The following is a 57,671-nucleotide window of genomic DNA, read 5'->3' as shown; positions in this document are numbered from 1 at the left end:
GTACATTGTAGCTAAGTACACTAACGAGAATATTCTCAAGCCGGAGCAAGGATTAATTAGTGAGAATGAAGTGTTTGTTGCGTGGTATGCAAAAGTGTTACAGAACCACAAAGCTTTGTTAGCTACTTTGATCGAAGGAGATCAGCATTATTACGAAGTAACCTACAACGGTGATAAAAAGCAGCTTTACTTAGATGTTTACAACAAACAAGAAAATAAAAGCTTTGAGGTGGAAAACTAATGAGCAAGCAACGAAAAAAACACTCAACAGTTGTATTGAGAGAACAACAGTATCGGCATTACCGTCGTAAAGCAATGACAACCCGTTTACATCACCGTCCACGTGTGAGAGCTTTACAAAAGGTTAAAGGTCTTAATGGTAAGAAATGTAGATTATTTTATAGAATGTATGTTCAGAAAATGGGGATGAAGTAAATGACGGAACTATTAATTATCGGCGCCGTTTTGATTTTTACTGTTGGCTTTATCTTAGGAACTATCCTATCGATAAAACAAGCAAACTTTGAGGAACGGCGAACTAATCAGGTGAGAAAATACAATGACAAGTAAACGGAAAGTACTTCAGCAATTGTCAAAAGAGCGAAAGGATCTGTTAGGCAAGATAGACCGGCTAGCTCAATTTATTGTTAAAGAGGGACCAAAGCTTTCATCACCATTAGAATTAACATTGCTAAATGCACAGCTAAGGTCAATGCAAGCTTATTTGGAAAGCCTAGATGCAAGAATTATCTATCTGAGGGATGAACAATAATGAATCTTCAATCTTTTGCATTAATCTTTTCGGTAGTTTCATTGATTGTTGTTCTAATATTAGCTAGATACTAAATAAAAAAGCGCACCACAGTAATGGCACGCTCCTTCAAATTATCAAACATAAATATTATATCAAAACGGGGAGAGTGCTAAAAGTGGGGCTTTTGAAAGAATTAGATGTTGACGGAACTACTGATAATGTTCGCTATTTCTTTAAGGACGAATATACACGCTTATGTCGCTTAGCAGGTGGAGGAATCAAGCTAACATCCCCACAAATTGACGGAATGCCAAAAGCAACTGCTGCTGGTAATTCAATGGAGAATCAAATGGTTAAAGTTGCTAATTACCATCTCTTGATTGAGACAATCGCTCAAGCACTCAACGCATGTAGTCTTAGAAGTAGGCGAATATTAATTGCTAAGTTTATTCAGAATAAAAAAGATTGGGAAGTAGCTAATCAAATTGGTTATGAAAAAACGCGCTACTATCATTACTTAAAAATTGCTTGTAGTGAGTTTGCGGATACACTGGAGAGATATACTAGTTTGCTCGGGGATGCTGACTTACTAGAAGATCTTCATGCATATAAGGACGAAAAAAGTGAACAACGAGTGAACAAACAGTGAACTATTAGTGAACTTCAAGCCCGTTTTTAAGTGCGAAAATGATATTGTCGGAAGGTTAGCGATGTAGCCTTGTGACCCCCAATTGTGCCTGAGCAAGCCTTTAACTACTCAAATTTAGGATTCTGGCTTTAAGGAAAGAGATTTCTATGCTTAATACCACACGGGATCTCTTGTTAAGCTTGAGTGTGGATCAGATGTTTGACTGACTGATGGGTCTGAGCCCCATAATCCACGTTGAGACTATCATTAACTAACTTCAAAATAAATTTACGGTAACGATTAAATTTGATTTGTGCGTTTTGGAAGATCTCCTTTAGATCATTAAATTTACATGCTACTTTGATAGTCTCGTAGCAACCGTGCTGTAATCAGCAGAAGAGTACGTAATCTAACTCAGCGGCTAAAGGATTACCGTATGAATGGACAACAATATCGTTACAGGAGTAGGCGGAAAACTACGACCGGGTGCGGTGATTGTATGGTCCTGATTATACTTAGGCTTCAAGGCTGTATGGGTGCAAAGCCCTACTAAGTTTTTATATCATGATTATCAGAAGAAAGGAGGTTATTCGGCAGCCTCCTTCTTCACCCGTACATTGATAATTATGGTATATAGCAATGCTAACGAGTCGCATTGCTAGCTAAGATCCACGGTGGGCACACATTACTCAGTCTTGTGTGGCAAAAGTACAGTTCGAATCTGTCTCTTAGCTATTGTCCGAAATGACATTAAACTACGATCATTTTACTTTTTGCCTTTACCTCAGGCTAGTCTTTGTGGCTAGCCTTTTGTATTATTGTTATTGAGGTGAAAATAAATGAGTATTGCACTATTAATTGGCAGCAACTTTAATAAAAAAATGATAGGTACCTACATTGAAAAATTCTTTTTTACTGATAAAGGATATTTTAATTGGATAGCTATAACTAGCATAATAGCTATCGGTACTTTTATATGGACAATTTGGTTTAACAATAAAAAGTATAAAGCTGATTTGGTGTCAAAAGGTAGGATAGATTGGATGAATCAAGTTAGACCATTGTATGCTCAATATCTGGCAGCAGTTCCCAAGTATATGTATCTTTACAACAAGGCTATGGTAGATGGAGATAAGCTTGCTAAAGAGTCATTGGATGACAAAATGGATGAGATAAAAAGATTATATTATGAATTAAATTTATATATCCCAAATAATGATTCCAATAAAAGCATACTGGTCGATATAAAGTTGCTATGGGGCGAACTTAGCTATATTGGTGATTACTATGATTATGGTATTAGAAGAAATTACTTTGCCACCAAAATTAACAGATATAATGGTACGAGTTATGATACAGAAGTAGATAAATATATTTCCAAGTTAATCAATAAGGCTTCGATGGACGGCAACGAATATTTTAAGAATGAATGGGAGAAAATAAAAAAAGGGCAATGAAAAATTAATAATTCATTGTCTTTTATATGTTAATAAGGTATAATATAAATGTAGTCAGGAAAGGAATTAGCTACTCCTGAAGTGACTACAGCGATCCGGCGACAGCCTTTCTATCCGGATGGAGGCGAGTTCAATGGATGAAAGAGTTTATCTGGAAACATGAGGATGCAGTTATCGTTAATGCTCTCGTAGCAATATCAGTTGCAAGTATCAACTTTGCAATTGCATATGCGATAATAAAAAAAGCTAATCGCAAATAGCGGTTAGCCAGCAAACTCGTTTTTCCGGATCGCAAAGGGACGAGAGGTAGCAGCTCTTGTCCTTTTGCATATACAGTATACCATATTAATGTTAGAAGGTCGATATTATGGTTAGTGAAGCACAGCAAAGAGCCAAGAAAAAATGGGACGATAAGAATAAGGATAAGAACCGGATATATCGTTATCGTTCATATGCTCGTAAGTTTATCCGTGATTTAGCTACTGATGACGACTTGAAAGAACTAGAAGAATTAATACATAAAAGATTAAATGATTAAGGCGATAGCAAATGGCTACCGTCTTTTATTTTGCCTTCATATATATTAGAAAGGGGATGAGTATATTGAAACCAACCAAGCTAGCCTTTATCAATGGGAAGCCAACACTAGTATCCTATGACGAGGTAGTTCGTAAGGATAACGACAAAGCATATAACTTCCATCGCAATGTCGAGGAAAATGATTACGTTAGATTCTATCACTCAACGGAATGGAAGCATAAGCGACAAGAGATACTCGAACGTGATTATGGATTGTGTCAGCGTTGTGGAATGGATGCAGAACTGGTTGACCATATCATCCCCAGCAAGGACGATTGGAGTGATCGACTTAATAATGACAATCTACAATCACTCTGTCGGGGATGTCATAAGCTTAAAACGAAACGTGAATGGATGAAACATCATAAAGGATTGGAACGTTATATGAATATCAATATTATTTGTGGTTTACCTGCAAGTGGTAAGACAACATATGTAAAGCGACACATGACTGAGCATGATCTTATTTATGATTATGATGAGTTAATGCATGCATTATCTGGTTTACCAATGCAACAAAGCAATCACGATATCCACGATTACATTACACTATTCTTTGATCAGATGTTGCGAAAGCTAAAGGCAGAACAAACATTCAATAACGTTTGGATCATCAAGACATTACCAGACAAGCGGATTGATACATTGCTTAGTAACTATCATCGAATCAATCACATAGTTATCATGACTGATCCAAACGTCTGTGAGGAACGATTATGTGAACGGAAAGAACAAATTTCATTTCAGAAGATTTTGAACGGCTTCAAAACGGCTGATTTTACCGGCTACCGGGTCGTCAAGAATGGATAAGTCCCCCTTCATTTTGAACGGGGGTTAGATTTTTCAAAACGCTGGAACGCACATCGACTTTTTTGCACGATAAATTCCAACAATTTTTCATTTTTAGGCCCGATACTAAAAAATCCCCAAGCTGTTAAAAGCTTGAGGATATGCGTTTTTTTGATGCTTTTATCATAGCACGGAGGTGAGCTTTTTGGCAAGAAAGCAAAAATTATTATCGCAGTCAACAGGCCACCTTAGAGTGGTTGAACAAGAAGCAAAATATAAGGCAGAATTTATGGCTGCCGATGGTTTACCTGAGTTGCAAAAGACTCCGCCGGCACATTTAGATAAAGTGGCCAAAGCAGAATACCGGCGAATTATTAGTTCTATCGGAAAGCTGCCATTGCGTAACTTGGACCGGAGCGAACTGGAATTGTATTGTACCTGGTACAGCATTTATAAAGATGCTTCCGTTCAATTAAATAAGGAACAGTCCAAGAAAAGAAAGAACATTGCTAAAATCAATAACGCAATTAAGACAATTGATAAAGCAACCAGGGCGATAAAGGGTCTTGCATCTGATCTTGGGCTTAATGTTAATTCGCGGCTGCAGATGAATATGCCACAAACCAACAAGGAAGAACATCAATCCTTGCGTGATAAGTTTAGGATTTCATGATGAATTACGCTAAAGATTATGCTGAAAAGGTCGTTGCTGGCAAAATAATTGCTGGTAAAAAAGTGATTTTAGCTGCAGAAAGGTACTTAACTGATCTTAAAAAGGCGGATAATGATGACTTTGAATATTTTTATGATAATGAACGTGCCAATAAGGTTATTCAATTCATGGAAATACTTCCGGATCCAAAAACGATGCGGGCGTATCCTTTAGCAGATTTTCAACGGTTCATCATTGCAAATATGTATGGCTGGTGGAAGAAGGCTAAACCATCTGAACGGCGCTTCCGGAAAGGGATGCTATCAATGGCCAGAAAAAATGGTAAGTCGATCCTTATTTCTGGAATTGCATTGTATGAGTTCTTGATGGGTAACTCACCCGAATTCTCCCGGCAAATATTTTGTACTGCTAACGACAAAAAGCAAGCGAATATCGTTTTTAATATGATTAAGAAACGCTTGAATGCTCTACGTTCTAGTGATGGTGATACAAAACGTGGAACAAAGGTTAACCGTGACCTTATTAGTAACTTAGATGATTATTCTTATGTTCGTTCTCTTTCTAAGGAAACTGGAACGGTTGATGGTTTTGAACCTCATGTTGGAATCCTGGACGAGTATGCTGCAAGTAAGACCACTGAAATGATGGAATTACTAGAATCCGGTCAGGCTTTACTTCATAACTCACTTATTATGATTATTTCAACAGCCGGCTTTGACTTGAATGTTCCAATGCATACAATTGAATATCCCTATGCGACGAAGGTTTTGAAAGGTGAAATTACTGATGATACTTATTTTGCCTACATTGCTGAACAAGATAATGTATCAGAAGTTGATGATAAAAGTACCTGGATTAAATCTAATCCAATACTGAGTGTCCCAGCTTTACAAGACCAAGTGTATGGATATTTAGCCAAGCGGTGGAAAGAAGCTAAACAGAAAGGAACAAAGAATTCTGTTCTAGTTAAGAATTTTAATATGTGGCGACAAGCCGAAGAGGATAGTTATATGGATATTGATACTTGGAATGCAGCGCAAATTGATCCAATTGACATTGATGGTCAACGGGTTTGGTTTGGAATTGACGTTGGTAAATCATCTGACCTTTATGCGATTAGTTGGCTAATTCCTCAAGAGGGATATTGGTATGCTGATTCTTATGCGTTTGTCGGTACTAAATATGGATTGGAAGCAAAGATTAAAGCAGATCGGTTAGATTATGTCCGGTTACAAGGGATGGGCCAGTGTGAAATTACAAAACTTGAATCTGGAGTTATTGACGTTGAACGGGTGTATGAATGGTTAGATAGTTTTGTCCGGGAACACAATCTTAATGTCCAAGCAATTTGTTATGACCCGGCGCAATATGGAACCTTGTTAACCCAGATTGAAAAAGGTCATCCGGAATGGCAACAAATATCTGTTCGCCAAGGGACATTAACTCTTTCAATGCCAACTAAGCAATTTAGGGATGATATTTTAGATAAGCGAGTTCGACATTCTGAAAATGAGATTTTAACCGGTGCAATGGCTAACGCGATCCTTAAATCAGATAACAATGGTGTCCGGATTGATAAGAACCGTTATTCAAATAAGATTGATGCTGCTGATGCATTGTTAGACGCTTATGCAATTTGTTTTCGTGAAAATATTGATGATTATTTAACAGATGAGGATGTGTTTAATGATGACTTTGGTTTCTGAAAAAGATGAATTTTACCATGATATTAAGCAACTAGACGAATATGGTAATGATAGCAACTGGACCACATTTATTACTAAAAATAATGTTAAACACCTATTAAAAGGCAAGATCATCAATGACTGTTCAGATGGAGAATATTTCCATCCATTGGCCTTAACTAAGGAAGCAATTGACTTTATCAAAGGAATCGAGGAGGAATAGACATGGCTAAGTATCTATACGACGGTGAAGAAGGAATGAAGATTGATGTAACTCCCGCACTTAATGAAATCAAGGGACGATTGGAACGACTGAGAAAGCTTGCCCCGTATATTGAGAAATTTGAGATTACGGATGAAGACTTGAAATTTCTTCTCCAGGTGATGCCATGAAATTCTGGAAATTAAATGAACCAATTCTTTTATTTTTATTAGCTTGTATCTGTTTAGCAGTTACAGGCTTTTTATTTTCCGCGAAGATTGGCTTACTAATTATCTCGATTGAATTATTCGTAATTGCTTTTATCTCTTATGAAAGGGGGTGAAGCTGAGTGTTATTCCATACCGAGAAACGCGACTGGGCACAAGATTATATCGATCAGGGAATTCTTCCGGGGTTTAGCAATATGCCATCTTATAGTGGAATTGGTGCTCTTAGAAACTCTGATGTGCTAACTGCAGTCTCTCATGTTGCTAGTAATGTGGCTCGATTTCCGATTGTCATTTTGGACGATGATAAAAATGCGGTAAAGAATATCAAAAGTGTTGATTATTTGCTGAACAAGCACCCAAACGATATGTTATCTGCTTATCATTGGCGTTTCCTAATGACAGTTAACGCAATTTTAACTGGGGATGGTTTTTCAAGAATAATTCGTGATCCTCATACAAAAGCACCGTTAGAAATACAATATTTTCCACCATCGCAAACCTATATTGATGATTCTGATGTAACGAATATTAAATACGAATTTACACCCATCAATCAAAAAGGTGGTGGTCAAACAATCGTCGTGCCGGCTGAAGATGTAATTCATTTTATGTTCTTTACCTACGATGGTATTCATGGCCGGTCGCCATTGTTGTCTTTGGCTGATGAGATTGGGTTACAGGATGATGGAATTAAAACATTACGGCGGTTCTTTAAATCAGGTCTTAAAGGTGGATTGCTAAAAGCTAAGGGTAAGTTAAGTCCGGAAGCGCGTCTTAAAACTAGACAGGCGTTTGAATATGCGCAAGCTAATAGCAATGCTGGTAGTCCAATTGTTACGGATGATACGTTTGATTATTCACCAATTGAGATTGATACCAATGTTTTGCAACTAATTAACAGCAACAACTATTCAACTGCTCAAATTGCCAAAGCGTTGCATATTCCAGCATATAAATTAGCAGTTAATAGTCCTAACCAATCGATTAAACAGTTAAATGAAGACTTCATTACTTCTGATTTACCTTATTACTTCAAGCCGATTGCAAGTAACCTGGAAATGACAATGCTGACTAATCGGCAACGTCATAACTGCCACATCGAATTTGATACACGCAAAGAAACAGGGATGTCAATGGACGATGTACAAAAGGGAGTTACAAATAACGTCATTACTCCTAATGAAGGACGAGTTCGGATGGGGTTAGTTAAATCTGATAATCCAGACTTAGATCGCTTCCAATCAACCTTGAATACTGTCTTCCTTGATAAAAAAGAAGAGTATCAGAAACAATCAACAGCGAAGGGAGGTGGAATCGATGACAAGCGACTTGGAAACTCGACAGTTAATGATGCCAATTCAGATGAGAACGGCAACTGATGAAGATGATGAACCAGTAATTGAAGGTTATGCAGCCAAATACAATAAGCCATCCGAAGTTTTGGGTGGCTTTACTCGTTTTATTGAACAAATTGCTCCAGGAGCGTTCGATGACGCTGATATGTCAAATGTAGTAGCGACGATCAATCATGATCCTAACCAGGTACTGGGACGATCAGGGGTGAACATGACTTTATCTTCTGATGCAATTGGTTTGAAATTTACTGTTAAGCCAACTGATACATCATTTGCGCGTGATTTGATCGCCAATATCAAGGCAGGCGTCATTAATCAATGTAGCTTTGCATTTACGGTGGCCAACACAGATGAGGCCCAAGACTGGGAAGAATCTAATCAGGATGGAGTTGATTATGAACGAACCATTCGACAAATTGATCGTTTGTTCGATGTGTCAGTAGTTACGACACCTGCTTATCCGGATACAGAAGTTCAGGTTGGTCAGCGTTCAATCAATATGGTTAAGCAAATGCAAAACCAAGAGAATAGGGATGCTACTGATCAGAAACGTAAAAAGATGTTACGTGAATTAGAACGACAAGAATTATTGAAGACACTCGAAGGAGGAAATTAAATGTTTCGCGAAAAAATTAAAGAATTGCTTGCTCAAAAAGAAGGTAAGCGAGCATTAATTAACGAAAAAACTAATGAAATGCGCCAACTACTCTCAAATGAAGACGCAACTGATGAAGACTTAACACGAGCTAAGTCATTACGTTCTGAAATTGAAGCTGCTGAAAAGGAAGTTCGGAGTATTGAAGATGACCTTAAGCTTTACCGTAAAGCAGCTAAGGGTAATCCAGCTCCAGATCCTCATAAGCGTTCCCAAAATAACGAGGACGAAAATGAAGAAAAACGTAATTTCAACGCATATCTTCACCAAGAACATCGTGATGGTACTACTGGAATTACTTCTTCAGACGCAAGTGTTACTATTCCTGAATCAATCATTTACAATCCCGAAAATGAAATTAAAACAGTAACTGATCTTAGCCAATTTGTTCAAGTTTTTAACGCGACAACTGCTTCCGGTAGTTATCCAATCCTTAAAAAGGCAACTACTCAAATGCATACTGTTGAAGAACTTGCAAAGAATCCTGATCTTCAAAAACCTGAATTTCTTGAGGTGGCTTGGAAAATTTCGACTTATCGTGGAGCAATTCCTATTTCACAAGAATCAATTGATGATTCAGCAATTGATTTAACCGGATTAGTTGCCCGAAACGCAAAAGAACAATCCTTAAATACAAAGAATGCGGCTATTTCTGCGATTTTAAAGGGATTTACTGCTAAGAATATTGATGGTTCTAATGCAATTGATGACCTAAAGAAAATTTGGAATGTTAATTTGGACGTTGCTTACAATAAGATGATTATTGCCAGCCAGAGTTTCTATAACTGGCTTGATACTTTGAAAGACAAAAATGGACGTTATTTGCTCCAAGATAGTATTTCTAGTCCATCTGGTAAGGCAGTCTCTGGAATTAACGTTGCTGTAGTTGAAGATGATTTGTTTGGTGAAAAAGGTGAAGCTCATGCTTTCGTTGGTGATCCATACCGTGCGGTTATCTTAGCTAATCGAAAAGATCTTCAAGTACGATGGGTTGACAATGATATTTATGGTCAATACCTCCAAGCAGTTCTTCGTTTAGATGTAAAGAAGGCCGATGAAAATGCTGGTTACTTCGTTACTGTTCCATCATCAGTGTCAAAATAACACCGTCCGACAATAACGGAGCGGACGTAAAACCAACCAATGCTAATACAGTAGATGAGATTAAAAAGTACTTAGATGATCATGGAATTGCCTATACTTCAACCGATACTAAGGATCAACTGTTAACAAAGCTAGGTGAGTAGGATGGAAACAGACCACACTTTCTCGAGTAATGAACAGTTCTTTGATAATTTGAAAAACTACTGCAAAATTGACCAGGACTTTGATGATGAAATTCTTAAAATAATTGTTGATGCCGCCGCACTGATGATTGCAAGGGCAATTAAATGGGAGAGTAAGCCTGCTGACTACTCTGACGAACCGCGATTCAAAATCGCTCTCATGAAGCAGGTGAAAGAAGACTTCTATGAACGAGGAATTACTGCAGATAGTTACCGACCAGTTCTTTCATCAGGAATTGATGGCCTTATTAATCAAATAAGTAGTGAGGTGAATACCGATGAAACTACGGAACATGACGGAACGGATAACATTTTACTCAATCCAAATGGGGATCAATCCGGAAACTCATCGACCGATCAAGGATCAGAAAGTTAAGGAATTTACCGTGTGGGCAGAAGTTCCTAAAATGTCGGTCCGTGAATTTGTCCAAAACAGTTCAAACGTGGGGTTCAGAAAAGAATCACCCACGTTTTTAATTGCTTTCAAAACTCGTAAGGAAATTCAATCGAATTGGTTAATTAACTGGCGAGGAAAATGGTATGAAATCACGGGAATGGATCCTGATTATGCAAAGCGAGATCTAACAAAAATTACCGCCCAGGAGGTTGTCCAAAATGGCAGTGACCGGTGAAGCAGAGTTAATTGCTAACTTAAATAAACTTGAAAAGACGGAAGAAAAGAAGGCACGAAAAGCAACCCGTGATGGTGCTAAAGTCTTTCAAGAGAAATTAAAAGAAGTTACTCCAGTTGCAAAGAGCGGTGATCACTCTAATATGACCCCCTTAGCTGAACATACCAAACACGGTAATTTGAAAACTAGCGATGGTGATTATTCAATGGATGTTGGTTATGACAAAGAAAAAGGTTGGATTGCTCACTTTCCTAATGCAGGAACTTCTAAACAACATCCACAGCACTTTATTGAAAAAGCACGGGCACAATCTAAAAAAGAGATACTTGCTAAATATATTGAGGACTTGAAAGTATGAAAACTCCAGAGATGCAAGTAGCTGATTATCTGACGAATGATGAGCGCTTAGTCGCAATGATGGATGAGTTGCGACAAGATAAATTATCATATGTTCCAATTTTTACTAGTACGCCTGATGATCCATTTATTAAAGCGAGTTCAGCACCGTGGATTCGGATCACCCCTATACCTGGGGATGATGCGATCTATAGTGACGATGCTCGCTTTTTTGAATACCCACGTGTACAAGTTGATTTTTGGATTCGTGAAGAGAATAATAACCGGCTAATGAATATTCAAGAACGAATATATGAAACCCTCCATAGTCATGGTTTTGAACGTTACTACAAGAATTCTTATCCGGATCCGGACTTGGATAATTGCATAATGGTCACAGCTAACTTTGAAGGGTTTGAAGAAAGGAATGATATTTAATGGGAACACCAAATGCAAAAGTTGCTAAGTTTGGGGCCTCTAATTTTGAATATGGGGTACTAGACGAGAACGAAAAGATTAAAGATACCCGAAAGATGAGCGGGTTAAGTGAAGTTAAGTTGGAGCTGACTAACGAATTAAAGACGTTAGCAGCCGATGACGGTCCTTACTTGGTTCTTTCTGGTGGAATTACCGAAGCTAAGGAAACCATCAACCTTTATGATATTGATTCCATCATGAAGAAAGATTTATATGGAATTGATATTCAAAATGGTACAGAAGTTTACACTAAGAACCTTATGCCAAATTATGTAGCTACTATGTTCCGGACAAAACTTTCAAATGGAAAGCATTGTTGGGTTGGTTTAACCAAGGGGATGTTCTCCTTACCAGGTATTTCAATCAAGACCCAGGACGGTGCTCCAGATCCAGAAGCAGATGAAATCGAAGGTAATTTTGTTCCGCGTGGGGATGCGGATACTGGAACCATTCTTTTAATCGGTCGGGAAGATAATGAAGGATTTGATTTTGCTAAGTTCCATGCAATGGTCTTTGGTGAAGAAGCCCCAGTAACTGATCCAACCAATACAAAAGATACTAAACCAGGAACTGTTGTTGATAACGGATAACTAATTAATCAGACAGAGACGAGTTAAGTGAGACGATGAGGAGGAGATAGAAATGCCATATAAATTAAAAGTAAAAACAGATGGCAAAGAAACAATCTATGAGCGAAAAGAAGCTCCAATGCTTGAAAATCTATTAGATGCATTAAAGGTTCAACGTCAAGAAATCGTGATGTACTCCGATCCAAAAAAATTGCCAACAGATAAAGATAATGAACGATTATTAAGTTTACGGGCTGAGTTTGCTGCCAATTTTTGGAAGAATGGTTTAACTAAAAAGGATGTTCTTTCAGGAGTTACGGCTATAGAAGGGCTAATTAGCATTGTTAATGCAATTAATGAAACTCTTGGTTCTCCTCTAAGTGAAGACGACTTAGAAGATAAAAAGGATAACGAAAAGCCAAAAAAATAACTGTTGAGATGATTGATGATTCAATCAAGAGTCTCACAGATTTTATTAAAAATAAAATGCGTGATGGATATAAATGGAATGAGGTCAGTAAGCTAACACTTTCAGATTTGAAATTAATGAATTATGTCTTTGAAGAAAAACAGACAACTATTGATAAAGCATTCCCATTCTTATTCTAGGAAAGGAGGTTAAACAATGACCCAATCATTAGGACATTTGGCAGCGACTGTTAGTTTGGATATTAATCCATTTAAAGCGGCTAATGGTGTTTTAAAAGCGCAAATTAAATCCACTGCTAATGCTTTACGTGCGCAAGAAGCGGCACTGAAAGCATCCGGTGGAAGTATTAATAATATGCGTGCTGCTTATGCGACTATGAGTCAACAAATGCGCAATTATAATGCACAACTCCAGAATGCTAAAAAAGCAATGGATGATACTACCAGGAGCGAGCAGTCACGAGCTAAGGCAGCAACTCAATATAATAAAACGTCTGCGCAAATCGAACAATTACGTGGGCGAATGCAAGCTCTCAATCGTGATATTGAATTACAGTCGAACAAGTGGACACAACTTGCTAATCGAACCCAACATTTTGGGAACGTGGCCACCAGTGTTGGTTCTAAAGTATCAGGACTTGGCCGAGGAATGTCAGAATATCTAACATTACCTATTGCTGCTGGGTTAACTTATTCTGCAAAAAAGCTAGTTGATTTCCAAGATCAGATGCTTAAGACTAAAAATGTTATCCGGACCTCTGGAGAATCTGCCGCTGAAACTAACTATGCCTACAAGAAGATGACCGCGGATGCACGGAAGTATTCTGACGAGTATGGTGTTAGTCAGCAAAAGATTGCTGCCGGGTATCAAGATCTAGTAAAGCGTGGTTACACATCTAAAGCAGCAATCGGAGTAATGCGGAACGAACTTAAAGCATCTGTGGCCACCGGGGATGATTTCAATGATGTAATCAATGTTGCCTCTCAAACGATGGAATCATTCGGCTTGGCAACCGACAAGGCCGGCCGACCGATCAAGAACGCTGCAGTCATGCAACGACGATCTACTAAGACATTAAATGAATTAGCCTATGCTGCCGATGCCACATCAACCGATTTTCAATCACTTGGTGTGGGGATGTCATATGTTGGCTCAACTGCTCATCAAGCAGGTTTTAGTCTCTCGGAAACTGCTAGTGCGATGGGTATTCTTTCTAATAATGGTCTGGAAGCGGACAAGGCCGGTACTGGATTACGGAAAGTAATTAATTCTTTAGTTACTCCTACTGCAAATGGTCAAAAGGCATTGGCAAGTATTAATTTAAGTACTAAGGACTTCTTAGATAAAAATGGTAAATTGAAGTCAATGTCATCCATCTTCAAGACATTAGGCGATCATATGAAAGGAATGACTGGTAAGCAAAAGAACGACATCTTCCATGCGTTATTCGGGACTACGGGTCAACAAGCCGGTGCTATCTTAACTGAAAACGCCAACCGTTTACGGGAATTAAATAAAGAAGTTCAGAATTCTACTAAGCGTGATTATATTGGTGACCTTGCACAAAAGAACCTTAAGTCTCCTAAAGTACAGCTAGCAATTTTCAAGGAATCACTAACGAATGCTGGAATGGATATGGCTAAGTATGTTCTGCCAGCAGTGATTCCGTTAGTACAAGATATTTCCAAGCTTGCTCATGGCTTCGGAGATTTATCACCAGCTGTTCAGAAGGCAATTGTAGCAACTACCTTATTCACAGCGGGAGCTGGCCCATTGTTCTTAATTCTCGGTAAGTTGACGAGCGGTGCTGGTAAAACTGTCCTCGCTTTTGGTAAGCTTACCGCTGGCTTAGGCCGAGCACAGACTGCGATGAAGTTAGGAGCCAGTGGCTTAGACGTTATTGGCTCAGCATTTTCAAAATCAACGTTTCAAGCTGCAAAGTTTGGAACAACCATGACTGGTGCAGGTGGTCGAGCGGTTCAAGCTGCTAATGGTGTTGGTGCTGCGACTGTCGCTTTACAAGGTACCGGTGTGGCTGCAGGTGAAGCCGGTGCCGCTACTGCCGCGGCTGGAGTATCTTTAGGAACAATTGCAGCCGTTGCTGGAGTTGCTACTTTGGCCATTGCCGGTGGAATTACTGTTTGGGAGCTTTGGGGTAAGAAAGCTGTTGAATCGTCACAACGAACAGATCGTTGGGGATCTGACGTTGGTGCAGCTGCTGATAAAGCTCTTGGGAAATTTAAGAATACTTCAACTGGTATTCAAGCGGCTTTAACCGATATGGATACTGCAACAAAAACTTCTACTAAAAGTATGGCGGATTCATTTGATCGTGAATTTAGTCAAATGGAATCAGATGCCCGGAAACATTTAGAAGGTGTTAAAAAGGCTGAGAAAGATATGTCTCCGGAAGTTGCTGCAGCAGTTGATCGGGAAGCACAGCATGAAAAAGATACGATGAATAAGATCCTTAGTAATGCTGATCAAGCCAGGACAAGAGCAAATACAATCCTACAGACTTCTAATAAGAATATTGCTAGTTTGAGCGATACCCAACGAGTAATGTTGCAAAATAATCAGCAACAGATTATTGATGATGAACTCAAAATGTGGAGCTTAACTGGTAATCAGCGTAAAAAAGCAATGGCGGCATTAAATAACGATGTTGCTAATATGTCTCATCGCCAACGTAATACAGCATTGGCCGATTTGCGTACTCAATCTGATAATATGCGTAATGAATATGCAAAACAGGAAAATAGTCTTAAGCGTCAATTAAAAGCTGGAACTATTAATCAAAATGAGTATGCTGCTGGTATGCGAGCTAATAAGAAAACTCTTCAAGACTATGTTGATAAGGCTTCTGCTGAATACATTCGGTTAGCACGTGCCAACGGGCAATCTACAAGTCGCATTAAAGAAGATATGCAAGCAGAAGGATTAAGTTATTCGGCCGGAATGAAACAACTGGATAAGCTGGCCAAAAATGCTGAAAAGAATTCTAAGAGTATTGCTGTTTCTCTTGATGGCCTCAAAGGCAAAACTAAGGATGCCGCTAAAATGTGGAATGACTTAGTTTTCGATCCCAAAACTGGTAAGGTTCGGACTAATGCCCAGGAGGAAGTTAACAAGGCTGTTAATTCCAAAGATCAATGGAACCAAATTAAACTTCTGAAAAAGGAAGGTAAGTTGAGTACCAATGCTCAACAAATGGTGGCAGCTGCATTAATCGAAAATGGTAAATGGGATAGCATGAGTTGGAAAGAGCAGAAAGCCTGGTTGAAAGACGGGTTCAGTGAAACGATTGTCCAAGCTTTAGAGAAGTCAGGTGAATGGAATAATCTTGACCTTAAGACCAAAGAGGCAATTGTTAAAGCTAAAGGCAAGCAAGAAATGGCCGATATTCTGCTTGAATCTGGTGCGTGGAATTCCTTGTCGTTGAAACAGCAGGAAGCGGTAATTACTAATAAGGCAACTAAGCCGATTTATGAAGCTTTGCGAAGTTCCGGACAGTGGAATAATTTAACCTTAAAACAACAGGAAGCGATTATTGACGCTAAAGGAACTTCACAATTAGTTGATGCGTTAGTGCAGGCTAATCAATGGAATAATCTTACATTTAAGCAACAGCAAGCATTAGTAACAACTAAAGGGACTACTGATGTAATGGATGCTTTGAATAAAATCGGACGATGGAATCAATTATCGCCTAAACAACAAGAAGCTATTGTTAATGCCAAAGGTTCCGGCCAATTAGGGGAATTAATTTCAAAGTACAATCTTTGGAAAGGGATGCCAGCAAGTACAGTTAAGCAAATTGTTGCAGAAGATAGAGCCAGTGGAAACTTAAAGGCTGCTAATGATGCAATTCTTGCTTGGCAACGTGCTAACCCTGGCGCTCCTAAAAATGCTTTAGCCGTTGATAATGCTAGTGGACCATTCCAGAATGCTACTGGAAGTGTATTTAACTGGAACGGAACTGGTGCAAACTCAAAGTCAGCCAACGGATTTGATAATGCTTCTGGTCCGTTTGGTTCTGCTACCGGTTCAGTCGGAAATTGGAATGGGACTGGCGCAAGCACTAAAACAGCTAAGGCTAATGACCAAGCTAGTAGTGTTATTAAAGGAGCTATTGACTGGATTAACAAATGGAATAGTACAAGCCCGATTGTACAGACTATAAAGACTGTTCATGAGTTTGTTACTAAGCATCATGCTAAAGGTACCAACTATCACCCGGGTGGGCCAATGGTTGTTAATGATCAACCAGGACCGGTCTTTCGGGAAGCCGTTCAATTCCCAGGGGCAGAACCATTTATTCCGTTTGGTAGAAATGTTCTTTTAGATGCACCTCGTGGAACAAAAGTTGTTAAAGCTAGCGATACTGCTAAGATGTTTAAGCACTTGCCACAATATGCTAATGGTACTGATGATGCTGTTTCTGTATTAACTAACTTCAAGCCTAATATGCAAAGCACCCAAGTTGTAAATAATTACAATAACGGTGGCCAAAGTAATAATGGAATGCAAAAAGAGATGTTAGACCGAATGGACCAGATGCTCAACCGCTTTGGGACAATGCTGGGCTTAAACGCAGCTCAACTTTCTGCAATTAAAGCCGGTGCCTTTGATAAGAACCAGTTTTATGGGATTGAAGGAACTGATCAAGCATTATTTGATAATCAGCATCTTTAGGAGGTGGTCGTAATCGCTGTAAATATTCTTTACATTAAAATTGATGATCAAAAAGAAGTGGCCAGCACAGATATTACTGACCACTTAACTTTTCTTGGCTTAACTGAATCGCCTAGTATTGTTAATAATTATCGTGATGATTCCCAACAAGATGGTCAAATTTGGAGTTATTCCCGTTATGGCCAAACGACGATCACCGCTAAGTTCTTATTGCAGTTCTTTGATCGAAAAGACTTTAAGATGGCAAAACACGAAATTTATCGTGTCTTTGCACAAAAAGGAATCTTTAGGTTAAGAACAGGAGTTGAACCTGATATTGTCCGTTACTGTCGGGCTAGTTCCTTTGAGATTAAAAGCGAACCAGAAGAAGTTAACTATTGTACGTTTGAAGTGCCTTTTGAAAATCCAAGCGGAATGCGATTTAGTAAATTGCATACGGATGAGATGAAAGATGAGGATTTCTTAGACTTGAATATGAACATGGATGAGGAAACTCCTTCATACCATTTCAAAGGCCAGAATAAATTTTCCCTCCTTAATGATAGTGATATTACAATCGACCCTGTTGAACAGCGTCATGATCTAAAAATTACTATTAAGCATAATGGCGGAAAGTTCACGGTAAAGAATACAACCACTAATACTTCCTGGACGTACAATCAAAATCTATCCGGAAACGATACTCTTTTATTAAAGGGACGTCGGACATTTAAGAATAATAACCCAGACAGTGCCAATACCGATTATGGCTATATTACTTTAGCACCTGGAAAGAATGACTTTGAAGTTACTGGTGCAGATGATTTGGAAATTACATTCAGTTTCCCATTTATGTATCTTGGTTAGGAGGTGAGGACAATTAGTTTAGTATTGATGACACCTCATAAAGAGACAACTAAGGAGCCAATTGGAGACATTATTCTATGGCCGACAATGCAAAGCGAGTGGTCTAAGAACTCAACCTTTCAATTAACCTTTTCAGTATTTGATTACGACTCAGCGTTGTATGATCCGTTAGATGTTGAAAGTTCGATTGTGCTTGAGGGACAGGAATATATTGTAAAAAATTGTGTTGAAAACTTTGACACTAATACGAAAAATATCACTGCCTGGCATGTTTACAATGAGATTAGTCGAATTTATAAACGAAGTGACCTTACCTTAAATAACAATCAGGATAGTAATGCTAGTAAGGATCAGTCTTATGGAGTTGAGGACTTACTAAAGGCGTGGATTGATGGCAATAAGCTAGGCTTTAGCTATGAAGTTCATGGTAATTTTGATAAACAATTAACTTCTAAGTTCGATAGCGGCAGTGGTAAAGAGATGCTTAGTAAGATTACTGAGTTATGGCCAAGTGCAGTTATATATCCGGACAACAAGAAGATACGGGTTTATTCAGAAGATGAGTTCTATAAGGATAACGGTCGAGTGATTGATTTTCCAAGGGATGCAAAGTCAGTTAAAACCACTCGGGACAGTCAATCAATTATTAATATGATTCGTTGTGTGGGTGGTAAACATGAGGTTCAGCACACTGTTTATACTGGAACAGGTGGAACTAATGCTAATGGACCAACTGAGCCAGTCAACGGTGATTGGACACCGGTTATTCAGTATGCTGCTAGCTTTTATGGAATAAAACCGAATGCTCAGCAGCTTAATGTTTTACGGGCACAAATTCGTTTAGAATCGGGTGGAAACGAGACGATTCCGCAACCAGGAACTGATCCAGATGGAGATGGTTCTGGCCCGGCGCTTGGGTTACTTCAATTTAAGCGAGGAACTTTTAATACTTATTGTCGGGAGCCCTATACAAATATCTTAAAGGGTTTTGACCAGTTAATTGCGTTCTTCAATATTCCTAATGCGCTAGGACAAATTAATGGTGTTACTGGTTGGAGTCCTCATGGTGCCCCAATCACGAAAGATAAATTGATCATTTCACCACCTAATCCGTGGGGATGGCCTTTTCCAGATGTTGGAGAAGGTCATTTTTCATTGGGACAAACTTTTGGAACGCACCCTCAAGATGGAGTAGGGCGAACTAATGGTTTTCATGATGGTCTTGATTTTGGTTCTGTCGATCATCCTGGACGTGATGTTCATGCGATTCATGGTGGGAAAGTCCAGGATATTGGATATATTGCTGGACTGGAAAACTATATAACCATTGTGTCGAATGATTATTTAATTTGCTACCAAGAAGCATTTTTGAATCGAGGAGATATTACTGTTCAAGTTGGGCAAGAAGTTAAGACGGGGGATGTTATTGGTCACCGTGATACTAGTCATCTTCATATTGGAATCACTAAGCAAAAGAATTTAATGACTGCATTGAAAAGTGCCTGGTCAAATGATGGAACGTGGCTTGATCCCTTACAAGTTATTCGTGATGGTATCGGTGGTAAAGAAACTAATGATACTGTCGGAAATGATACAACTACAGAATCACAAGAAGAGTATTACTTCCAACCGTTTATGGTAGTTGATCAAAAGTCAATTGACGAATGGGGAGAGCATCCTGGACCTGATCTTGTTGATGAAAGATTTCAAGATGCAGATGCAATGCGTAAATATGCATTAACTACTCTTAAACCCGACCCAGATTTAAATATTGAGGTCACACTCCAGGGAAATTCATTTGTACCTGTTGCTGGTGAAATTCTAAGGGTGCTTGCGCGTGATAAATATTCAGGTAGTTATAAAACTGTTGGCTATACGATTTATCCGGAAGCCAAGGGACAGGATAACCAGATTACGTTAAATAATTCAAAAACGACTATTTTAGATTATCAAAACCAGAAAGCTAAACGTCTGCAAGAAGCTCTTGAAGAACAACGACTCCGGATTAGTGGATTAGCAAATAGCATGGATCAGCAATCCAAGTCATTAACGCAAGTCGTGAATAATAAGAAAGAGACGGATAAGAATATGGAAGTAGTAGACCAGAATATTTACTGGATGCAAAATGGTCAGCATAATTTAGTAACTACGATGACCGGCGGAACTGCTTCCAGCGAAAAATATAATGACAGTCCGGTAATTGAGGTTGAACAAGGCACTCTCAAAAGCAATGAATTTAGCCTCAACGGTGTCTCCTCCATCTCAAGTCGTCTCATGGCTAAGTTAAATACGACCGATAATTCAATTTCCGCCACTACTTATGTTGAATTCTTAAAGAGCGATGGCAGTTCAGCCGGCAAATCGAATGTTGTCTATATCGTCAATAACGGCGCTTGGCAATCCGCCGGCACAGTTAACATTAAAATTCCAGCCGGCACTACTAAAGGAAGATTAGTTTTTGATGTTTCTGGATCTGGTAAAGCATACGTATCACGGGCCCAGGTAAATCTAGGTTATAGAGTGACGGATTGGGGAAGTTTGAAGTGAGGAAGGAGATGGCCATTTGGATTTAGAAACTAATCTAGATTTGCAGAGTGGAAGAAAATTCCGCCAGCAATTAATAAATAATTTAACGATAATTCAAAATGAGGATAACAAAGACGATAATCTCCGTGACAGACAGTATAAAGAATTGATTAGGCTACTTGAGGAGATTAACACTCGTCTCAGCCAACTTGAACAAGAAAAAGCCACGCGAGATGAACTAAAAGATGCTCAAGAAGCGTGGAAAAAGAAAATTGAGCATGTGGCTTTGGGTACCGACTATGAAACGGTCGAACAAGCTGTCATGCAGATTTTGAAAGAGAAAGGAATGATTTAATGTCACAAACATTAACTTATGTGATCGGTCAAGATCGGCGTACGCATGTTGACAATATGCAAGACTTCAAGGTTAACTTTGATGGCAGTAATACTAACTGGGTCCAAGCGCGTCAGTATGAGCGAAGCATGCGCCAAGTCTTTGTCAATATCAAGAACGAAGACGGGACACCCCTAGACTTAACTGGTTGCAACGTCTGGTTTGAAGGTTTGCTGCCTAAGAATTCCGCCGGCGACTTCCGAGTAATTGATGATAAAGGCTACGTTGCCCTTGACCCAACTGCCGGCCGTTTCCGTTTCGACATGCCTGGTCATGCCTTTACAGTCGCCGGTTCTTACCGCCAAGCCTTTTTCCGCATTCTCAAAGACGGTAACTCTATCACTACCTTAGAATTCGACCTCGACGTCCTTGCCGATAAGGTCATTGATGGTTTGGTACCACGAACGTATATTTCACCTGTTGAAGAGTTAATCAATGAAATTGAAGCTAAGTACCAAGACAGTACCGATAAGCTTACTAAGATGACCAGTGACTTTATTGATAAGTTTACCCAATCAATGAATACGTTAAAGGCTTTAGGTGCCACTGTCCAAAATGGTTTGGATGCATTAGAACAAAAGATTAAACAAGATGGTTTGTTTACGCAAGCCGAGGCAGATGCGTTTAAGCAGGAAATTCAAAAAGCACTACAAGATACAATTGATTCAATTAATAAGCGTGGTAATCGTGCCTATGCAACTGTGGCTGATATGCAAAAAGATTCAACGCTTGCAGAAGGAACTACTGTTGAAACTCGTGGTTACTATGCAGAAAACGATGGAGGAGCAACTACTTATAAAGTAACTGCCAATCCAGTTGGCTTTAGTATTCCGCTAGATAATGGATTAAAAGCTGAACAAATTAACTCAACTGGCAATACCTACTATGATGAAATTACTTGGCAACGAACTCGGGATCATGATCATCACACAACTATCTATACGGTAGAAGTACCAAAATTTGATGAACAAGGTAATTTAATTATGCCAAGTTATCATTTTGAAAAAGAAACCTTTTCTCCTAACCAGCATGCTCAAGAAAGTCATTCGACGCTTACAATTAACGGAAGCGCTGGGGTTTATATTGGCGGTACGAAAAATGGTGGTTGGACAGTAGGTAACATTATCAATGATGGCAAAGCAGTAGCTACTTATGATTTTAGTAAACAATTACCGGGTCGAATGCGAGTATTAGCGATTATGAAAGATCGCTCAATCAGAGAGTATCTCGCAAACGGCACAACGACTGACCAAATGATTGCTGACGGAGCACAGGTTGCTTTCCCTGTATATTTCCCATTAGTAAAAGATGGGATTGTAGTTGATATGAGCGGTTTTGACGATAGTGTAGCCGATGAAGAGCTTGCTGGAGGCAAGACGACTACTCATAATCCAGCAATCGGTTTAGGTGAGAAACCGGATGGTAGTTGGCTTTTCATCGGCTGTGATGGCAGAAGGATTGATGAAGATGGTTTAACAGCACAAGAACTTGCTCAGAAGTTTGTTGCTACAGGCTGTATTCGTGCTTGGCGACTTGATGGTGGTGGCTCAACTTCTATTAGCTATTGCGGCTACAAGCTTAATAAAAATCTTGATGACAATGGTTGGAGTGATCGAAAACTACAAGGAACAATTGACTTCATTAAGCCAACTGCTGCAGATAATGCAAACTCTGTAGCGGTTTCTAAAGCAGCTAGTTTTCTTCAAAATTTAAATTCTCAGCTATCTTATCCTCTTAATACCTTTGTTTACTCTAGCTTTGCAGTTCTTGGGAATACTTCTGTGAATAATGAAGATGAATTAAAGGCATTCCTTGACGAAGTTGCTTGGCGGTTAAATGAATCGCAAATGGTTGAAGGCGCTCATTTGACCGGAATTTTAACGGTTCGTTACACTAATTCATCAATTGCACAAGCCCTACATTATCCAAATCTTTTAGGCGACTTTATTTGGGACTACACATGTTCTGCTGGTGCTCATAATTCAGGAATGTTTAAGTTAACATCAGTTAACGATAACCACATGGTGGTTTGGAAACAATTTACTAAACTTCAAGATAAACATTGGTCACAATGGGTTTGCGATAACATCGCCTATAGCCTTACACCTAAAACAAAGAGTGTTGACGTGGTAAGATTTTCCGCATTCCGCTTGAAAGATCATGTTGAGATTAACGCATTAATTAATGTTAATTCCTCAAGTTGGACTACTTTTGTAACGGGACTACCAGTCCCAGCAGAAGGTAATACTACTGATACTAAACTTAGTGTTAATAAAGTTAAGCCAGTTGTAATTTCCATCGATTCAAGTGGTCAATTAATCGCCCGAGCGGATACACCCGATCAAGTAAGTATTCGATTTACTTATACAGCAGCAGGACTTGATATGACAATTCCATACTAAAGAAAAGGAGAAATTATAATGAATACATTTTATGGCTACGATCCAAAAACATTCGATTATACGGGAATGATTTTTTCAGTTAATCAGCCAGCAGATTCGACACCAGTAAAACCAGTAGCGGTATTGAATGGTGTTGAGTATCCGCTAGAAAACGCAACTTTTAATTCAAATACTAATATATGGTCAGGGGATAATCCTAGCTATCAAGTACAGAAGCAAGTTGCACTGTTAACTCAACTGGTTTTAGCACAAGGCCAAAAGATTGATGCTTTAACCAAACAGTTACAAAAATAGGAGGTACTAGAAGATGGATCAATTACAATTAGAACTTGTTAAAGGTATTTTTGAGATGGGTTTCCCGATTGAAAGCTATGTACCCAATACAATTACGGCCGAACAATATAAAATGATTACTGGTAAGGAATACGGCTTAACCAATCAATCAGTCTAACTAAACCATAGTCGCCTCAGAAATACACAATACATAAATAAACCTCACCAATGTGATGGGATTTTTATTATGGGCGGCTTTTAAAGCTAGATATTAAACCGAATTCTCCTGTATAATCATTCTTATTAAGGAATAAGGGGAGATATAGATTGGTCAAATGGCTGAAAGATAATTGGAAAGTAATAGGGCTTATAGTTTTAGGACTTCTTTTACCAATGCCAATTCTTAATTTTGCGATGGACTTTACTCCATTCGACTCATTAAGTAATGCTGATGACTCGGCATGGTTAGGCTTTTGGGGTGGATATCTTGGAGCAGCTCTTTCTATTGGTGGCCTATATTGGCAGACTAATAAGCAGATAAAACTTGAGACAAAGAATAGAAAAGAGGCTATAAGACGACAAGACCAACAAATTCAGAAGCAAGAATCTAATAGGAACGAAGATATTGAACGTCAAAGAGATCAATACTATAATGAGGCTCGCACAATTTTTATGATAAATGAATGCAAAGAACTTGATAGGGACATAAACTCTCATAATTATATGAGTACACAGTGTGATGATGTAAGTCAGGACTTTGGTCATAATTGGCCTTCAAATAATAATGGACTTCCTTTGATAAAAATTGATAATTTCTCAGATAATCCAATGTTAGCAGTCAAAGTGGTGTTTATTAAAAATACTAATACGGTTTCTGATGTTTTTTATATTAACAGAATCGATAAACAAAAAACAGCAACATTAATTTCTACATTTTCGGCAAGTTGGTACAATAAATATGTTGAAAGAAATGGTGAAGACTTTTTGGGCAAATTATCTAAAATTAAGATTTTTTATACTACGAATAAGGGAGAACAAATTGGTAAAGAATTTATTAAATCTAAAGACGGCTTCAAATTAGAAGTAACCTGCAATCAATATCAAACGGATCGAAAGAATACAGATACAATCTACTCAGTTGATAACTTTTTGGAAAGTAGCTTGTATCATGCAGTTGCTATGGGAATACCATTACGTTAGCGTCCTACCCAGGGCGTTTTTTTTATCCTCAAAAGGAGGTGAGGCAATGCATATCTTTACAATTCATTCTTTCCTTAGTCTGAGTTGGGCCGAATGGGGCTCCATTCTAGTAATTGGAACCGCAGTATTTGGTGGGGCACATAAGTTAATTGGCAATTTAATTGATAAAGTCCTTAATCCAATCAATCAGAATCTTCAAAAACTTAATAAGAACATTGAAGACTGGAATGAATGGCACAAACACGCCAATAAAAGATTTGAAAACGGTGATAAGCACTTTATTCGCCACGATGAACAGTTAAGAGATCATGAACGTCGAATTACAAATTTGGAGGAACAAAACAAATGAACGTCATTAACGAAATTCCATCATATCTAATTGCGGTTACCGCTTCGGTAGCCTTTTTTATTGCCTTGAAACTAATGCAAAACTTTATTCATGCTAAAGTCATCCACGCCAAAACAGAAACCTCCCGTGCTGCTTGGTCTTGTGCGGCCCAACTTGCGGATAACGCGGTTGCTTCTTTAGTCGGCAAAGACATAGCTGGTCATGAGAAGTTCCGCCAAGCAACGGATATTGTCCAACAGGCACTTCAAAAGCAAGGCATCAAGAATATCGATCTTAACGCCATCGAGACCCTTGTCCAATCATCTTATGAAAAGTCTGCATTGACACCAACCGTTGATCCGACATCGCAACAAGCACAACCAACTAAAACTGTCACTATTCCAGCCGGTCAAGCATCAGCAATTGATCCAATGAAAGGGGAAAAATAATATGCGTAATCAATTTATTGATGTTTCAAGCTACCAACCAGATACTGTTGCCTTTTTCCAAGCTGCTAAAGCTCAGGGAGCACTAGGGGTCGTTGTTAAGTTAACGGAAGGGTCTGAAGATGGTTCGGCTTATGTTAACCCACGTGCGGCCGCTCAAATTCGTAATGCCTTAGCGGTTGGCTTGCGCGTTTCATGTTACCACTTTGCCCGTTATACATCAGTGGCCGATGCGCAAAATGAAGCGCGGTTCTTCGTTAAGATCGCTAAGCAGTTCGGTATGTATGACGATACTTTGATGATTGATGATGCGGAAGTTCATTCAGCAGCAGATTATCAATCAACTTCATTAGCATTCCTCCAAGAAGTAGAAGCTCTCGGTTACAAGAATACTGGGATTTACTCCATGAAGTCCTTCTTCACTGGTGGCATTCTTAATTCACATGGCTTTGATTCCCGGAAGATTTGGATTGCCGGTTATGGGGTTACTGAACTAGGGATTGATAATGCAAGCGCTTGGCAATATTCTGATCATAGCATCATGGGAATTGATACCAGTTATGACTTTGATGGCGCCTTTACGACCGGTTCAGTATCAGGCAATGTTCCGCAAGTTGTTATTCCAGAACCTAAGCCGGTGCAACACGTCGGCCATCCAGCAAGCGGAACCTACATTGTCCAACCAGGTGATACGTTGAGCGGGATTGCAGAAAAATACGGAACCACTTACCAGAACCTCGCAGCAATCAATGGTATTGGAAATCCAAACATGATCAATGTTGGTCAAGTCCTCAAAGTCACCGGAAAAGCATCAAACGAAAACACTTACTTTGTTCAATCAGGGGATACGTTATCCGGAATCGCCACCAAATTCGGCACAACTGTCTCTGACCTTGTAAGCCGAAATCATATTGCTAACCCGAATGTGATCTACGTTGGTCAAAAACTTTATTTAGCCGGCAACGGTCAATCCAATGCTTACACTGTCCAAGCAGGGGACACATTAAGCGGAATCGCGGCTAAGTTTGGCAAGACCTGGCAAGCATTAGCTCAGAAGAATGGCATCGCAAATCCTAACGTAATTTATGTTGGTCAAACAATTCAGATTTAAAAACTTGGCAACCGTTGCATTTATTGCGATGGTTGCCAAGTTTTATTAGTTTAAAGTGATTTAATCCCATATAATAAAAAAGAGAGTATTTTAGGAGGTTTATATGCTAAATAAAAAATACATAGTAAGTGGCTTAATAGCTTTCCTTGCTGGAGAAGCTTTAATAGTAGTTGCTATTATTTTACCTAAGGCTGAGATTGGATCCTTAGCTGATTGGGTATCAGGAATAGGAGCAATTGGCGCTATAGTAGGTGTAATTTATCAAGTACATGAACAACGTACAGAATTTCAGCAAAGTAAAAATGCCGATATAGCTATCGCTTTGGGAATTGTAAAGATATTAAAAGAGGATAAAAGTAAATCTATGATGTTTCCAAGCGATGTTGCACAAACATATTGTTATAATATTGGATACTCGGCTGGATCATTCCGCTTTCTCGGCTTTGCTACAAAAGAAACAGTTAAGAATCTAAAGGATAATAAGCCAGAAACGGAAGAAAAGAGAATCAAAGATCCAGAACGAGAAAATCATTATGTTACTGAAGTGAGAAAATTCTATAGAATTGATTCAAGAGAAACGTCCAACTATATAAATTATGATCTTGGATTATTAAAGCAAAATTTTAATGATGGTGATAAGATTTATGCAGTCTATGATGATCCCTTAGGAAAGTTATATTTTAGTATTGATTTTATTATTATTAGAAAAGATTAAAATTAAAACTCTTTGCCCACGAAATGCCCACATAAACAAAGGGTTGCTGAAAAAGCATAAAATATCATAAGCAATCATAAAATTATTAACAGCTCACAAGCCCATATTTATCAAGGCTTGTGAGCTGTTTTTAAGTGGCGTAAGAAACGCTAAAATGAAACCATTAGATAAGCCGCCTTTATGGCCGTTTTGAAGACCGATGAGCAATTGGACGAGAAGTAAACGTTGATGTAAAGGCGTTTATCAGCTTTGCATAAAACAAAAAATATACAAAATTAGTGATTCTTACCACATTTTTACCACGTGAGCTTAAAATGTGGTAAAAACTAAGGATCAGTATTCTCTAAAAAATAGAGGTACTGATCCCTTTTTGTTATGATAAATTTTGAAATACTTGGTCAAAAAGATTAGCTGTTTCTTTCTTGGACTCGGTTGAAAGATAGTCGTAAGTATTTGGTGTTGATATAGAAATATCACTTTCTATACCAATATCAGATTTTTGTTTTTAAACTAAAAAGAGGCTCGCCCTCTAATACAATGAAATCGCCAAATCACATAGAAAAGAAGGTAACCTCCATAAATAATACAAGAACTATCCTCAATTTAATAGACCCTCATTCAAATTTCCTTTGTCATTGATTAAATCTTTCTTCTACTGCAACCCTCACCAAATTAGCGTATCATAGATAATGTAATCGCTATTATTTGAGGAGGAAATAAATATGCAAAATAAAGATGCTTGTACATCAATCATGGTCGGTAAAAAGGCTTCTCTCGACGGTGCTAATTATATTGCTCGTAATGAAGATCGCGTAAAAGCAATTGAACCCAAGCGATTTTTAGTAAAACCGGCAGTAAAAGGACGCCACGAAACCTACGTATCACCTTACAATAAAGTAACTGTAGCCTTGCCGGAAGAGGGAATGCGTTATACCTCTACGCCTACTCTTGACCAAACAGCCGGACCTAATGAAGAAGATGGAATTAATGAAGCAAATGTGGCAGCTTCCTTTACTGAGAGTGTTTATGCAAATGATCGGGTGTTAGCATATGATCCATACGTAAAAAATGGCCTGGCAGAAGACTCACTTTGTACTTTAGTATTACCGTATATTCATTCTGCCCGTGAAGGAGTTGAATATACTGGAAAATTAATTGCTGAATTGGGCTCTGCTGAGGGAAACGGAATGCAATTTGCAGATGCAGATGATATTTGGTATATGGAAGTAGTAACTGGTCACCAATGGGTTGCAGTTCGTATTCCTGATGATTGTTATGCTGTTACTCCTAACCAGGTAGCAATTGAAGATATTGATTTTGACGATCCTGATAATTATATGTGGGCTGATGGAATTCAAGAGTTTGTTGAAGAACACCAATTAAACCCTGACCATGACCGGTGGGATTTCCGCCATATTTTTGGTACTAGTACACAAAAAGACCGTCACTACAATACACCGCGGACCTGGTTTGCTCAACGTTACCTTAGTCCTGATGCTTCATTAGGCCAACGTCCCGAAGATTCTGAGATGCCATTTATTCGTAAGGCTGAATTTAAGATTGCTAATGAAGATATCCAGTATGTTTTAAAATCGCATTTTAACGAGACACCTTATGATCCAATGGGGGATGCTCCTGAACGCAAGACTTACCGAGCTATTTCTTTATCACGGACGGCTCAATCACATATTTTAGAAGTGCGCAATCTGAATAAATATAAAACAAGTATTCATTGGATTGAATTAGGGGTCCCAGCCTTTAACCCTTATGTTCCATTTTTTGCTAATGCTGACGATACTGATGAATCATATCGGAACGTTCCTAAAAAAATGAACTTAGAATCTGCATTCTGGCTAAATGAAGCCTTAGCAGAAGTTGTTGAAAGTCACTATCAGGAATTTATGGAAAAAGATGAAGACTACCAAAAAGAATTAAATGAATGGGCACGCCGTAAAATTGCGCAGGTTGATAAAGAAGCAGCTAGTCTTGAAGGTCAGGCACTAACTGATTATCTAACGGAGCAAAATCATGAAATAGCTTCCCATTATAATGAACGAACAAAGGCACTCTTCTTTGAATTATTAACTGAAGGTTGTGAGCTTTCAAAGATGTCATTTAAGATGGATCCCAACCTTTAAGCGACTTTGAATATTGACATTTTTCTCTTTGTTATTAAAATATAATTAATATAAAATGAGAGAAAGATGAAAATGAGAATTCAAGCAACCGATGAACGACATTATCTAGTAGAAGTTTTTACAAAATTGGGATTTAACCAAAATGACAGTCAATTATTAGCAGACACTTTAGTTGATGCGGATTTGCGTGGGATCTCATCTCATGGAATTCAACGATTAGCATGGTATCGCCGGATGATTAAAGAGGGAACGATTATTCCTCAAAATAAGGCCAAAATTATTCGTGAGTTACCAGGCTCCGTCCTCGTTGATGCTAACCAAAATATGGGACAGCTCGCAACGGTTTTAGCGACTCAAAAAATAATTGAAAAGGCTAAGAAAACAGGGGTAGCAATTGCTGTTATTCGCAATTCTAATCACTTTGGCACTGCTGGTTACTATACAAGATTAGCGTTAGAAGCTGGATTGGTAGGAGTTGCCCTTACTAACACTCGTCCCTTGGTAGTCCCAACTAATGCTACTCAGGCTTTTCTTGGGTCCAATGCCTTTGCGTTTGGCTTTCCTGCTTCTCCACATCCATTTATGTTTGATGGTGCTACTTGTGTTGTTTCCGGTGGAAAAATTCAAGTTCATGCTAAAAAAGGCGAACCGTTGCCGGGTGAATGGGCAGTTGATAAAGATCGGCAGGTAGTAACTGATGCGCAAGAGGCAGAAGATATTCTTGCCACCGCGGCCTTTACTGAAGGGGAACAAAAAGGTGGAGGAGTTCTCACTCTTGGCGGAAATGATGAGGAAAATTCTAATTATAAGGGGATGGGACACTCGATTGTAATTGAATTATTGACGGGTATTTTAGCCCAAGGTTCTATCTCTGCCGATACTGTTAGTGGTAAACATGATTTTAGCCAATTTGTAATGGTTCTTAATCCAGCATTTTTTGGTGATCCAGAGGTATTGAAGAAAGATGCCACATCAATGTTGGATCGGATTCGCCAGCTTGAACATATTCCTGGTAAAGAAATTTGGGTACCTGGTGATCGTGAGTACCGTTTATTAGCAGAAAATAAAGAAAAAGGGGTCACGATTGATGAAAAGACCTATCAAGAAATGAACGAAATCGGGACTGAACTTGGCATTGATGTTCCTTAATAATTGATAACCTCGAACATATTAGGGAAAAGGTGCATCTTAAATGGATAAATTAATCGAAGACTTTCTTAATGATTTTGCCCGTGACTTGAAAAAAATGATCTAAATTAGGCATTAAAAAAGCTCCCAACGTTTATTAAACGCTGAGAGTTTTTTAATGGTACGATAATCTATCGTTTATTTATGAATATGGCTTAGTTGTTACCTTGTAACTTTGCCATACCGTTCTTAGCAACTTCTTCCAATTGCTTAGCAGAGTCGGCCATAGCCTTCTTTTCACGGTCGTTAAGTGGAACTTCAATAACCTTTGCAACACCAGAAGCGTTAACAACAGCTGGAGTACCGATGTAAAGGTCGTTAAGTCCGTATTCACCGTTCATTGGGGCACCAATAGGGAGAACAGAATTTTCATCACGAAGAATAGCCTTTGAAATTCGCATTAAAGCAGTGGCAACACCATAGAAGGTAGCACCTTTGCGGTTAATGATTTCGTATGCCTTGTTACGAACTTCATCTTCAATCTTAAGTAATTCATCTTCTGAAATGCCTTCATCCTTAGCGATGTCAAGTAATGGCTTGCCACCAACAGTAGCACTTGAGTAAGCGGCAAATTCGGAATCACCGTGTTCACCCATAATGTTAGCAATAACATCACGAGGGTCAACATGAAGCTTCTTACCAAGAGCAACCCGAAGACGTGCGGAATCAAGTGAAGTACCTGAACCAACAACCTTGTTCTTAGGGAAGCCAGAAAGCTTTTGAACAGCATAGGTAAGAATATCAACTGGGTTAGCTGCAACTAAGAAGATTCCGTCAAAACCAGACTTAACGATTGGTTCTACAACGGACTTAATGATCTTCAAGTTCTTATCAACTAATTGAAGACGAGTTTCACCAGGCTTTTGTGGAGCACCGGCAGTAATAACAACTAAATCAGCATCTTTGCAAGTGTCGTAATCTGCTGAGTAGATGTTCTTAGGAGCGGTGAAGGCAGTAGCGTCTTCAAGGTCCATTGCGTCCCCTTCAGTCCGTTCCTTAATAATATCAACAATAGCAAATTCTTCAGCAATTCCTTGTTGAGCCATTGCGAAGGCGTAACTTGAACCGACAGCACCGTCACCAACAAGAACAACTTTTTGATGATTCTTAGACATAATAAACAGTCTCCCTTTCATCTTATGTATACATTATTTGAGATTTCTCTCACAGTAATGATTATAACATTCCGCAGAAAAATTACTATAAGATTTTATAGATAAATTAGTTAGTAAATAAGCCTGCTCCTAAGATAATGACTGCTAAAAGGATTGCTGGCCAAAGCAAAACATGAATTAATGTCCCAATTAATAGAATAAGAAGGATTAAACCAATGAACTTAACTGTTAAAACCCCAATCTTCCATAACAACCAGCAGATAAGAATAGCAATTAAGAGACTCACTATTGTAATCACCTTTCATTAAAATATTTTGAATATAGTATAGCAGTTTTTTTAAAATTAAAGTTTAAACATAGATTAAACTTTGGAACGTTGGTGACCTGTGCTAAAATATATCTATCTAGGGAGATTAATTTAAAATTGATCAGGAATAATAATAGAGGAGGTGGTTACCATTCTGAATCGAACTAAGCAGTTTATGCGCGACAATGATTTAATGTATAAAAAAGAGTACATTCGGCCAATGATGACACCCCAACACGTATATGTGTTCCGCTTTGGCAAACACAGACTAAATAATCGGGTAATTGTTCGTTATTCCCATACTTGGACCGGACGATTAAAAATTAACGAGATCGATGTTCGGTTGCACCACCAACATCATCCCCGCATTTTCTTGACTGAATCCGACTTAATCAATTACTTGAGTCATCATTTAGAAAAAGAAAAGAAACGCGAACAAGAACGACCACATATTAGTAAAGTTGACAATGAAAATGATTAAACTTTATTAAGTTGGTATTTATCGTGACCATTTACTTTTATTGTGGTCACGATTTTATTATTTAAGGAGGTCATTAAATGGATTGGACAGCAATAAAGGTAATAACTTCTAGCGAGGCTGTTGAAGCAGTTAGCTATATTTTGACAGATATGGGAGCACAAGGCGTTCAAATTGAGGATGCCGCTGATTTTGAAAACTTGGATGAAGGAAAGTATGGGGATCACGGTGAATTTATCGATCCAGCATCAATTCCCCACCGAAAAAGTGGCGCAGCAGTATCTGGATATTTTCCCCAAAATGTATTTGTTCCTGAACTATTGCCTACTATCCATCAACGAGTAGCAAAATTAAGGGAGTACGGCTTGAATCCAGGAGAAAATGATGTTTCAGCAGCGACCGTCGATAATCAGCAATGGGCAACAGTTTGGCAAAAGTATTACCACCCATTAAGAGTAACAGATCAGTTAACGATTGTTCCGCAATGGGAAGAATATCAGCCAGCAGATCCTAAAGAAAAATTAATCTTTCTTGATCCAGGAATGGCTTTTGGTACCGGGACTCACCCAACTACTCGTTTAATGCTTGAAGCCCTTGAAAAAACAATTGTTGGTAATGAATATGTAATCGATGTCGGGACAGGTTCTGGTGTTTTAAGTATCGCTGCCAAGCATTTAGGAGCAGGAAAAGTTGATGCTTATGATATTGACGAAGTAGCGGTCAACTCAGCAAAAAAGAATCTTGCACTAAACCCGATCGCTAAAGACGTTAAGGTTGGCGTAAATAGCCTGTTAGACGGAATCCATACTCATGCAGATTTGATTGTGGCTAATATTCTTGCGGAAATCATCGTGCCCCTTATCCCTCAGGCATACGAAAATCTTAAACCGGGTGGCAAGTTCCTTGTTTCTGGAATTATCGATGATAAGGCTCCGTTGATTCGTCAAAAGTTGCAAGAGCAAGGATTTATAATTGACGATGAACAGCAGATGAAGGACTGGCATGGAATGATTGCCCACAAGCCAACCGAGGTGAAATAAATGCAACGCTATTTTGTTAATGCAACTCCAACCGATGAAGTAACATTACCGCCTGAAGCAGCCCACCACTTGTTAAAGGTAATGCGCGCAGAGGTTGGCACAACTGTTGAACTTGTGTTAGCCGACCATTGTGTTTACCTTGCAACTCTTAGCGCTACAGAACCAACGGCGACATTAAAAATCAATCAGAAGTTAGATGCTGATAGTGAATTACCAGTTTCAGTGACACTTGCCTGCGGACTTCCAAAGACTAAAGAGAAACCAGAATTAATTGTTCAAAAGGCAACTGAATTGGGGGCAGACAAAATTGTCTTCTTCGATGCGGCTCGTTCCATTAGTCACTGGCAAGGGAATAAGCAGAAACGGAAGATCGAACGTCTGCAAAAAATAGCTGAATCAGCAGCGGAACAATCCCATCGAAATAAGATTCCCCAGGTTGAATACAGTGCTAATCTTGATCAATTGTTAGCCAATTATCCCGCTACTGAACGGATGGTTGCTTGGGAAGAATCAGCTAAACAGGGGGAAACAAGTGCTTTAGCGCAACAATTTAATGCCCTTAAACCAGGAGATTCGATTCTTGCCATTTTTGGTCCAGAAGGTGGATTGACGGAAAATGAAATTGCTAAAATGAATGAAGCTGGCGTGGTAACAGCAGGTTTAGGACCACGAATTCTGCGGACTGAAACAGCGCCTTTATATTTCATGGCGGCTATTTCATATGCAATGGAATTGTCATAATGTAGCCGGCTTACTTATGGTAAAATAAAGAACAGCTTTAATCGGTGATTTAAAACTGAATATAGGTGTTGAGAGAGAATGAATTTTATGAAAAAAGCATGGGAACATTTAGACAAACCATTATGGCTAGCTAGTATTTTAATTGGGATTGTATTGACGCTTGTTGTCGATAAACTTCCATTTGTTACGTGGGTAGCAATGGTCGAAATTGTCTTAATCCTTATTAATGGTATTTTTAGTATTTGGTCAGGCTATTGGATTTATAAGCACCAGCGAAAATGGGGCGAGTTATTCATTTTTCCAATCCTTTACTTGATAACTGCGTATTTCTTTATGCCCCGATATACTTATTATTTTGCCCTTGCTTACTTAGCGCTTGCGTACTTATCATGGGCAATGCGTCAACAAAAGTAATTGAAAGGAGGTCGTCCGATGTCAAAAGAAAAGGAATTGACACATGAAGATGTTAAAAAGATAGTTAGCTCTTATATGAATGAAGAACACGTTGCTTTAGTTGAAAAAGCATATCATTTTGCCGAGGTAGCCCACCATGACCAACGACGTAAATCTGGGGAACCATATATTATTCATCCTATCCAAGTTGCGGGGATCCTTGCTAATCTTCATATGGATCCTGAAACAGTTTGTGCAGGATATTTACATGATATTGTAGAAGATACTGGAGCAACCTTAGATGATATTAAAGAACTCTTTGGGCCAACCATTGCAATGATTGTTGATGGTGATACAAAGCTCGGTAAGATTCGCTATAAATCAAATAAAGAACAAATGGCTGCCACTCATCGTAAATTATTACTTGCAATGTCAAAGGATATTCGGGTAATGATTGTTAAGCTTGCGGACCGGCTTCATAATATGCGCACCCTTAAGCATTTGCGACCTGATAAGCAGCGCCGCATCTCAAATGAAACCCTTGAAATTTATGCTCCAATTGCAGATCGCTTGGGTATCAGTACTATTAAGTGGGAACTAGAAGACCTGTCATTACGGTACTTAAATCCGCAACAATATTATCGGATTGTCCATTTGATGAATTCACGGCGCGATCAGCGGGTTGACTATATTGATGAGTCAATTAAGTTGATAAAAAAGGCGATTGCGGATTTGGACTTAGGACCGAATGTTGAAATTTATGGCCGGCCAAAGCATATTTATTCTGTCTACCGTAAAATGGTTACTCAACATAAACAATTTAGCCAAATCTATGACCTCCTCGCGGTTCGAATTGTCGTTGACTCAATTCGTGACTGTTATGCTGCTCTTGGAGCTATCCATACTAATTGGAAGCCAATGCCTGGACGGTTTAAAGATTATATTGCAATGCCTAAGACTAACGGGTACCAATCCTTGCATACAACAATTATTGGACCAGAAGGACGACCATTAGAAGTGCAGATACGGACTCACAAGATGCATGAAATCGCTGAATATGGGGTTGCTGCTCACTGGGCATATAAAGAAGGAAAGACTAATGGAATTCAACAAACTCAGGATAGTCAAAAGCTAAATGTCGTCAAAGAAATCCTTGAATTACGAAGTGAAAGTCAAGGCACAGATGAATTTATGCAGGGGATTCAGAGCGATATATTTACTGATAAGGTCTATGCGTTTACCCCTAAAGGTGACGTAATTGAAATGCCTAAGGGATCTGGACCACTTGATATGGCTTACCAAATTCATACTGAAGTTGGTAATCATACAACTGGAGCTAAAGTAAATGGACGGATCGTACCTCTTGACTATGAGATCAAAAATGGTGACATTGTTGATATTTTGACCTCATCATCATCAGCTGGTCCAAGTCGTGATTGGTTTGATTTGGTTTCAACACGGCGGGCTCGTAATAAGATTCGCCAATTCTTCCGTGCACACGATCGAGAAAAGAACATTGAAGAAGGAAAACAACTTCTTGAAAATGAACTCCGTGAAGCAGGATATTCGCCAGCAGAGTTAATGACTGATGAAAAATGTGAGGAAGTTGCGCAGGAGACTCATTACAATAGTAGTGATGATATGTTTGCGGCCCTGGGATTTGGTGACTTGGCTCCCGTGGGTATTAGAAATCGTTTTACTGCTGATATTCGCCAACAAGTTGAAAGTGACCGTCAACAAGCGGCAGAAAAAGCTGTATTAGAAGACCACCAGACTCTTGAGAAGCCAAATGAACGTGAAAAACAAAAGCAGGCTAAAGCATCGAGCGAGGGCGTAGTTGTTGAAGGAGTTGACAATCTCCTTGTCCGTTTAAGTCATTGCTGTAGTCCAATCCCTGGAGATGCTATTACTGGATACATTACCAAGGGGCGGGGAGTATCGGTTCACCGGGATGATTGCCCGAATATTAAAGCTGCTCGTAAGAATGGCGAACGAATTGTTAGTGTATATTGGGCAAATCCTAATGGTGATAAAACAAACTACAATGCAGACTTAGAAGTTCAAGGATACAATCGAAATGGCTTATTAAATGATGTTTTACGTTCAGTAAATAACAGTACTCGCTTCTTAAATTCAGTTAACGGAAAAGTTGACCATAATAAGATGGTAACAATTAGTTTGATTATCGGAGTGCGTAATTTACGGCAGTTGCAACTGATCATGGATGGCTTAAAGAACATTCCAGATGTTTACGTTGTCAAACGGATTATTCGATAGGAGGACACTTGTGCGAGTTGTTTTACAAAAAGTAAATCATGCAGCAGTTTCAATTGATGAAGAAGTTGTTGGTAAAATTGGCCTTGGCTATTTTCTCTTAGTCGGTTTTTCTCCAGATGATACCGAAGAGAAATTAGACTATTTAGTGCATAAAATTACTAATCTTCGTGTTTTTGAGGATGAAAACGGTAAGATGAATAAGGGGTTGCGGGACGTTAATGGAGCGATTTTATCAGTCTCTCAATTTACCCTTTATGCTGATACTAAGCATGGAAATCGTCCTGGTTTTTCACAGGCGGCTCGTCCTGAGATTGCTGAACCGTTATATGATCTTTTTAATCAAAAATTAGCTGCTACTGGTATTCCTGTTGAGACCGGACATTTTGGAGCAATGATGAAAATTGATTTGGAAAATGATGGTCCAACAACGATTATTTATGAACGCTAAAAAGGCAAAGAGACATTGGGAGTGGGAAATAACCTCCTCGACAAGGCGGTTGGCTAAGCTAGGACGATGATTAGCACGGCACGGGCTGATTATCGTTCGTACTTAGACTCGAGCCTTGTGGCGACGCGAAGCTAGTTCCACGTTATCTTTCTGTTGTTCATAAAAGCAGTTGAGGCTGGGAGAAAACTTTTGTTTTCTCCCAGCCTCATTTTAGTATTGACTTAAGATTTGATCGACTGCGCCACCATAGCTTTCGCCAAATAAGATTAAATGCATGCATAGGTAATAGAAGCGATACCATGATAGACGTTCCTCTAAATGATCATCAAATGGAAAGATGCTGCTATATGCCTGATAAAAACTATTATCGAAACCGCCAAAAACAGTTGTCATGGCTAAATCAAATTCACGATCCCCAAATAATGCATCTGGATCGATTAAGTATGGTTTATGATCGCCAGCAAATAAGAAGTTGCCGGCCCATAAATCACCATGAAGAAGACTAGGGATAACTTCATGGTGTTGGTAGTAATCAGTAAATTTATTAACCATTTGTTGGTAATGTGCTTGCCGCCATTTATTCCATCGTCCGCGTTGGCTTGCCACTTTTACTTCTGGCTCTAGTCGCTGATTGATATAAAAATCAAGCCAGCTTGAGTTCCAAGAATTGTCTTTTACGAGGGCCTTGGTTTGATGATTGTCCATAAAGCCGAATTCATCATTATGCTGTTGGTGCATTTTAGCAACTGCTAATCCCAGGTCAGCTTGATTACCCCAAGTCTCATCAAGCCAGTTTAAAATTAAATAGGCATTCCCGTCGATTTCACCATGGTAAAGTGGGATCGGGGTATTAATGACCTTACCGATAGCTTTAAGACCATTAATTTCATGATTAAAATAATCTTGTGAATGGTTAGGTTGAACCTTTATAAAGTACCTATTTCCATCAGTAGTTGTGGCTTGATATGCTAAATTAATATCCCCACCACTGACTGGTTTAACAGAAGTGAGATTTTTTAATGGAAGGCGCTTAAACCATGCTGTGTTTGGACTTTCCAATTGATGTTCCTCCTTTATTAAATTACTTTATTTATACCATTTTTAGGCAAGTATTGTTAAATAAAGTTGATTTATAAGGCGTCAATTAACCTTGGTATTGACATTTATGAGGGGATCGAGTAAGGTAAAAATGTAAATTAAAGATATTAATAGCTGTTGATAAAGAATGCTCGGGTACTTGAAATTATCAGCGATTGGAGAAAGGTGAGAGCTCCAAATATTTCAGCCTCGATTGACCCTTTTGAAGCTGGGCGATATGCTCCGTCGTTTAGACGTTATTTTTGAGTGATACCAAGGTGGTACCGTGCATTTGCACCCTTGTAATTTCAAGGGTGCTTTTTATTTAAACTGTTATTAAAAACTGAAAGAGGTAAGCGGAGAATGAAGAGAACAAATTATGCTGGGGATACAAATGAACAGCAAGTTGGACAAGAAGTTGTCTTAAAGGGTTGGGTAGCTAAGCGTCGTAACCTAGGTGGACTTATCTTTATTGATTTATGGGATCGGGAAGGAATTGTTCAACTAGTATTCAACGAAAAAGAAAATCCAGAAGCATTTGAAATTGCAAATGCGGTTCGTAACCAATATGTTCTTGAGGTTCAAGGAAAAGTTCAATTACGGGCAGAAAAAGAAATTAATCCAGATATGAAGACTGGAAAAGTTGAAGTAGCTGTTGACAAGGTTAAGGTATTAGCAAAGTCAGAAACAACGCCATTTGATATTACTGATGGTGTTGATGCTTCTGAAGACTTACGGATGAAGTACCGTTACCTTGATTTACGGCGGCCAGAAATGATGCGTAATTTGAAGTTGCGGAGTAAGGTTGCTTCGATCGTGCACAATTACTATGATAATGAAGGGTTTATGGATGTTGAAACTCCTGATTTAACACGGTCAACACCAGAAGGAGCACGTGACTATATTGTTCCATCACGTGTTTATCCCGGTCATTTCTATGCTTTACCACAATCACCACAATTATTTAAGCAATTGTTAATGGCAGCCGGAGTTGATAAATATTATCAATTGGCACGTTGTTTCCGGGATGAAGACCTTCGTGGTGACCGTCAACCAGAATTTACGCAAATCGATACTGAAATGAGTTTTGCAACTCCTGAAGATATCCAAACAGTTACAGAAGGTTTAATTAAGCGGGTAATGAAGGAAATCGTGGGAGTAGATGTTAAGACCCCATTTCCACGGATGGAATGGCAAGAAGCCATGGACAAGTATGGTTCCGATAAGCCTGATACTCGTTTCGGGATGTTGATTCATGACCTTTCTGATATTGTAAAGGACAGTTCATTTAAGGTCTTTGCTAATACTGTTGCTGATGGTAACTATGTTCGTGCAATTCGCGTTCCTGGTGGAGCAGATAAGTATTCTCGGAAAGATATTTCTAAGTATGAAGAATACATTAAGCGTTTTGGTGCAAAGGGCCTTGCATGGGTTAAAGTAACTGCTGATGGTTACAATGGTCCAGTTGCTAAGTTCTTAAATGATCAAGTTGCCCAAATCAATGAAGAAATGGATGCCAAAGAAGGGGACTTAATCCTCTTTGTTGCTGGTAGTTTCCACGTTGTATCAGATTCACTTGGCTACCTTCGTCGGGCAATCGCTGAAGAGTTAGATATGATTAAGCCTGACCAATGGAACTACTTATGGGTTGTCAATTGGCCAATGTTTGAATATGATGAAGGGTTTGGGAAGTGGATTGCCGCTCACCACCCATTCACAATGCTAAATGAAGAAGACTTACATTACCTTGAAGATGGGGAAGATCCTCATAAAGCTCATGCTCAAAGTTACGACATTATCTTGAATGGTAACGAGATCGGTGGGGGATCAATTCGTATCCACGATCCAAAGATTCAAGAAAAAGTTCTCAAGGCTCTTGGCTATACAAAGGAACGTGCAGAAGCGCGCTTCGGATTCTTGCTTAAGGCCTTAACAATGGGGATGCCACCTGAGGGAGGACTTGCCTTTGGTTTAGACCGGTGGGTTATGTTACTAGCTCAAGCTGATAGTATTCGGGATGTTATTCCATTCCCTAAGAACTCGAAGGCAGTTGAACCATTAACGGCAGCTCCAGGTAAAGTTAGTGAACAACAACTTGATGATCTTAAAATTGAATTTGATGAAAAGATTGACTATAAGCTCGATCAAGATCCAGACGAACAATAAATAGAACAAAAATAATCCTCGTGAAAAGGTACTTGAAGTGTACTGTTCACGAGGATTATTTTATTTCAAAATCTTTTTCAAAAAGTCTTGTGCCCGTGGGCTAGTAGGGTGGGCAAAAAATTCTTCTGGATCTCCAGTTTCCTGAATATACCCATCTGCCATAAACCAGATTTGGTCTGCTACTTCACGAGCAAACCCCATCTCATGGGTAACAACCACCATTGTCATTCCCGATTCAGCTAAATCGCGCATTACTTTTAGTACCTCATCAACCATTTCGGGATCAAGGGCACTAGTTGGTTCGTCAAAGAGCATTACTTCCGGACTCATCGCAAGGGCCCGGGCAATGGCAACCCGTTGTTTTTGCCCTCCTGACAGTTGATCCGGATATTGTTGAGCTTTATCGCTTAAACCAACTTTTTCTAGTAGTTCCATCGCAGTTTTAGCTGCTTCTTTTTCATTGATATTTTTAACTTTAACTGGTGCAATGGTGATATTTTTAAGGACTGTCATATTAGGAAAAAGATTGAAACTTTGAAAAACCATTCCCATCTTTTCCCGCAGCTGATCGAGTTTTTTATCATTTAAGCCAATCAGATTCTGTCCTTCAAAAAGAACTTGTCCGCTTGTTGGTTGTTCGAGTGCATTTAAGCAACGGAGAAAAGTACTTTTACCTGCTCCTGAAGGGCCGATTACACAAATTACTTGGCCCTTATCAACATGTTCGGAAATATCTTTTAAGACAATATTATTTTTGAATTTTTTCTGCAAGTTTTTAATTTCAATCATTTTAGTGGGCATGTTTCATTCTCCCTTCAAAGTAAAGTAAAATTCTGGATAGCGTAAATGTGAGAATAAAGTAGATGATCATTGTGATGAATAAAGGTAAAACTCCTTTATAAGTTGCCGATTGAACTAATTGTGTTTGATACATCAATTCGGAAACACCAATCACAGAAACTAATGAACTATCTTTTAATAAAGTAATGAGCTCATTTCCTAATGCTGGCCAAATATTTTTAAGTGCTTGTGGCATAATCACATATCTGAATGTTTCGTTTTTACTCATCCCCAAACTCCGGGCAGCTTCTGTCTGTCCAAGTGGAATAGATTGGATTCCAGAACGAATAATTTCAGCAACATAAGCACCAGAGTTTAGTGAAACGGCAATAATCCCAGCGAGGAGGGCCGGAAGTGATTGAATAATTGCGCCAATCCCAAAGTAAACAAACATGATTTGAACCATCATTGGCGTACCCCGGAGAAATTCAATGTAGCAAACCGCAATTGAATGTAAAAATTTGTTCTTTGAAAGCCGCATTAGTGCAAAGAGAGTTCCTAATAGGAAACCAAAAATAACAGAGACAACTGTAATGATTAATGTATATTTAATCCCTTTAGCAAAGTAACGCCAATAGCTAAGAACAGTATTTTGCTTTTTATAACTCTTCATATATTGGGAGGCTTCAGGAATCCATTTTTTATTAATTAGTTGTTCTTTGTTAACTTTTTTAATTGTTTGGTTGGCAGCATTGACTAACGAGGTATCACCTTTAGGAAAAGCCATGGCAATTCCGCCAGCAGTATTTGGCAATTTCGAATTAAAGGCATAAAGATTTGAATTGTTGGCAGCATAGGCTTTAGCAGTAGCAGCATCCATTAAAATTCCATCATATTTATGAGATTGAAGCCCAATGACTAAGGAAGAAAGTTTAGCAAGCCCTTTGCCGTTTGCTTTAGGCATTTCCTTTGAAATCAGGGTTGATTGGAGCGTGCCGTTTTGTGCTCCTACATTTTTCCCATTAAAACTTTTGACATTAACTAGCTTATCTTTATCTCCTTTATTAATTAAGAAATAACTATCGCCGGAATAATATGTATTTGAGAAGTCAACGCTCTTTTTTCGTTCAGCTGTAACGTTCATTCCCGAAATAATAGCATCAATTTTACCTGTTTCCAGCGCAACTAGAAGTGAGTCAAAGTCCATGTTTTTAATAACTAGTTTTACTCCCAAGTCTTTAGCAAATTGTTTAGCAAGGGAAACTTCAAAACCAACATATTTAGTTTTTCCATTTTCTTTGGTTGTGAATTCGTAGGGTGGATAATCCGCACTCATTCCCACAACCAATGTTCCTTTTTGTTTAATCTTTTGTACTGAATCATTACTAGCGACTTGCGATGGATTGTTGGCTGCCGAAGAGCTAGTTGAACTGCTTTCGTTAGCAGCTAATGCAGTAATAGGTGTACATAATATCGGAAACGCAATTACCATTAGCAGTAATAAATGTTTAAAACCTTTCATAGTTAATAACTCCTTTGAGAATAGTAAAATTAAATTGTTACTAAATATACACTTAAATGTTTATTTATGCAATATAAAATCTTAAAATAGAATAAATATTCATATATTTGTATAATGATTAAAAGCGTTTACTTAGCTTATGGAGTAGTCAAAGAATAGGTGGATAAGAAATTTAAATTTTTATTTAAAAGTAATGTTGACAGGGTAGGCCATGTTGGGTAAAATAATTTTTGTAGTGAAAAGGAAGCAGTATGCCTGCTACCTCGATACGTAACTTTAAGCTCGGAGGGAGGGATCAACATGTCAAAAACAGTCGTTCGTAAGAATGAATCTTTAGACGACGCTCTTCGACGCTTTAAACGTTCAGTTTCACGTAACGGAACATTGCAAGAATATCGTAAACGTGAATTTTACGAAAAGCCAAGTGTAAAACGCAAGTTGAAATCTGAAGCGGCACGGAAGCGTAAGAACAAACGCGGTCGTCGTTACTAAAAATGTGTGCTCTCACCTGTTGCCTGGTGGGAGCTTTTTTCTATATGAAAGAAGGATAAATAATGAGCTTACTACAACAATTAACGTCAGATATGGTATCAGCAATGAAGAATCGGGATAAGGAAACATTAAACGTTGTCCGGATGCTTAAAGCAGCAGTTCAAAACGAACAAATTGAACTTGGACATGACTTGAATTCTAATGAAGAAATTGCGGTAATGGCACGTGAATATAAGCAGCGCAAAGAATCACTTGAAGAATTTGAAAAAGCTGGACGAGAAGATCTGATCAATCAAGCAAAGAATGAATTATCAATCGTTGAGAAGTATATGCCAAAACAGTTATCAAAAGATGAAGTTACTAAGATTGTTAAGGAAGTAATTGGCGAGCTTAATGCTTCTAGTATGAAGAACTTTGGACAAGTAATGGGGTCAGTTATGCCCAAAGTTCAAGGTCAAGCAGATGGAAAATTAGTTAACCAGGTTGTAAAAGAACAATTGAGTAAGTAATATCAGCTGTAAAAAAGAGTATGAGGATGAAAGCTTCATACTCTTTTTTACTGTACATTTTTACTTTTTAAACTAGAATTAAAGTATATTTAAAAGAAAAGGGGCCTTTATATGTGCACATCAGTAATTTATACAGCAGGTGATTATTACTTTGGCCGTAACCTTGATTTGGAAGTCAGCCTTGGTCAGGAAGTAGTGATTACTCCGCGTAATAAGACTTTAGAATTTCGGAAAATGCCTAACCTGGAACACCATTATGCAATTATTGGAATGTCCATTGTTCGTGACGACTATCCACTATATTTTGATGGGGTAAATGAAAAAGGGGTTGGGATGGCAGGCCTTAATTTTGATGGTCCAGCTCATTATTTCCCAGTTCAAGAGGGAAAGGATAATATTGCATCCTTTGAATTAGTTCCTTATATTCTTGCGGCAGCTTCCTCGGTTGCTGAAGCGAAGAAGTTACTTTCAAATGCAAATATCGCTAATATTAACTTTTCTGATAAACTGCAAGCTGCACCGTTACACTGGATTATCGCTGATAAAACTGGTGCTTCTGTAACAGTTGAATCCACCGCGAAAGGATTAAATGTTTATGATAACCCAGTTGGTGTCTTGACAAATAATCCGGAGTTTCCTCGTCAATTATTAAATCTTAGTAACTATCGCAGTGTTGCACCTGCTAACCCGGCTAACGTATTTGCGTCCGCTGTTGATCTGCCAGTTTATAGCCGTGGCTTAGGGACCCATTTTCTCCCGGGAGGAATGGATTCTGAAAGTCGTTTTGTTAAGGCTACTTTCACTAAGATGCATGCCCCAGTTGGTAATTCTGAAGTTGAGAATATTACCAACTATTTCCACATTCTTCAATCCGTCGAACAACAAAAGGGATTAGATGAAGTGGCACCGGATACTTTTGAATATACGATTTATTCTGATGGTTCGAACCTAAAGAAAGGGATTTTTTACTACAAGACTTACGAAAACAGTCAAATTAATGCAGTTGATATGCATAAGGAAGATCTTGAAGCATCAGAATTAATTACCTATCCAGTTCAAAATAAACAAATAATCAACCAACAAAATTAAATAATCATTCTATTTTTAAACTCTTTTTATGCATGAATAATTTATATTTTATGCATAAAAAGAGTTTTTTTGAAAAAATATGCTAAAACTATTGATTTTTATTCATAATACTCGTATATTTATAAACAACAAATTTCAAATGAGATGGAGGACGAGATTATGTCAAAAGAAAAAATTGTTTTAGCTTATTCTGGTGGTTTAGATACTTCAGTTGCGATTGCGTGGCTCAAAAATAAGGGTTATGACGTAATTGCATGTTGTATTGATGTGGGTGAAGGAAAAGACCTTGAAGCGATTAAGGAAAAGGGTCTCCAAGTTGGTGCGTGGAAGTCAGTAGTGATTGATGCCAAACGTGACTTTGCTGAACAATTTGTATTGCCAGCCCTTCAAGCCCATGCAATGTATGAGCAAAAGTACCCATTAGTTTCAGCACTTTCTCGTCCATTAATCGTTCAAAAACTAGTTGCAGTTGCTAATCAATACGGTGCGACTGCGATTGCCCATGGATGTACTGGAAAGGGAAATGATCAGGTTCGGTTTGAAGCAGGTATCCATGCTTTGGCACCAGAGATGAAGATTGAAGATCCAATTCGGGATTGGCACTGGTCACGGGAAGAGGAAATTCAATACGCTAAGGATAATGGCATTCCTGTTCCAATCACAAAGGCTAGTCCTTATTCCATTGATGAGAACTTATGGGGCCGGGCAAATGAATGTGGAATTCTTGAAGATCCGTGGGTTGCGGCACCAGCTGATGCATATGATCGGACAGTTTCAATTGAAGAAGCCCCTGATACCCCAACCACAATTGAAATTACCTTTAATGAAGGGGTTCCTACAGCAATTGATGGTGAAGAAATGCCGCTTGACCAGTTAATTATGAAGCTTGATAAATTAGCTGGTAGTCATGGGATTGGTCGGATTGACCACGTTGAAAACCGGCTTGTTGGTATTAAGTCACGGGAAATTTATGAATGCCCAGCTGCAACTGTTTTACTAGCAGCCCATAAAGACTTGGAAGACCTAACCCAAGAACGGGAAGTAGCTCACTTTAAGCCATTAATTGAACAAAAGATGAGTGAAATTATTTATAATGGGCTTTGGTATTCACCATTAATGAAATCTTTAGTTGCTTTTATTGATGAATCACAAGCAGTTGTTAATGGAGTAGTAAGGGTTAAATTATTTAAAGGAAATGTAATCTGTGAAGGTCGGAAATCACCAAATTCACTTTATGATAAGAACTTGGCAACTTACACTTCCGCTGACGAATTTGACCAAGAAGCTGCCACTGGCTTTATTAAACTTTGGGAATTACCAGATAAGGTCTATGCTCAAGTACAAAACAAAAATAAAAAGAAAGTAAAGGAGAATACAAGCGATGCCTATTAAGAGAATGTGGGGTGGCCGGTTTGAAGAAGCTGGTGACCAACTAGTTAACCAATTTAATGCGTCGATCAGTTTTGATCAAGAAATGGCTCAAGAAGACATTGAAGGCTCATTAGCCCATGTAAAAATGTTGAAAGAAACACAAATTTTGTCAGCAGATGATGCTGATAAGATTATTGCTGGACTCAAGAAACTACGTGAGCGATTAACTAGTGAAGGACTCCCATTTTCGATTGACAACGAAGACATTCATATGAATATTGAGGCATTGCTGACAGAAGAAATTGGCCCCGTTGCTGGTAAGCTTCATACTGGGCGGAGCAGAAATGATCAAGTTGCAACTGACCTTCATTTATATGTGAAGAAGCGGTTGCCCATTATCATTAATGAATTGAAAAAATTACAGGCAGAATTAGTAGATAAAGCAGCAGAAAATGTTGAAACGATTATGCCAGGGTATACTCATATGCAACATGCTCAGCCAATTTCGTATGGGCACTATCTCATGGCTTATTTCCAAATGTTTCAGCGAGATGTTGAACGTTTTGAATTTAACCAGCAGCACACGGATTTATCACCCCTAGGAGCGGCTGCTTTAGCTGGGACCACTTTCCCAATTGATCGACAATTAAGTGCAAAATATTTAGATTTTGCTGAACCATACCATAATTCACTGGACGCTGTTTCTGATCGGGATTTTGCCCTTGAATTTTTAAGTAACGCAAGTATTTTGATGATGCACCTGTCACGGCTATGTGAAGAACTGATTTATTGGTGTAGTTATGAATTTGGCTATTTAGAATTGGCAGATTCATATTCTACTGGTAGTTCGATTATGCCCCAAAAGAAGAACCCTGATATGGCCGAATTGATTCGTGGTAAAGTTGGGCGAGTTTATGGTGATCTTTTTGGCTTATTAACGACAATGAAGGGCCTTCCACTTGCTTATAACAAGGATATGCAAGAAGATAAAGAGGGATTATTCGACGCAGTAAAGACGATTCTCCCAAGCATCAAGATCATGACCGGGATGATTGCCACTCTTCAAGTAAAGAAAGAAGCCATGGAGCATGCAACTCATCATGACTTTTCTAATGCCACTGAATTAGCAGATTATCTTGCTACTAAAGGAATTCCATTTAGGAAAGCACATGAGATTGTCGGTGAGCTAGTATTGAAGGGACTTAGAACAGGGACAAATCTTGTTGATATTCCATTAGACGAATACAAAAAAATTTCGCCCAAAATTGAAGAAGATGTTTATACCTGCTTACAACCTAAAGTAGCGGTTGAACGGCGGAATTCTTATGGTGGAACTGGTTTTGATCAGGTTCGTCAACAAATTAAAGATGCTAAGAAGATTTTAGAAGGCAAATAATTGTGGAAATTGAGAGTGAGAAAGCCATTTTTTCTCACCCTCAATTTTTTGTTTCATAGTAACCCATATATTGAATTAAAGGTTACAATTAAATATAATTGATGCAAAAATAAAGGATTTACGAGAATGATTAGGGAAAAGATAAGTTTGTCAATTCATGAAATGACTGTCGTTGCCATGATGGTTGCAATTATTGCTGTTTTAGGAGCAGTTCCAGGAATTCCGTTGGGGTTTATTCCGGTGCCAATTATTTTACAAAATATGGGAATAATGATTGCCGGAGAATTACTTGGACCAAGATTAGGGACAATTACTGTATGGCTCTTCTTGTTTTTAGTTGTACTTGGGTTGCCACTGCTTTCTGGTGGACGCGGTGGAATGGTGACAATATTAGGCCCAACTGGCGGATATATTTTTGCCTGGTTATTTGTCCCGTTGTTGATTGGCCTTAGTCTAAAATTAAGTTGGTATTATGGGATGACGCAGGGAGTAACTGAATTCCTGATTGTTTGGCTATGGGGTGTAATTTTTGTGGAAGGAGTGGGCGCAATATGGTTAGCTAATCAATTGCATACCACGCTTATTGCTGCTTTGACTTCCAATATTTTATTTGTTTTTGGCGATACAATCAAAACGCTTATTGCTGTCTCAATTGCTCGTCGTTTACGTCACATTAAGGTTTTTTCATTAAGGAGATGATTAGCATGGCTCATTCAACTGCACAGAAAATTTTATGGCAATTACTTTCAGCGCCAGATTCATGGATTTCTGGAAATGACTTAGCAAAGCGATTCAATATTAGTCGTGAATCTGTTTGGAAAGCCATCAACGGTTTACGAAAAAACGGAAATAATATTGAGAGCCGTAGAAACCTTGGATACCGTTTTACCGGAAATTCACGGTTGAGTGCTGATATTATTGATTTTTATACCCATAACCACTTTACTAATCGTCTTTACGTTGAAGATCAGGTTAGCTCAACTCAAAGCGTCGCGAAAGCTTTTTTGAGTCATCACCTAGTTAGTGCGCCAACAGTATTTATCGCTGATCATCAAACTGCTGGTTATGGGAGACAGGGACGGTCCTTTTACTCTCCGGCAGCAACTGGACTGTACTTTAGTATGATTTTGCCTAGCCCAACAGACAAACCACTACAAGCTGGGTTAATGACAACGACTTTTGCAGTTTTAATTGGGGAAGTTCTTAAACAATTTTTCCCTGCTCAAGACTTTCGGTACAAATGGGTCAACGATATTTATTTAAACCATAAAAAAGTCGGCGGAATTTTGACCGAGGCAGTAGTAGACCTTGAATCAAGGACAACGGCATCCTTGGTAGTAGGAATTGGTTTGAATATAACTACAAAAGAATTTCCACTGGATCTTAAAGATAAAGCGACGGGAATAGCACCAGCAGATCGTAATCTTTTAGTCAGTCGGCTTATTGAGACGATTGCTAATAATTATTCAGACTATGATAATCCCCAGTATCTTGAACAATATCGCCAAGGCTCAATGATTTTAGGACAGGAGGTGGACTTGTTAGTAAATGGTGAGGCGATTGCTGGAATTGCTAAAAAAATTGAAAATGATGGTGCACTAACAATTCGCTCGGCAGACGGAAAAACGAAAACTTTTAATAGTGGGGAAGTAGTTAAAGTTAATTTTGAAAAATAACTTCGATTCCTTAGAAAAGCTTGCAGTGATGAGGTTAAAGGTGATCTATGATATAATTATCATTAAATAAAATCTGCTAAATTAAAGGAGATTGTATAGGTGGGAGAACAAAAAACGATTGAACAAACTTTTCAAATTGAAAGTCCAGAAATAGAAGTTGGCTTACTAGGAACACAGGATAAGTTTGTGAGCCTGATTGAACAAGGAATGGATGTTGAAATCCGACCATTCGGTGAAAATCTTAAAGTAAGTGGACAAGAAGAAGACGTTAAACTTACGATCGATGTATTTCGTGCCCTTATTTCGTTGCTAAATCAAGGAATCCGCATCCACAGTACGGATATTGTTAGTGCGATGAAGATGGCGCATCGTGGAACACTGGAATATTTTGCTGACCTTTACAGTGAAACGATTATTAAAGATCGCCGAGGAAGAGCCATTCGGGTAAAAAATTTTGGTCAGCGGCAGTATGTTAACGCGATGAAGCATAATGATATTACGTTTGGGATTGGCCCTGCCGGAACAGGGAAAACTTACCTAGCAGTAGCAATGGCCGTGGCATCCTTAAAGCGTGGCGAAGTGGAACGGATTATCTTGACGCGACCAGCAGTTGAGGCTGGTGAAAGTTTAGGATTCTTACCCGGTGACCTTCGTGAAAAAGTAGATCCTTATTTACGACCAATTTATGATGCCTTAAATGATATTTTTGGGGCTGATCATACGCAACGGTTAATTGATCGGGGAATTATCGAAATTGCCCCCCTTGCTTATATGCGTGGACGAACTCTTGACGGAGCATTTGTAATTTTAGATGAAGCCCAAAATACGACTAATGCCCAAATGAAGATGTTCCTTACCCGTTTAGGCTTTGGCTCAAAAATGGTTATTAATGGGGATATTTCACAAATCGATCTTCCTCATGGGACTCGCAGTGGTCTTGTAAACGCGCAACGAATTCTTAATAATATTAAGTCAATTAGGTTTGTTAAATTTAGTGCAGAAGATGTTGTTCGTCATCCGGTTGTAGCACGGATTATTACTGCTTATGAGGACCAAACATCAAAACAATTAGCAGAAAAAGATAAAGAGAAAAAAGAGGAAAAATGATGGACTTGGAAATTTTCGATCAAACAACAGCACAGCTTCCAAATGAACAATTGGAGATGGTAAGGGACTTATTACAGTATGCTGCTAAAGAACTTTCCTTATCAGAAAATACTGAAATGTCCTTAACATTTGTAAATAATCCAGAGATAAAAAAATTAAATGCCCAGTATCGTAATGTTGATCGGGCAACTGATGTTTTAAGTTTTGCCGCAGAAGAAGCGGGCGATGAAACACCAATTATTATGGATTCCGAAATGGCTGCTGAAATTCCTGTTAACTTAGGTGACTTATTTATTTCCATCGATAAGGTAGCAGAACAAGCAAAATTTTTAGGCCATTCAGTTGATCGAGAGTTAGGATTTTTAGCTGTTCATGGCTTCCTCCACTTAAATGGATATGATCATGAAGAGCCGGCAGATGAAGAAAAAATGTTTAAATTACAACGGGAGATACTAGACGGTTATGGACTCACGCGATAAACATCAAACTGAGAAAAATCATCACTTAATTCAAGCAATGTGTCACGCAATCGATGGAATTATCCAAGTATTACGTGAAGAGCGTAATATGCGGTACCACCTTTTAGCGGCCTGCTTAGCCATTATTATGTCGATCTTATTGCATATTTCAGCAATGGAATGGTTATGGATTTTATTGGCAATCTTTGTTGTTTTTACATCTGAATTTCTTAATACGGTTACCGAAGCTGTTACAGATTTGATTGTTGACCACCATTATGAATTAAATGTAAAAAAAGCTAAAGACGTGGCCGCTGGTGGGGTACTGATTTCAGCGATATTTTCAGTCTTGGTGGGGCTAATTATTTTTATCCCCCGTATATTAGCAATTATTAGATAGGAAGTTTTAATATGGATAATCCAAATTATAAGTCTGGCTTTGTGGCAATTATTGGGCGCCCAAATGTTGGAAAATCAACTTTATTGAATTATGTTGTTGGTCAAAAGGTAGCAATTATGAGTAATGTTGCACAGACAACGCGTAATAAGATTCAAGGAATTTATACAAGCCCAGAAGCCCAGATTATTTTTATTGATACGCCAGGAATTCATAAACCATCTACTAAATTAGGTGATTTTATGGAAAAATCAGCAATGTCAGCATTAGATGAAGTGGATGCTGTCTTATTTGTTGTGAGTGCAACTGAGAAGCGCGGCCCTGGTGATGACTTTATTATTGAACGCTTAAAGAAAGTTAATCAGCCAATCTTTTTAGTTGTTAATAAGATCGATCAAATCAATCCCAATGACCTGCCTGAAATTGTTGACCAGTATAAAGATACCCTTCCATTTAAGGGGATTGTGCCAATTTCTGCTTTGCAGGGAAATAATGTGAATAACTTAATCAATGACATTATTAAGATCCTTCCTAATGGTCCGCAGTATTACCCAGCAGATCAAGTAAGTGACCACCCTGAACGCTTTGTGATTGCAGAAATGATCCGTGAAAAGGTCTTTTTGCTGACGAGACAAGAAGTACCGCATTCAGTAGCTGTTGATGTAACATCGATAAAGCGTGAGGATGAAAATCATATTCATATCTCGGCCAATATTATTGTTGAACGTCCAGGCCAAAAGGGAATTATTATTGGCAAGGGTGGAAAAATGCTGAAAAAGATTGGGACAATGGCACGGCAAGATATTGAAAGATTACTTGGTGACAAGGTATTTCTTCAACTATGGGTAAAGGTTGTTCCTGACTGGCGTGATAAGTCTGCAATGCTAAAAGATTATGGCTATCGGAATAAAGACTATTAAAAGGATGATGGTTACATGGCACGCGTAACCACACAATTTACAGGGATCATTATGTACCGACAGGATTATCGTGAACGCGATCTATTAGTAAAAATGCTTACTGATAAGATTGGGCCGGCAATGTTTTTTGTGAAAAATGCTAAAAAACGTGGCTTTCGGATGACTGCTGATATCCTGCCATTCACCCATGGGACATACATTGGCTCACTTGATGAAAACGGCTTGAGTTTTATTAATACCGCTAGCGATACTAGCCAATACAAGAAGATTGCAAGTGACATTAGCAAAAATGCATATGTTACGTATATCTTGGCATTAGTTGACAGTGCTTTTAATGATGGCCGAAGCATTGGTGGTTGGTTTAATCAAGTTGCTGCAGCCTTAGACTTAATCGAAGAAGGATTAGATGAGCAAATAATTACAAATGTTATTGAAACTCAGCTGTTAGTTGCTTTTGGTGTAGCACCAGTTTGGGACCGGTGTGTGGTATGTGGCCGCAATGATCTGGCTTTAGACTTCTCTGAACAATATGGGGGGATGCTTTGTCAGAATCACTGGTCACTTGATGAACACCGTCTCCATCTTGACCGTAAAACTGTTTATTATCTCCAACAGTTTGCCACAATTAACTTGCAAAAATTGAATTCTATTCGGATTAATCCAGCTACTAAACGACGCCTCCAACAAGTCTTGGATACTCTTTATGATAACGAGGTTGGACTAAACTTGAAGGCGAAACGGTTCATTAGACAAATGAATAAGTGGGAACAAAATATCGGAAAGTTATCAATGAACGATTGACATTTGTAAAATATTTTTCTATTATAAGAGCGTGTTTAATTGAATATTGGCAATGACAGAGATTATGGATAAACCAAATCAGCGATCAGGGGATAGTGCAAGCCTTGTAGTTTATTTATCCTTGGCACTCTAACAGCCGCTTAAACTAAGCTGTTTTACAGAGATGTAAAAAAGTAGGGTGGAACCGCGATTAACTTCGTCCCTACAGTATCGATTATTTGATACTGTAGGGACTTTTTCATTGAAAGGAGAAGTAAAGTATGACGAAAAAACTAACCGTGCAAGATATTATCTTTACATTGGAACAATATTGGGCAGATCAAGGCTGTATGTTGATGCAGGCTTATGATAACGAAAAGGGTGCGGGGACAATGAGTCCTTACACTTTCTTGCGTGCAATTGGTCCTGAACCATGGAATGTGGCTTATGTTGAACCTTCACGGCGGCCCGCTGATGGTCGTTATGGTGAAAACCCAAACCGGCTTTACCAACACCACCAATTTCAGGTATTAATGAAGCCTTCTCCTGATAATATTCAAGAATTATACTTAGGAAGTTTGAAAAAGTTAGGAATTGATCCTTTAGAACACGATATCCGGTTTGTTGAAGATAACTGGGAAAACCCTTCAATGGGCTGTGCCGGTGTTGGTTGGGAAGTTTGGCTTGACGGAATGGAAGTTACTCAATTTACTTACTTCCAAGTCGTTGGAGAGTTGCCAATGAGCCCAGTGGCCGCCGAAGTTACTTATGGACTTGAACGGTTGGCTGAATATATTCAAAACGTTGATTCAGTTTATGACTTAGAGTGGGCGGATGGTGTTCTGTATGGTGATATCTTCCAAGAACCTGAATATGAACATTCTAAGTATGCATTTGAAGAAAGTAACCAAGACATGCTTCTACAAGACTTTAATGATTACGAAAAAGAAGCTAAACGTTTAATTAAGCTTGGATTGGTTCACCCAGCTTATGATTATGTTTTAAAGTGTAGTCATACCTTTAACTTGCTAGATGCGCGTGGTGCTGTTTCGGTTACCGAACGTGCTGGTTATCTTCACCGTATTCGAATTATGGCAAAATCAATTGCCAAAGCCTTTGTTGAAGAGCGGCGTAAACGTGGCTTCCCATTGATTCATGATGAAGCAGTTCGTCAAAAGACAGTTGAAGAATATACAAAAAAAGCGGAAAAGGCAAAGGAACGGGCCGCAAAGCAAGCAGCTAAGAAAGCACAAAAGGGGGAAAAGTAAGATGGCAAATACATACTTATTAGAAGTCGGTGTTGAAGAAATGCCTGCTCACGTTGTAACACCAAGTATTAAACAGTTACACGAACGAGTAGCAAAGTACCTTAAAGAACAACGGATTACTTTTGATGATATTCAAGAGTTTGCTACTCCACGACGGATGGCATTACTAATCCATGGCTTAAGTGATAAGCAACCTGATATTGATGAATCAGTTAAGGGTCCTGCAAAAAAGATTGCGCAAGATGCCGATGGTAATTGGACAAAAGCTGCGATTGGTTTTACTCGGGGTCAAGGTGCTTCTGTTGAAGATATTGAATTTAAAGAAGTAAAAGGCGTTGAATATGTTTTTGTTGAAAAGCATATTGCTGGAAAAACTGTTGCTGAAGTTCTTCAAGGATTGCCAGCAGTTATTACTTCGATGACATTCCCAACCTTGATGAAGTGGGGCTACAATAACTTACAATTTATTCGGCCGATTCGGTGGCTAGTTTCATTATTAAATGATGAAGTCGTTCCATTTAATATTTTGGACGTTGAAGCTGGTCGAGAAACACAAGGTCACCGGTTCTTAGGTCATCCAGTTGAAATTGCTAAGGCTGATGATTATGAAGAAACCTTAAATAATGATTTCGTTATTGCTGATCAAACAAAGCGAAAGAATTTAATTAAGGATCAAATTACTAAAATTATCAATGAAAACAATTGGCAAGTTGATTGGGATGAGGACTTGCTAGAGGAAGTTAATAACTTAGTTGAATGGCCAACTGCTTTTGCTGGATCTTTTGATGAGAAGTACTTAGCCTTACCTGATCCGGTCTTAATTACTTCCATGAAGGATAACCAACGTTTCTTCTGTGTACGGGATGAAGATGGTAACCTCTTATCGCACTTTATTTCTGTTCGTAACGGTAACACCGACTACCTTGATAATGTTATTAAAGGAAATGAACGGGTTCTTGTTCCTCGGCTTGAAGATGCTCAGTTCTTCTATCAAGAAGACCAAAAGTTGACAATTGATGAATATGTGGAACGACTTAAGAAAGTTAGCTTCCATGATAAGATTAGTTCAATGTATGACAAAATGCAGCGGGTTGCAGTGATTGCCAGTGTTCTTGGTAAGCAGCTAAATCTTTCAGATGAAGAACTAGCAGACCTTGATCGAGCAGCACATATTTATAAATTTGACCTTACTACGCAAATGGTGGGTGAATTTGCTGAATTACAAGGAATCATGGGCGAAATCTATGCTAAGTTATTCGGTGAAAAAGATGATGTTGCCACAGCTATTCGCGAACACTACATGCCAATCTCTGCAGAAGGAGAATTACCACAAACTAAGATTGGCGCGGTCTTAGCAATTGCCGATAAACTTGACAGCATCATGAGCTTCTTTGCAGTTGATATGATTCCAAGTGGTTCGAATGACCCTTATGCTTTACGTCGGCAAGCCTTTGGAATCGTCCGAATTATCGCCGATCGTGGTTGGCACCTTCCATTATTAAATATTCAATCAGAAATTATCCCTGCCTTCGAAACTGCTGAAATCAATGTTTCTTTTGATTTGAATAAAAATAGTGATGAAGTCCGTTCATTCTTCTTAGACCGGATTAAGCAGTTATTCCATGGTCAAAAGGTTCGTCACGATATCATTGACGCAGCTACCGATACTCGCCAAAATGATATTGCCAATGTTCTTGCAGCTATTCAAACTATTGACGATCATAAGGATGATGATAGCTTTAAGGAAGATGTTGAAGCTCTTACTCGGGTATTACGGATTGCAAAGAAGGATAATCGTCCAGTTAGTGAGCTTGCAGTAGATCCTAATCTATTTGAAAATCCATCTGAGGCCAAGATGCACACAGCTGTTTCAGAATTGATTAAAGAAGATCAACAGACAGTAAATGAAAACTTCGCGGCTTTACGGACTTTAACACCAATAATTAGTGAATACTTTGATGAAAATATGATTATGGATAAGAATGAAGACATTCGTAATAATCGTTTGGCCCAATTAAGTATTTTGGCTCACCAAGCATCATTAATTGGTAACTTGGATAACTTGATTGTAAAATAAGACGTTTTAATTGTATTGCTGCTAACTTGTGGTATTATAGATATTAGTTAAATGTAAAAATAGGTGGAGGTCGCATTCCGTTAGGTTGCGACCTTTCATTTCGTTGCTGTTCGCTTACTAAGTGAGGTGGATCAATGGCAAAGATACCGCGTAATGTAATTGATGAAATACGAAATTCAGTTGATATTGGTGATGTAATTGGGCGCTATGTCCAATTGCATCAGGCTGGAAAAAATCTAATTGGGTTATGTCCTTTTCATGATGAAAAGACACCATCTTTTTCGGTGAATGAGGAAAAGCAATTTTTCTATTGTTTTGGATGTCACCGGAGCGGAAATGTATTTCAATTTTTAATGGAATTAAAGCATATCGATTTTGTTGATGCGGTTAAGGAGATCGCTAACGATAGCAATATCAAGATTCCAGAACAATATGTTAGCGTTCCGGCTAAACCATTAAATAACGAGAATCGACAGCTGTTTGATCTTCATGATAAAGCAGCTAAACTTTATCACCATATATTGGTAAATACACCGGCTGGGCAAGTTGCACTTAATTATTTAAAAAAACGGGGAATGAGTGAAGAACTGATTGAGCAATTTGGCTTAGGCTATGCTCCTGATCAGCGAATCTTAAAGCCGTTCTTCCAGCAGCAAAAAGTTGATTACCAATTGCTAAGAAAAAGTGGGCTTTTTAGTGAAGACCAACAGGGAGAGTTGCGAGACCGGTTCATTGAACGGATAATGTATCCGATAAAAAATGGTCAAGGGCAGGTAATTGCTTTTTCT

63 protein-coding genes (2 of these 63 cut by a window edge) are annotated in these 57,671 nt (G+C 38.7%); 58 read left to right on the top strand and 5 right to left on the bottom strand.

The window, feature by feature from the left end; genetic code table 11:
- From LMB56_RS06700 to LMB56_RS06535, 36 genes are all read left to right on the top strand, one after another.
- Nucleotides 1–241 carry the 3' portion of a DUF6275 family protein gene (locus LMB56_RS06700; RefSeq protein WP_225357310.1) on the top strand. 50 nt of this gene lie to the left of the window's left edge, so 241 of the gene's 291 nt are visible here — the last part of the coding sequence; the start codon falls outside the window, past its left edge; the stop codon is at nt 239–241.
- A complete protein-coding gene (locus tag LMB56_RS06695; protein WP_102816433.1) occupies nt 241–435 on the top strand; it encodes a hypothetical protein in 195 nt (64 codons plus the stop codon). Before LMB56_RS06700 ends, LMB56_RS06695 begins: the two co-directional genes overlap by 1 nt.
- A complete protein-coding gene (locus tag LMB56_RS10425; RefSeq protein WP_267865209.1) occupies nt 436–570 on the top strand; it encodes a hypothetical protein in 135 nt (44 codons plus the stop codon).
- Nucleotides 560–772 (top strand): crAss001_48 related protein, encoded by a 213-nt coding sequence (locus LMB56_RS06690; RefSeq protein ID WP_102816434.1) that lies wholly within the window; start codon nt 560–562, stop codon nt 770–772. The genes LMB56_RS10425 and LMB56_RS06690 overlap by 11 nt, the downstream gene beginning before the upstream one ends.
- Before the next feature lie 157 nt (nt 773–929).
- Nucleotides 930–1,403 (top strand): ArpU family phage packaging/lysis transcriptional regulator, encoded by a 474-nt coding sequence (locus LMB56_RS06685; protein ID WP_180977130.1) that lies wholly within the window; start codon nt 930–932, stop codon nt 1,401–1,403.
- An 818-nt stretch (nt 1,404–2,221) separates the two neighbouring features.
- Nucleotides 2,222–2,839, top strand: a complete 618-nt coding sequence (locus tag LMB56_RS06680; protein ID WP_102816436.1) for a hypothetical protein — start codon at nt 2,222–2,224, stop codon at nt 2,837–2,839.
- Nucleotides 2,840–3,206: 367 nt separating this feature from the next.
- Nucleotides 3,207–3,377, top strand: coding sequence for a hypothetical protein (locus LMB56_RS06675; protein ID WP_172397134.1), 171 nt, complete (start codon nt 3,207–3,209; stop codon nt 3,375–3,377).
- A 56-nt stretch (nt 3,378–3,433) separates the two neighbouring features.
- Nucleotides 3,434–4,228: an HNH endonuclease gene (locus LMB56_RS06670; protein ID WP_035170397.1), complete on the top strand. Its 795-nt coding sequence runs from the start codon at nt 3,434–3,436 to the stop codon at nt 4,226–4,228.
- A gap of 184 nt (nt 4,229–4,412) precedes the next feature.
- A complete protein-coding gene (locus LMB56_RS06665) occupies nt 4,413–4,880 on the top strand; it encodes a phage terminase small subunit P27 family (protein WP_102816545.1) in 468 nt (155 codons plus the stop codon).
- Nucleotides 4,877–6,586: a terminase large subunit gene (locus tag LMB56_RS06660; protein ID WP_267865208.1), complete on the top strand. Its 1,710-nt coding sequence runs from the start codon at nt 4,877–4,879 to the stop codon at nt 6,584–6,586. The genes LMB56_RS06665 and LMB56_RS06660 overlap by 4 nt, the downstream gene beginning before the upstream one ends.
- Nucleotides 6,567–6,788: a hypothetical protein gene (locus tag LMB56_RS06655; RefSeq protein WP_229283559.1), complete on the top strand. Its 222-nt coding sequence runs from the start codon at nt 6,567–6,569 to the stop codon at nt 6,786–6,788. The genes LMB56_RS06660 and LMB56_RS06655 overlap by 20 nt, the downstream gene beginning before the upstream one ends.
- A gap of 2 nt (nt 6,789–6,790) precedes the next feature.
- Nucleotides 6,791–6,958, top strand: a complete 168-nt coding sequence (locus tag LMB56_RS06650; protein WP_153703883.1) for a hypothetical protein — start codon at nt 6,791–6,793, stop codon at nt 6,956–6,958.
- The gene (locus tag LMB56_RS10545; protein ID WP_152697323.1) at nt 6,955–7,110 is read left to right on the top strand and encodes a DUF1056 family protein; all 156 of its coding nucleotides are present in this window, start codon (nt 6,955–6,957) and stop codon (nt 7,108–7,110) included. The genes LMB56_RS06650 and LMB56_RS10545 overlap by 4 nt, the downstream gene beginning before the upstream one ends.
- A gap of 6 nt (nt 7,111–7,116) precedes the next feature.
- A complete protein-coding gene (locus LMB56_RS06645; RefSeq protein ID WP_229283560.1) occupies nt 7,117–8,376 on the top strand; it encodes a phage portal protein in 1,260 nt (419 codons plus the stop codon).
- A complete protein-coding gene (locus LMB56_RS06640; protein WP_229283561.1) occupies nt 8,315–8,968 on the top strand; it encodes an HK97 family phage prohead protease in 654 nt (217 codons plus the stop codon). The genes LMB56_RS06645 and LMB56_RS06640 overlap by 62 nt, the downstream gene beginning before the upstream one ends.
- Nucleotides 8,969–10,111: a phage major capsid protein gene (locus tag LMB56_RS06635; protein WP_229283562.1), complete on the top strand. Its 1,143-nt coding sequence runs from the start codon at nt 8,969–8,971 to the stop codon at nt 10,109–10,111.
- A 144-nt stretch (nt 10,112–10,255) separates the two neighbouring features.
- Nucleotides 10,256–10,669, top strand: coding sequence for a head-tail connector protein (locus LMB56_RS06630; protein ID WP_229283563.1), 414 nt, complete (start codon nt 10,256–10,258; stop codon nt 10,667–10,669).
- Nucleotides 10,572–10,925 (top strand): phage head closure protein, encoded by a 354-nt coding sequence (locus tag LMB56_RS06625; protein WP_229283564.1) that lies wholly within the window; start codon nt 10,572–10,574, stop codon nt 10,923–10,925. The genes LMB56_RS06630 and LMB56_RS06625 overlap by 98 nt, the downstream gene beginning before the upstream one ends.
- On the top strand, nt 10,909–11,283 hold the full coding sequence (locus tag LMB56_RS06620) for an HK97-gp10 family putative phage morphogenesis protein (protein WP_152697327.1): 375 nt from the start codon (nt 10,909–10,911) through the stop codon (nt 11,281–11,283). The genes LMB56_RS06625 and LMB56_RS06620 overlap by 17 nt, the downstream gene beginning before the upstream one ends.
- A complete protein-coding gene (locus LMB56_RS06615) occupies nt 11,280–11,699 on the top strand; it encodes a hypothetical protein (protein WP_229283565.1) in 420 nt (139 codons plus the stop codon). Before LMB56_RS06620 ends, LMB56_RS06615 begins: the two co-directional genes overlap by 4 nt.
- Complete coding sequence (locus LMB56_RS06610; protein WP_229283566.1) at nt 11,699–12,328, top strand: major tail protein; 630 nt, start codon at nt 11,699–11,701, stop codon at nt 12,326–12,328. The genes LMB56_RS06615 and LMB56_RS06610 overlap by 1 nt, the downstream gene beginning before the upstream one ends.
- Nucleotides 12,329–12,380: 52 nt before the next feature.
- Nucleotides 12,381–12,737, top strand: coding sequence for a phage tail assembly chaperone G (gene gpG, locus LMB56_RS06605; protein WP_003663707.1), 357 nt, complete (start codon nt 12,381–12,383; stop codon nt 12,735–12,737).
- A 195-nt stretch (nt 12,738–12,932) separates the two neighbouring features.
- A complete protein-coding gene (locus LMB56_RS06600; RefSeq protein WP_229283567.1) occupies nt 12,933–17,432 on the top strand; it encodes a phage tail tape measure protein in 4,500 nt (1,499 codons plus the stop codon).
- A 3-nt stretch (nt 17,433–17,435) separates the two neighbouring features.
- On the top strand, nt 17,436–18,278 hold the full coding sequence (locus LMB56_RS06595) for a phage tail domain-containing protein (protein WP_182586782.1): 843 nt from the start codon (nt 17,436–17,438) through the stop codon (nt 18,276–18,278).
- Between the two features lie 27 nt (nt 18,279–18,305).
- A complete protein-coding gene (locus tag LMB56_RS06590) occupies nt 18,306–20,825 on the top strand; it encodes a phage tail protein (RefSeq protein ID WP_229283615.1) in 2,520 nt (839 codons plus the stop codon).
- A 16-nt stretch (nt 20,826–20,841) separates the two neighbouring features.
- Nucleotides 20,842–21,159, top strand: coding sequence for a hypothetical protein (locus LMB56_RS06585; RefSeq protein WP_229283568.1), 318 nt, complete (start codon nt 20,842–20,844; stop codon nt 21,157–21,159).
- Nucleotides 21,159–23,600, top strand: a complete 2,442-nt coding sequence (locus LMB56_RS06580; RefSeq protein ID WP_229283569.1) for a BppU family phage baseplate upper protein — start codon at nt 21,159–21,161, stop codon at nt 23,598–23,600. Before LMB56_RS06585 ends, LMB56_RS06580 begins: the two co-directional genes overlap by 1 nt.
- Nucleotides 23,601–23,618: 18 nt before the next feature.
- Nucleotides 23,619–23,894: a hypothetical protein gene (locus LMB56_RS06575; RefSeq protein ID WP_229283570.1), complete on the top strand. Its 276-nt coding sequence runs from the start codon at nt 23,619–23,621 to the stop codon at nt 23,892–23,894.
- A 13-nt stretch (nt 23,895–23,907) separates the two neighbouring features.
- Complete coding sequence (locus LMB56_RS06570) at nt 23,908–24,051, top strand: XkdX family protein (protein ID WP_229283571.1); 144 nt, start codon at nt 23,908–23,910, stop codon at nt 24,049–24,051.
- Between the two features lie 149 nt (nt 24,052–24,200).
- The gene (locus tag LMB56_RS06565; RefSeq protein WP_229283572.1) at nt 24,201–25,073 is read left to right on the top strand and encodes a hypothetical protein; all 873 of its coding nucleotides are present in this window, start codon (nt 24,201–24,203) and stop codon (nt 25,071–25,073) included.
- Nucleotides 25,074–25,119: 46 nt separating this feature from the next.
- Nucleotides 25,120–25,422 carry a hypothetical protein gene (locus tag LMB56_RS06560; RefSeq protein WP_003663688.1) on the top strand — a complete coding sequence of 101 codons (303 nt, stop codon included), beginning with the start codon at nt 25,120–25,122 and terminating at the stop codon, nt 25,420–25,422.
- On the top strand, nt 25,419–25,850 hold the full coding sequence (locus LMB56_RS06555) for a phage holin, LLH family (protein WP_229283573.1): 432 nt from the start codon (nt 25,419–25,421) through the stop codon (nt 25,848–25,850). Before LMB56_RS06560 ends, LMB56_RS06555 begins: the two co-directional genes overlap by 4 nt.
- A gap of 1 nt (nt 25,851) precedes the next feature.
- Nucleotides 25,852–26,958: a LysM peptidoglycan-binding domain-containing protein gene (locus tag LMB56_RS06550; RefSeq protein ID WP_229283574.1), complete on the top strand. Its 1,107-nt coding sequence runs from the start codon at nt 25,852–25,854 to the stop codon at nt 26,956–26,958.
- Between the two features lie 103 nt (nt 26,959–27,061).
- On the top strand, nt 27,062–27,673 hold the full coding sequence (locus LMB56_RS06545; RefSeq protein WP_229283575.1) for a hypothetical protein: 612 nt from the start codon (nt 27,062–27,064) through the stop codon (nt 27,671–27,673).
- A gap of 722 nt (nt 27,674–28,395) precedes the next feature.
- Complete coding sequence (locus tag LMB56_RS06540) at nt 28,396–29,811, top strand: C69 family dipeptidase (RefSeq protein ID WP_229283576.1); 1,416 nt, start codon at nt 28,396–28,398, stop codon at nt 29,809–29,811.
- A gap of 72 nt (nt 29,812–29,883) precedes the next feature.
- Nucleotides 29,884–30,960 (top strand): Ldh family oxidoreductase, encoded by a 1,077-nt coding sequence (locus tag LMB56_RS06535; protein WP_229283616.1) that lies wholly within the window; start codon nt 29,884–29,886, stop codon nt 30,958–30,960.
- Between the two features lie 194 nt (nt 30,961–31,154).
- Here the strand turns inward: LMB56_RS06535 and LMB56_RS06530 are convergent, their stop codons facing one another.
- Nucleotides 31,155–32,114, bottom strand: coding sequence for an L-lactate dehydrogenase (locus tag LMB56_RS06530; RefSeq protein WP_019254147.1), 960 nt, complete (start codon nt 32,112–32,114; stop codon nt 31,155–31,157).
- A gap of 106 nt (nt 32,115–32,220) precedes the next feature.
- Nucleotides 32,221–32,400, bottom strand: coding sequence for a hypothetical protein (locus LMB56_RS06525; protein WP_003668154.1), 180 nt, complete (start codon nt 32,398–32,400; stop codon nt 32,221–32,223).
- Between the two features lie 196 nt (nt 32,401–32,596).
- Here LMB56_RS06525 and LMB56_RS06520 point away from each other — a divergent pair, with 196 nt between their 5' ends.
- The 6 genes from LMB56_RS06520 to dtd all read left to right on the top strand — a co-directional run bounded on the left by LMB56_RS06520 (nt 32,597) and on the right by dtd (nt 37,798).
- The gene (locus tag LMB56_RS06520) at nt 32,597–32,902 is read left to right on the top strand and encodes a hypothetical protein (protein ID WP_020843066.1); all 306 of its coding nucleotides are present in this window, start codon (nt 32,597–32,599) and stop codon (nt 32,900–32,902) included.
- A gap of 77 nt (nt 32,903–32,979) precedes the next feature.
- Nucleotides 32,980–33,939, top strand: coding sequence for a 50S ribosomal protein L11 methyltransferase (gene prmA / locus LMB56_RS06515; RefSeq protein ID WP_229283577.1), 960 nt, complete (start codon nt 32,980–32,982; stop codon nt 33,937–33,939).
- Entirely contained in the window at nt 33,940–34,680 is a 741-nt protein-coding gene (locus LMB56_RS06510) for a 16S rRNA (uracil(1498)-N(3))-methyltransferase (RefSeq protein ID WP_229283578.1), read from the top strand. It abuts the gene before it with no gap.
- Between the two features lie 87 nt (nt 34,681–34,767).
- The gene (locus LMB56_RS06505) at nt 34,768–35,094 is read left to right on the top strand and encodes a hypothetical protein (RefSeq protein WP_225431918.1); all 327 of its coding nucleotides are present in this window, start codon (nt 34,768–34,770) and stop codon (nt 35,092–35,094) included.
- Nucleotides 35,095–35,112: 18 nt separating this feature from the next.
- On the top strand, nt 35,113–37,350 hold the full coding sequence (locus LMB56_RS06500) for a RelA/SpoT family protein (RefSeq protein WP_122481323.1): 2,238 nt from the start codon (nt 35,113–35,115) through the stop codon (nt 37,348–37,350).
- A gap of 10 nt (nt 37,351–37,360) precedes the next feature.
- Nucleotides 37,361–37,798 (top strand): D-aminoacyl-tRNA deacylase, encoded by a 438-nt coding sequence (gene dtd / locus LMB56_RS06495; protein WP_035157814.1) that lies wholly within the window; start codon nt 37,361–37,363, stop codon nt 37,796–37,798.
- A gap of 210 nt (nt 37,799–38,008) precedes the next feature.
- Here dtd and LMB56_RS06490 read toward each other — a convergent pair whose 3' ends face one another.
- Entirely contained in the window at nt 38,009–38,857 is an 849-nt protein-coding gene (locus LMB56_RS06490; protein WP_229283579.1) for a fructosamine kinase family protein, read from the bottom strand.
- Nucleotides 38,858–39,238: 381 nt separating this feature from the next.
- Between LMB56_RS06490 and aspS the strand changes: the two genes are divergently transcribed.
- The gene (gene aspS, locus LMB56_RS06485) at nt 39,239–41,041 is read left to right on the top strand and encodes an aspartate--tRNA ligase (protein WP_003665842.1); all 1,803 of its coding nucleotides are present in this window, start codon (nt 39,239–39,241) and stop codon (nt 41,039–41,041) included.
- Between the two features lie 60 nt (nt 41,042–41,101).
- Here aspS and LMB56_RS06480 read toward each other — a convergent pair whose 3' ends face one another.
- Nucleotides 41,102–41,842: an amino acid ABC transporter ATP-binding protein gene (locus tag LMB56_RS06480; protein ID WP_003665843.1), complete on the bottom strand. Its 741-nt coding sequence runs from the start codon at nt 41,840–41,842 to the stop codon at nt 41,102–41,104.
- Nucleotides 41,832–43,343: an ABC transporter substrate-binding protein/permease gene (locus LMB56_RS06475; protein ID WP_229279404.1), complete on the bottom strand. Its 1,512-nt coding sequence runs from the start codon at nt 43,341–43,343 to the stop codon at nt 41,832–41,834. The genes LMB56_RS06480 and LMB56_RS06475 overlap by 11 nt, the downstream gene beginning before the upstream one ends.
- A 300-nt stretch (nt 43,344–43,643) precedes the next feature.
- On the opposite strand from LMB56_RS06475, the gene rpsU reads away from it, so the two are divergent.
- The 15 genes from rpsU to dnaG all read left to right on the top strand — a co-directional run.
- Nucleotides 43,644–43,835: a 30S ribosomal protein S21 gene (gene rpsU, locus LMB56_RS06470; RefSeq protein WP_003665847.1), complete on the top strand. Its 192-nt coding sequence runs from the start codon at nt 43,644–43,646 to the stop codon at nt 43,833–43,835.
- Between the two features lie 62 nt (nt 43,836–43,897).
- On the top strand, nt 43,898–44,344 hold the full coding sequence (locus LMB56_RS06465) for a GatB/YqeY domain-containing protein (RefSeq protein WP_228341314.1): 447 nt from the start codon (nt 43,898–43,900) through the stop codon (nt 44,342–44,344).
- Nucleotides 44,345–44,455: 111 nt separating this feature from the next.
- Entirely contained in the window at nt 44,456–45,433 is a 978-nt protein-coding gene (bsh, locus tag LMB56_RS06460) for a choloylglycine hydrolase (protein ID WP_072575055.1), read from the top strand.
- 159 nt (nt 45,434–45,592) lie between these two features.
- Nucleotides 45,593–46,825: an argininosuccinate synthase gene (locus LMB56_RS06455; protein ID WP_229277607.1), complete on the top strand. Its 1,233-nt coding sequence runs from the start codon at nt 45,593–45,595 to the stop codon at nt 46,823–46,825.
- Nucleotides 46,815–48,200: an argininosuccinate lyase gene (gene argH, locus LMB56_RS06450; protein ID WP_122481319.1), complete on the top strand. Its 1,386-nt coding sequence runs from the start codon at nt 46,815–46,817 to the stop codon at nt 48,198–48,200. The genes LMB56_RS06455 and argH overlap by 11 nt, the downstream gene beginning before the upstream one ends.
- Nucleotides 48,201–48,326: 126 nt before the next feature.
- Nucleotides 48,327–48,899: a biotin transporter BioY gene (locus tag LMB56_RS06445; protein WP_229283580.1), complete on the top strand. Its 573-nt coding sequence runs from the start codon at nt 48,327–48,329 to the stop codon at nt 48,897–48,899.
- A 5-nt stretch (nt 48,900–48,904) separates the two neighbouring features.
- A complete protein-coding gene (locus LMB56_RS06440; protein WP_229277605.1) occupies nt 48,905–49,876 on the top strand; it encodes a biotin--[acetyl-CoA-carboxylase] ligase in 972 nt (323 codons plus the stop codon).
- Between the two features lie 99 nt (nt 49,877–49,975).
- Entirely contained in the window at nt 49,976–50,983 is a 1,008-nt protein-coding gene (locus LMB56_RS06435; RefSeq protein ID WP_229283581.1) for a PhoH family protein, read from the top strand.
- Complete coding sequence (gene ybeY / locus LMB56_RS06430; protein ID WP_229274119.1) at nt 50,983–51,462, top strand: rRNA maturation RNase YbeY; 480 nt, start codon at nt 50,983–50,985, stop codon at nt 51,460–51,462. Before LMB56_RS06435 ends, ybeY begins: the two co-directional genes overlap by 1 nt.
- Nucleotides 51,446–51,841, top strand: a complete 396-nt coding sequence (locus LMB56_RS06425; protein WP_003665857.1) for a diacylglycerol kinase family protein — start codon at nt 51,446–51,448, stop codon at nt 51,839–51,841. Before ybeY ends, LMB56_RS06425 begins: the two co-directional genes overlap by 17 nt.
- A gap of 11 nt (nt 51,842–51,852) precedes the next feature.
- Nucleotides 51,853–52,758, top strand: coding sequence for a GTPase Era (gene era / locus LMB56_RS06420; protein WP_003668129.1), 906 nt, complete (start codon nt 51,853–51,855; stop codon nt 52,756–52,758).
- A gap of 15 nt (nt 52,759–52,773) precedes the next feature.
- Entirely contained in the window at nt 52,774–53,559 is a 786-nt protein-coding gene (gene recO / locus LMB56_RS06415) for a DNA repair protein RecO (RefSeq protein WP_229283582.1), read from the top strand.
- A 260-nt stretch (nt 53,560–53,819) separates the two neighbouring features.
- Entirely contained in the window at nt 53,820–54,806 is a 987-nt protein-coding gene (gene glyQ / locus LMB56_RS06410) for a glycine--tRNA ligase subunit alpha (RefSeq protein ID WP_003665860.1), read from the top strand.
- Between the two features lies 1 nt (nt 54,807).
- Nucleotides 54,808–56,883 (top strand): glycine--tRNA ligase subunit beta, encoded by a 2,076-nt coding sequence (gene glyS / locus LMB56_RS06405; protein WP_229283583.1) that lies wholly within the window; start codon nt 54,808–54,810, stop codon nt 56,881–56,883.
- A gap of 134 nt (nt 56,884–57,017) precedes the next feature.
- Nucleotides 57,018–57,671 carry the beginning of a DNA primase gene (gene dnaG, locus LMB56_RS06400; RefSeq protein ID WP_216578252.1) on the top strand. 1,212 nt of this gene lie beyond the right edge of the window, so 654 of the gene's 1,866 nt are visible here — the first part of the coding sequence; it begins with the start codon at nt 57,018–57,020; its stop codon lies beyond the right edge, outside the window.

Origin of the sequence: Limosilactobacillus reuteri, from assembly GCF_020785355.1 — a bacterium.
Lineage (GTDB): Bacteria > Bacillota > Bacilli > Lactobacillales > Lactobacillaceae > Limosilactobacillus > Limosilactobacillus reuteri_I.
Note: the sequence above shows the minus strand (reverse complement) of the source record. Positions and strands in the feature narration are given on the sequence as shown.

Coding starts and splice junctions, on each gene's coding strand:
- LMB56_RS06530 (WP_019254147.1), bottom strand. CDS start 32,114: ATGTCTAAGAATCATCAAAAAGTTGTTCTTGTTGGTGACGGTGCTGTC.
- LMB56_RS06545 (WP_229283575.1), top strand. CDS start 27,062: ATGCTAAATAAAAAATACATAGTAAGTGGCTTAATAGCTTTCCTTGCT.
- LMB56_RS10545 (WP_152697323.1), top strand. CDS start 6,955: ATGAAATTCTGGAAATTAAATGAACCAATTCTTTTATTTTTATTAGCT.
- LMB56_RS06630 (WP_229283563.1), top strand. CDS start 10,256: ATGGAAACAGACCACACTTTCTCGAGTAATGAACAGTTCTTTGATAAT.
- LMB56_RS06580 (WP_229283569.1), top strand. CDS start 21,159: ATGTCACAAACATTAACTTATGTGATCGGTCAAGATCGGCGTACGCAT.
- LMB56_RS06500 (WP_122481323.1), top strand. CDS start 35,113: ATGTCAAAAGAAAAGGAATTGACACATGAAGATGTTAAAAAGATAGTT.
- LMB56_RS06425 (WP_003665857.1), top strand. CDS start 51,446: ATGGACTCACGCGATAAACATCAAACTGAGAAAAATCATCACTTAATT.
- LMB56_RS06660 (WP_267865208.1), top strand. CDS start 4,877: ATGATGAATTACGCTAAAGATTATGCTGAAAAGGTCGTTGCTGGCAAA.
- bsh (WP_072575055.1), top strand. CDS start 44,456: ATGTGCACATCAGTAATTTATACAGCAGGTGATTATTACTTTGGCCGT.
- rpsU (WP_003665847.1), top strand. CDS start 43,644: ATGTCAAAAACAGTCGTTCGTAAGAATGAATCTTTAGACGACGCTCTT.
- LMB56_RS06680 (WP_102816436.1), top strand. CDS start 2,222: ATGAGTATTGCACTATTAATTGGCAGCAACTTTAATAAAAAAATGATA.
- LMB56_RS06620 (WP_152697327.1), top strand. CDS start 10,909: ATGGCAGTGACCGGTGAAGCAGAGTTAATTGCTAACTTAAATAAACTT.
- LMB56_RS06690 (WP_102816434.1), top strand. CDS start 560: ATGACAAGTAAACGGAAAGTACTTCAGCAATTGTCAAAAGAGCGAAAG.
- LMB56_RS10425 (WP_267865209.1), top strand. CDS start 436: ATGACGGAACTATTAATTATCGGCGCCGTTTTGATTTTTACTGTTGGC.
- LMB56_RS06695 (WP_102816433.1), top strand. CDS start 241: ATGAGCAAGCAACGAAAAAAACACTCAACAGTTGTATTGAGAGAACAA.
- glyQ (WP_003665860.1), top strand. CDS start 53,820: ATGACGAAAAAACTAACCGTGCAAGATATTATCTTTACATTGGAACAA.
- argH (WP_122481319.1), top strand. CDS start 46,815: ATGCCTATTAAGAGAATGTGGGGTGGCCGGTTTGAAGAAGCTGGTGAC.
- LMB56_RS06640 (WP_229283561.1), top strand. CDS start 8,315: ATGACAAGCGACTTGGAAACTCGACAGTTAATGATGCCAATTCAGATG.
- LMB56_RS06540 (WP_229283576.1), top strand. CDS start 28,396: ATGCAAAATAAAGATGCTTGTACATCAATCATGGTCGGTAAAAAGGCT.
- LMB56_RS06445 (WP_229283580.1), top strand. CDS start 48,327: ATGATTAGGGAAAAGATAAGTTTGTCAATTCATGAAATGACTGTCGTT.
- LMB56_RS06610 (WP_229283566.1), top strand. CDS start 11,699: ATGGGAACACCAAATGCAAAAGTTGCTAAGTTTGGGGCCTCTAATTTT.
- LMB56_RS06575 (WP_229283570.1), top strand. CDS start 23,619: ATGAATACATTTTATGGCTACGATCCAAAAACATTCGATTATACGGGA.
- LMB56_RS06655 (WP_229283559.1), top strand. CDS start 6,567: ATGATGACTTTGGTTTCTGAAAAAGATGAATTTTACCATGATATTAAG.
- LMB56_RS06590 (WP_229283615.1), top strand. CDS start 18,306: ATGACACCTCATAAAGAGACAACTAAGGAGCCAATTGGAGACATTATT.
- LMB56_RS06505 (WP_225431918.1), top strand. CDS start 34,768: ATGAAAAAAGCATGGGAACATTTAGACAAACCATTATGGCTAGCTAGT.
- LMB56_RS06510 (WP_229283578.1), top strand. CDS start 33,940: ATGCAACGCTATTTTGTTAATGCAACTCCAACCGATGAAGTAACATTA.
- LMB56_RS06625 (WP_229283564.1), top strand. CDS start 10,572: ATGAAACTACGGAACATGACGGAACGGATAACATTTTACTCAATCCAA.
- LMB56_RS06475 (WP_229279404.1), bottom strand. CDS start 43,343: ATGAAAGGTTTTAAACATTTATTACTGCTAATGGTAATTGCGTTTCCG.
- recO (WP_229283582.1), top strand. CDS start 52,774: ATGGCACGCGTAACCACACAATTTACAGGGATCATTATGTACCGACAG.
- LMB56_RS06465 (WP_228341314.1), top strand. CDS start 43,898: ATGAGCTTACTACAACAATTAACGTCAGATATGGTATCAGCAATGAAG.
- LMB56_RS06440 (WP_229277605.1), top strand. CDS start 48,905: ATGGCTCATTCAACTGCACAGAAAATTTTATGGCAATTACTTTCAGCG.
- prmA (WP_229283577.1), top strand. CDS start 32,980: ATGGATTGGACAGCAATAAAGGTAATAACTTCTAGCGAGGCTGTTGAA.
- glyS (WP_229283583.1), top strand. CDS start 54,808: ATGGCAAATACATACTTATTAGAAGTCGGTGTTGAAGAAATGCCTGCT.
- LMB56_RS06455 (WP_229277607.1), top strand. CDS start 45,593: ATGTCAAAAGAAAAAATTGTTTTAGCTTATTCTGGTGGTTTAGATACT.
- gpG (WP_003663707.1), top strand. CDS start 12,381: ATGCCATATAAATTAAAAGTAAAAACAGATGGCAAAGAAACAATCTAT.
- LMB56_RS06650 (WP_153703883.1), top strand. CDS start 6,791: ATGGCTAAGTATCTATACGACGGTGAAGAAGGAATGAAGATTGATGTA.
- LMB56_RS06555 (WP_229283573.1), top strand. CDS start 25,419: ATGAACGTCATTAACGAAATTCCATCATATCTAATTGCGGTTACCGCT.
- LMB56_RS06550 (WP_229283574.1), top strand. CDS start 25,852: ATGCGTAATCAATTTATTGATGTTTCAAGCTACCAACCAGATACTGTT.
- LMB56_RS06570 (WP_229283571.1), top strand. CDS start 23,908: ATGGATCAATTACAATTAGAACTTGTTAAAGGTATTTTTGAGATGGGT.
- ybeY (WP_229274119.1), top strand. CDS start 50,983: ATGGACTTGGAAATTTTCGATCAAACAACAGCACAGCTTCCAAATGAA.
- LMB56_RS06675 (WP_172397134.1), top strand. CDS start 3,207: ATGGTTAGTGAAGCACAGCAAAGAGCCAAGAAAAAATGGGACGATAAG.
- LMB56_RS06535 (WP_229283616.1), top strand. CDS start 29,884: ATGAGAATTCAAGCAACCGATGAACGACATTATCTAGTAGAAGTTTTT.
- LMB56_RS06615 (WP_229283565.1), top strand. CDS start 11,280: ATGAAAACTCCAGAGATGCAAGTAGCTGATTATCTGACGAATGATGAG.
- LMB56_RS06600 (WP_229283567.1), top strand. CDS start 12,933: ATGACCCAATCATTAGGACATTTGGCAGCGACTGTTAGTTTGGATATT.
- LMB56_RS06560 (WP_003663688.1), top strand. CDS start 25,120: ATGCATATCTTTACAATTCATTCTTTCCTTAGTCTGAGTTGGGCCGAA.
- aspS (WP_003665842.1), top strand. CDS start 39,239: ATGAAGAGAACAAATTATGCTGGGGATACAAATGAACAGCAAGTTGGA.
- LMB56_RS06520 (WP_020843066.1), top strand. CDS start 32,597: ATGCGCGACAATGATTTAATGTATAAAAAAGAGTACATTCGGCCAATG.
- LMB56_RS06670 (WP_035170397.1), top strand. CDS start 3,434: ATGAGTATATTGAAACCAACCAAGCTAGCCTTTATCAATGGGAAGCCA.
- LMB56_RS06480 (WP_003665843.1), bottom strand. CDS start 41,842: ATGCCCACTAAAATGATTGAAATTAAAAACTTGCAGAAAAAATTCAAA.
- LMB56_RS06635 (WP_229283562.1), top strand. CDS start 8,969: ATGTTTCGCGAAAAAATTAAAGAATTGCTTGCTCAAAAAGAAGGTAAG.
- era (WP_003668129.1), top strand. CDS start 51,853: ATGGATAATCCAAATTATAAGTCTGGCTTTGTGGCAATTATTGGGCGC.